Source organism: Knoellia remsis (assembly GCF_003002895.1).
Taxonomy (GTDB): Bacteria; Actinomycetota; Actinomycetes; order Actinomycetales; family Dermatophilaceae; genus Knoellia; species Knoellia remsis.
Genome location: NZ_PVTI01000024.1, coordinates 1 through 56118, shown reverse-complemented (window position 1 = coordinate 56118; position 56118 = coordinate 1). Strand labels below are relative to the sequence as shown.

Genomic DNA, 56118 nt, shown 5'->3' with positions numbered 1-56118 from the left:
GCGGAGCAGCCACTCCTCCCGCCGCGTGGCGTTCATAGTCGAGGTTGAGGTCATCGGAGCCGACAATAGGTCACCATTCACTGTATAGTTCAGTGCATGCTGACTATTGCTTCGCGTCTTGACGTCATGAACCGGCTGGGCCGGGCCATGGCGGACCCGACGCGCTCCCGGATCCTGATGACCCTGCTGGACGGGCCGAGCTACCCGGCCGTGCTCTCGCGCGAGCTGGAGCTGACGCGCTCGAACGTGTCGAACCATCTGACCTGTCTTCGTGACTGCGGGATCGTGGTCGCCGAGCCCGAGGGGCGGCAGACGCGCTACGAGATCGCCGACCCGCACCTCGCGGCGGCGCTCACGGCGCTGGTGGACGTGACGCTGGCCGTGGACGAGCACGCGCCGTGCGTGGACGCGGAGTGCACGGTGCCGGGCTGCTGCGGGACGGGAGCGGGCGCGTGAGCGCGGCGTGCGGTTGCGACGAGCCGGAGACCCGGGTCGGTGAGGAGGCCGAGGAGGAGCGGGAGCGTCCGTGGTGGCGTGACCGCGGGATCATGGTCCCGGTGTTCTCCGGCGTCGCCTTCGGAACCGGTCTGGTCCTGGAATGGGCAGGGGCGGAGAGCCCGGCGCTGGTGGCGTTCTGGATCGGCCTGCTGCTGGGCGCGTCGACGTTCACGCCCGGCGCGATCCGCAAGCTCTTCACGGGCAAGCTGGGCATCGGGCTGCTGATGACGATCAGCGCGGTCGGCGCGGTCATCCTCGGCTACGTCGAGGAGGCCGCAGCGTTGGCGTTCTTGTACTCGATCGCCGAGGCGCTGGAGGACAAGGCGATGGACCGCGCCCGCGGCGGGCTGCGGGCGCTGCTCAAGCTGGTCCCGGAGACCGCGACCATCCGGCAGGACGGCGCGTCCGTGGAGGTCGCTGCGAAGGATCTGGCCGTTGGGCAGCTGATGCTCGTGCGGCCGGGTGAGCGGATCGCGACCGACGGGATCGTCCGCACGGGTCGGTCGAGCTTGGACACCTCGGCGATCACCGGGGAGTCGATCCCGGTGGAGGTCGAGCCCGGCGACGCGGTGTCGGCCGGGGCGATCAACACCGCCGGTGCCCTGGAGGTCGAGACGACCGCGGCGGGTACCGACAACTCGCTGACCACGATCGTGGAGCTGGTGGAGCAGGCGCAGGCCGAGAAGGGGGACCGTGCCCGCCTGGCCGACCGCATCGCCCGGCCGCTCGTGCCTGGCGTGCTGATCCTCGCCGCTCTCGTCGCGGTCATCGGCTCGCTGCTGGGCGACCCGGAGCTGTGGATCACCCGCGCCCTCGTGGTGCTCGTCGCCGCGTCGCCGTGCGCGCTGGCGATCTCGGTCCCGCTGACCGTGGTCGCCGCGATCGGCTCGGCGAGCAGGTTCGGCGTGATCATCAAATCCGGTGCCGTGTTCGAGCGGTTCGGCGTGATCCGCCACGTCGCCGTCGACAAGACCGGCACCCTCACCCGCAACGAGCCCGCCGTTACCGCCGTCCTCACCGCCGACGGGGTGGACGAGGCGCTGGCATTGGCGTGGGCGGCGGCGCTGGAGCAGCACAGCACCCACCCGCTGGCCGCCGCGATCACCGCCGCCTCGCCCGGAGCTCCCGCCGCCTTGGACGTGACCGAGCAGGCCGGGCACGGGATCGAGGGCATCCTCGACGGGGCCCGGGTCACCGTCGGCAGCCCTCGATGGCTCGACGCCGGAACCCTCACCGACCAGGTGGAGGGCTTGGAGGAGCAGGGCATGACCGTCGTGATCGTGCACCGCGACGACGTCCCGGTCGCCGCGGTCGGGGTCCGCGACGAGCTGCGCCCCGAGGTCCCCGAGGTGGTCCGCACCCTCGCCGCGCAGGGCGTCGGGGTGACGATGCTCACCGGCGACAACGCCCGCACCGCCCGGGCGCTGGCCGTTCAGGCCGGGATCGAGGACGTGCGCGCCGAGCTGCGTCCGGAGGACAAGGCCGCCGCGATCAGCGAGCTGGGCAGGCACGGCTCGGTCGCGATGATCGGCGATGGCATCAACGACGCCCCCGCCTTGGCCGCCGCGGACATCGGCATCGCGATGGGCGCGACCGGCTCCGACGCCGCGATCGAGTCCGCCGACGTCGCCTTCACCGGCCACGACCTCCGGCTGCTGCCGCGCGCGTTCGACCATGCCCGTCGCGGCAGGCGCATCATCAACCAGAACATCATCCTGTCGCTGCTGATCATCGCCGCCCTGCTCCCGCTGGCCCTGTTCGGCGTGCTGGGGCTGGCCGCGGTGGTGCTGGTGCACGAGATCGCCGAGGTCGTCGTCATCCTCAACGGGCTCCGCGCGGCTCGGACCCGAAAAGAGCGGATCGCATGAAGGTCGAACTGTTGCACATCCTCGACTGCCCGAACACGGACATCGCCGAAGCCAACGCGCGTGCTGCGCTGGACGCTATCGGATTTGTGGACGTGGCCGTCGAACTGGTAGCCATCCGGACCGAGGCCGAAGCGACGAATTCTCCGTTCGGAGGATCACCCACGCTCCTCGTCGACGGCGTCGACCTGTTCCCGACCGCACCGGTCCGCTCGCTCGCGTGCCGCGTCTACTCGACGGAAAGCGGATTCGCCGGAGCGCCCACGCCGGAGCAGATCGAAGCAGCGCTGCGAGGCGCTTCTCGATAGAGCGACAACCACTGGGGACGCAATTAGCGGGCCACACCCGCGGCACAACGATGTTCCCCGCATGGATTGAGCTCCCTCAAGAGCATGGGAGGGGCAAGCGCCGATGTTGCTTGCCCCTCCGGCGCTCACACTCCCTCAGACGAGCAGCTCTGCCAAGAGCGCTTCGATGCGCCCCTTGATCTCGTCGCGGATCGGGCGCACCGCCTCGATGCCCTGTCCGGCGGGGTCGTCGAGCTTCCAGTCCTCGTACCGCTTGCCCGGGAAGAACGGGCAGGCGTCGCCGCAGCCCATCGTGATCACCACGTCGGAGGCCTGCACCGCCTCGGTGGTGAGCACCTTCGGCTGCTCGGCGGTGATGTCAATCCCTTCCTCGCGCATGGCTTCGACGGCCACGGGGTTGATCTGCTCGGCGGGCATGGACCCGGCCGAGCGGACCTCGATGCGGCCTGCGGCGAGGTGGCGGAGGTAGCCGGCGGCCATCTGGGAGCGGCCGGCGTTGTGGACGCAGACGAGCAGGATAGAGGGCTGCTGAACGGTCATGATCTTTGGCTTCTTTCAGTCGGTGAGGGTCGCGAGGAGGGCGCGGACGCGGGACTCGATGTCGTGTCGGATCGCGTCGACCCCTTGCGGGGAGGCGAGGGCGGGGTCGCCGACGGCCCAATCCTCGTAGCGGACACCCGGGATGATCGGGCACACGTCGCCGCAGCCCATCGTCACCACAACGTCCGCGGCGCGGACGGCGTCGTCGGTGAGCGGCTTCGGGAATGCATCCCGAGCCTCCTGCTCGCCTTCGATCTCAACGAGCAGGGAACGCACGTGCGGGTGCAGGTCCGATGCCGGGGTCGAGCCTGCGGAGCGGGCGATCACTCGGCCGTCGGCGAGCTGGTTGACGATGGCGGCGGCGAGCTGGGAACGGCCCGCGTTCTGCACGCACACGAACAGCACCTGCGGCACCCCGGAAGACCGATCCCGGGTGAGGTCGGCGAGGCGCTGGCGGGCGAAGCGCTCGGTCAGCGGGATCATGTGCTGCGTCAGTTTCGCCGACTGTACCAGGCCCGCGTAGGACTCTCGCACGATCGCGATCACGACGTCACGGTGCAGCCCGGTCAGCTCGTCGGCCAGTTCCTCGGCGAGCCGGGTCACGCGGGCGTCCATCTGCCGAAGCGCGTCAACTCGCGCCTGAGCGTCCTCCGGCTCGTCGGCGACTGCCGCTGGTGCGAACGCGTCGAGGAGGGCGGCGACGGCGCGCTGCTTGCCCGGCGCGATCCGGTACCAGACCCAGGTACCGCGCCGCTCGGACAGCAGCATCCCGGTCTCCTTCAACACCTTCAGATGGTGGGAGACGGTCGGCTGGGACACGTCGGCGAGCTCCGCGAGATCGCACACGCAGGACTCGCCGCGTGGGTCGGTCGCGATCGCGGACAGCATCCGCAGCCGCAGCGGATCCGCGAGCGCCTTGAGCGCCCCGGCCACAGTCGCAGCTGCGTCGGCGCCGATCGCGTGCATCGCGGAGGGCGCGCACGCCTCGGCGTCGGGAAGGACAGCAGCGTCGGTCATGACGTCCTCGATTCAAGATGCCCGGCTTCGATAGCGTAGGGGTCGGTGCGGAACCAGGCTTTCGCCGCCCAGAGCGAGACGTAGACGAGCCCGACCAACACGGGCACCTCGATGAGCGGGCCGACGACCCCCGCCAAGGCCTGCCCGGAGGCCGCGCCGAAGGTGCCGATGGCGACCGCGATGGCCAGTTCGAAGTTGTTCCCGGCCGCGGTGAACGCGAGCGTCGTCGATCGCGCGTAGCTCAGGCCGATGCCCTTGCCCAGCAGCAGCCCCGCGAACCACATCAGCCCGAAGTACACCAGCAAGGGAAGTGCGATCCGGGCGACGTCCATCGGCCGGGAGGTGACCTGTTCGCCTTGGAGGGCGAAGAGCAGCACGATGGTGAACAGCAGCCCGTACAGCGCCCACGGCCCGACCTTCGGAAGGAACGTCTCCTCGTACCAGTCGCGCCCCTTGCGCTTCTCGCCGATGAAGCGGGAGGTGAAGCCGGCGACCAGCGGGACGCCGAGGAAGACGAGCACATTCAGCGCGATCTGCCAGACCGAGATCTCTAGCCCTTGCGTGTCCAGCCCCAGCCAGCCCGGCAGGACGGTGAGGTAGAACCAGCCCAGCAGGGAGAACGCGACGACCTGGAACACCGAGTTGATCGCCACCAGCACCGCGGTGGCCTCCCGGTCACCGCAGGCCAGGTCGTTCCAGATCACGACCATCGCGATACAGCGGGCGAGCCCGACGATGATCAGGCCGGTGCGGTACTCGGGCAGGTCCGGCAGGAAGATCCAGGCGAGGGCGAACATCACCGCAGGTCCCACGAGCCAGTTCAGTACGAGCGAGGAGACCAGGAGCTTCTTGTCGCCGGTGACGGCGGCGACCTTGTCGTAGCGGACCTTCGCGAGCACCGGATACATCATCACCAGCAGGCCCAGCCCGATCGGGACCGAGATCCCGCCGACCTCCATCGCGGATAGCGCGTCGGAGAGCACGGGCACGAAGCGGCCGAGCAGGAGCCCCGCGATCATGGCGAGGCCGATCCACAGCGGCAGCCACTTGTCGAGGGTGGAGAGCCGTTTCGGGGCGGTGCGGGTCAGGGTGTCGGTCATGCGAGCAACTCCTCGATCTTCGTCGCGTAGACGGGCTTCGGCTGCGCGCCGATCAGCACGTCCACCCGTTCCCCGTTCCGGTAGAACCCGAGGGTCGGGATCGAGGTCACGCCGGCCGCGGTCACGGTCTCGGGGTTCTGATCGGCATCGACCTTCACGATCTTCACCCGGCCCGCGTACTCACCGGCGAGCTGGTCCAGGATCGGGGCGACCGCCTTACACGGCCCGCACCAGGCCGCCCAGATGTCGACCACGACGGGCAGCTCGGACTCGAGCACTTCAGCCCGGAACGTGGCGTCGGTGACGGGGGTGACGGTGCTCATGCGGAAACCTCCAGGACGGGCTCGGGCAAGGTGGCGGGCGCGAGGTTCGACAGGTAGTGCTGGGCGTCCTGCGCGGCCGCGCAGCCGGTACCCGCGGCGGTGATCGCCTGCCGGTACGTGTGATCGACGAGATCCCCGGCCGCGAACACCCCGGCCAGGTTCGTCCGCGTCGACGGGTGCGCGACCCGCACGTACCCGTCCGCGTCGGTGTCGACCTGGCCGGTCACGAGCTCTGAACGCGGATCGTGCCCGACCGCGACGAACACCCCCGTCGCGTCGAGTCTCCGCTCGGCCCCGGTGACGGTATCGCGCAGCGTGAGCCCGGTGACCTGCTCATCGCCGAGGATCGCGGCGACCTCGCTGTTCCAGGCGACCTCGATCTTCGGGTCGTCCAGCACGCGCTGCGCCATGATCTTCGACGCCCGGAACTCGCCCCGGCGGTGCACGACGGTCACCTTCGACGCGAACCGCGTCAGAAACAGCGCCTCCTCCATCGCGGAGTCCCCGCCGCCGACCACGACGATCTCCTGGTCGCGGAAGAAGAACCCGTCGCACGTCGCGCACCAGGACACCCCATGCCCGGACAAGCGGTCCTCCTCGGGGAGGCCGAGCTTGCGGTACGCGGAGCCCATCGCCAGGACCACCGCCCGCGCCAGATACGTAGCCCCGGCACCGGTCTCGATGATCTTCACATCACCGTCGAGATCAAGACGGATCGCGTCGTCATGGACGATCTGAGCGCCGAACCGCTCGGCCTGCGCCCGCATCGACTCCATCAACTCCGGACCCTGCACACCATCGACGAAGCCAGGGAAGTTCTCCACCTCGGTCGTCGTCATCAACGCCCCGCCCGCCGTCACCGAGCCGGCGATCACGACCGGGGCAAGCCCCGCACGAGCAGCGTAGACCGCTGCGGTGTACCCGGCGGGACCGGACCCGACGATGACCAACTCGACCTCTTGATTCGACATGTATCTATATTGACGCTTATCGAAGCACGCGGCAAGTCGGCGAGGCGCATCTGGGTGGTGTTTGCCGAAGGTTCATCTTCTGAGGCGGCTACGCACTGTCGGCCGTGATGTTCTGCGGTCCCGTGGCGGTGTGGGAGTAGCGCAGCGCGGTCTCGATGCCGATGCCGAAGAGGTCGCAGATGCGCCTGACATCGCCGCCGGTCTGCTCGACTTCGTAGAGAATCCGGTCGGTGCGCAGGGCCTGGGCGTCTGGGAACAGACGAAAGACAACACCTACCTCGACCCGATCACCGGGCAGGAGTCGCCCGTGCGCGGCGCGTTGCAGTTGGTGTTCTCCGACATCGGCACCCCGAACCCGACCCGGTGGAACGCCTACGACGAACTCCGGGCGCAACTCATTGCACGCGGGATGCCCGCCGAGTCGATCCGATACATGCACGAAGCCAAGACCGACGTGGACAAGGCCAGGTTGTTCGCCGCCGCCCGCGCCGGGCACATCGGGGTGCTGATGGGATCGACCGAGAAGATGGGCGTCGGCACCAACGTCCAAGCCAGAGCCGTCGCCCTCTTCCACCTGGACTGCCCGTGGCGACCGAGCGACATCGCCCAGCGCGAGGGCCGCATCCTGCGCCAAGGCAACCAGAATCCCGAAGTCGGCATCCTCCGGTTCGTCACCGAGCGATCGTTCGACTCCTACATGTGGCAAGGCGTCGAACGCAAAGCCACGTTCATCGCGCAACTCATGCGCGGCAGCCTCGACTCCCGCGAGATCGAAGAAATCGACTCATTCGCACTCTCTGCCGCAGAAGCCAAAGCGATCAGTTCAGGCAACCCTCTGCTGCTGGGGCACTCCACCGTGCACACCGAAGTGCAACGGCTGCCTCGCCTGGAGCGTGCCTACCACCGCAACGAGTCGATGCTCGCCCATGCCCGCGACCGCGCCAGCGATCACGCACGTCGCGCTGCCTCCGACATTGAAGCCCTCGAATCGGTGCTGCCGCGCGTGACCGATACCTCCGGCGAGAAGTTCCGCATCGAGCTACGTGGCCGCACCTACACCTCACGTGCCGATGCCGCGCACGCGCTCGCGGCCTGGGCGCATGACTCCGATCTGAAATGGGCACCCCGCTACGCCTCCCGCGACTACGGTGCCATCGGCAAGATCAGCGGCTTCGACGTCACGGTCTCAACCAGTCCGGCGCTCGGGGCCGAACCTATGGTGACCGTCAGACTCGACGGAGTGCCGCGCAGCGGGTTCGTCATGACCCGGCAGGCTTTCCTCGACGGGGGCGTCGGACTCATCCAGCGCATCGAGAACCGCGCCTCCGGCATCCCCTCGCTACTCGACCAAGCCCGCGACGACCTCACCAGCGCCGAGCAAGAACGCGACGACGCCGAGCAACGCATCGGCCAACCCTTCCGCCACGCAGAGGCCCTCGCAGACGCCGAGAAAGACCTCGCCCGAAACGAGACCCAACTGGCCGCGATGCAAGACGACATCGACCACGACTCCCGACCCGAATCGGAACCCGAGCCTGGGCGTGAACCGGCGCTCACCGTCGAGGCGGTACGGGCGCATCGGCCCGCGCTCGGCGTGCGTCCCGACCCGCAACGGAGCCCGGCAATGACGGCGGCTGTCGTACCCACCGACAGCACGGCACACGACCTGAGCCCACGGAGGCTGTGACCGAGCACCTAGCTGCCAGAACGACCGCACGAACGCGGGCGTGAACAGGCAGGAGGAAATGCGATGGGCATCAAGAGCGGCGTCATCATGGTCGGCCACATCGCCGGCGACCCGAGACTGACTACCAGCGAGGAAACCGGCACGCCAAGGTTCTACGCGCGTGTCGGCGTCGACCACTGGCGACGTGAGGACGACGGCAGGTTCACCAACACGGGCCGGACTTACCACGACCTCGCGATTCGCTACAAGGCCGCCGAAGCAGCGATGGAGATGTTCAAGAAGGGGGACGACTTCATCGCCACCGGACAGTTCAAGAAGTTCACCGATCGCGTCACCGGCGAGGAACGAGAGGAGTTCCGGGCCGACACGCTCACTCCGAACCCGGTGACCACCCGGTTGGCCATCAACCGTGAGCCGCGCGGTGGTGCCGCCCGCGAAGCGATGGGCACCGAGCGCAGCCAGGCGTTCGAGCGTCCTGAGCAGTCCGCTCAGGTACGCGAGCCTGCGACGCTGGGCCACTGAACGGAGCCAGCCATGAGCGACGATCACACTCCCGTGGCGGACGAGGAGCCCGAGGACAGGCCCGATCCCGACCTCAACCCGGCATCGATGCCCCCACGCGGCGATCTCGGGCCGATGCTGGATGAGCCGCCCGGCCCGATCAACTGGCACCTGCTGACCGCCGATGACGCGGAGGCGGCGTGGCTGGAGCTGAACCAGTGGGTCAACTGGCTTCGCGCCACCTATGGCCTGCCCGCATCGGTGATCCCTCCGATGTGGCACCGGCATCCGGAACTGCACTGGGAACTGAGCGCGTTGCACACGCACTGGCTGTGCGCGTATGACCCGCAGCAGAACGGGTCGGCACCGATCGGCTGGCATCGGGACTTCGCCGACGCCCGGCAGCGGCTGCGCGATTGGGTCGCCGCGTGCGGCACCCGCCTCGACCGCGACCGGCCCACCCGCCAGACCGTCTGGCCCGGCGAGGACGACGCCGAACCGATCGAGGACACCCCGATCACCGACCGCGACGAAGACTTCGTGGCCTTCGTCATCGCCGACGTCGAACGTCGCCGCCAGACCGAGGAGGACTTCTACGCCAGCCTCGACCCCGACACCGGCGAGATCACCTGAACGTCTACGCGCACATCGGTGGGGCCGAACCAGCACGGTTCGGCCCCACGCTCCTGTGTGGGGGTCAGTCCCCGAGCACCCGCCCGCGCCGCGCCGCGGATGCCGCAGGCTGCGCCGACTCGAACCAGGCCGCTTCCCGCCGGATGGAGCGGCCCGGCTGCGTGCGGGCCGGGCGCTCCAGGGCGGTAGCCGACAGGTCGTAGCCGCCCCACGGCGAATACCCGGCCACATGCCGGGTGCCGTACTGTGCGCGTTCGGTGATGATCGGCGCGCCGGGCACCTGCATGTGCGCCGGGTATCGCTGTTCGATCCACCGCAGCGCGACCTTCGTCAGTCCCGTTTCCGAGCGCACCCGCACCTGACGCGGAACCACCGGCAGCTCGCGCCACCCCGGTACGGCGTGGTCGTGCCACGCCTCGACCGCCTCGTTCTCGCTGCCGGCGGGCGAGTGCCACTCACACGGCTCGCACACCACCATCGTCAGCAGATCGCCCGGCCCCTCCGCGCCCGGCTCGGGACGCAGATCGGCGGTGAACGACTCGGCGCGGTGCTCCCCGAACTCCACCGTGCCGCCGCTGATGCTGCGATGCCACATGTGGCTGCGGCCGAACGAACCGAAGTCACCGTTGAGGAACCGCCAGTGCGCGAACGCCTCATCCAGCATCGCGGGTGGGTAGTAGTCCGTGGTGAAGTGCAACGGCGCGCCCGCCCACTCGTGCAGCCGGGCACGGGCCTCCTCACGCTCGAACTCCTCGAAGTCGAACGCCAACTGCCCCTCGTGCTCCATGCCGCACCTCCCACGCGGCAGGTGCACACCGCCCAACGGCCCGCCCCGGCTGCTCTTCCCGAGTCCGACCGAAGCGGGTAGGATCAAGGCGCAGGCGATTTATTACCAACTAGGCCGTCACCCCTGTGGAGGCGGCATGACGAGCCAGGGAACCGCCCAGGCAAGTCCATCCCATCAAGGCGTCGCCGCTTGGGAGGACTTGATCATGCTTCGACTGATCTGGCACCAGCATCCGTATCCGCATGTTCCTGCGTACCTGGATGCCTACCAACATCCTGCTCGACGCGCTGCGCACCCGGCGAGGTCTCAAGTGGGGCGCACCAGCGATGCTGCTGTCAGTCGTCTACTTCGCCATCGCCTACTGGTGCACCACCCTCATCGACAATGGCGCTCCCGGCTGGCTGCACCTGATCGTGCTGCTGTGCATCTACAACACCTTCAAGTTCCTCATCTACGGCCCCATCAGCCTCGCCCGCCTCATCGCCGCCCGTCGACACGAACGCATCCAGCGGCGGCGGAACGAGCGTGCACCTGGAGTACATGAAGCACTACCGGGTGACGAGCACGGGTCGGCGTATCTCAGCCGAACCTCGGCTGCGCCCGAAGCCTGACAACAAGCGACTGATCGCGCTGGTTCTGTACATCGCGGATGAACTCCACGCTCACGAGCTTGATGAGCAGCAGCGTCGCATCGGTGACCAGCACACCAGTGAGAACTCGACGCCCGCCTGCACATCGGCGGACGAGCAAGGAGACGACCATGACTCTGACGATGCCTATGACGGAGACCGGCACCGCGCCGCTGTTGACGGCGGTGACCTATCAGCGGGTCTCGACCAAAGAGCAGGCGTCCAAGGGCGGGCGTGACGAGGGATTCTCGATCCCCGCCCAACGTCAGGCGAACGCTCGCAAGGCAGAAGACCTCGGCGCCCGGATCGTGGCCGAGTTCGTGGACGCCGGGGAGTCCGCACGCTCCGCCGACCGGCCCGACCTGCAACGGATGCTGGAGTACATCGCCACCCATCAGGTGACCTACTGCATCGTGCACAAGGTCGACCGCCTCGCCCGGAACCGGCTCGATGATGTGGAGATTCATCGTCGTCTGGTCGAGGCGGGCGTGACGTTGGTATCGGCGACGGAGAACATCGACGAGACGCCCTCGGGGATGCTGCTGCACGGCATCATGTCGTCCATCGCGGAGTTCTACTCCAAGAATCTCGCCACTGAGGTCACCAAGGGGTTGACGCAGAAGTTCGAGACCGGCGGCACCCCGATGCGCGCCCCGATCGGCTACCTCAACGTCCGCAAGCGTGATGAGCAGGGCCGCGAGTACCGCACCGTCGAGATCGACGCCGAACGCGCACCGCTGGTGCGGTGGGTGTTCGAGCAGTACGCCGCCAGGGAACGCACCGTCGTTGATCTGCTCGCGGACGTGACCGCGCGCGGGCTGACCAGCGTGCCGACCCCGAAGCGACCCTCGGGCCCGGTTGGGCGCTCGACGTTCTTCGATCTGCTGCGCAACCCGTACTACATCGGGATCGTCCGCTACAAACGCGCGGAACAGACCGGCACGCACGAGCCGTTGGTCGATGTCGAGACCTGGCAACAGGTGCAACGGTTGCTCGACTCGCGCAAGAAAGCCTCCGAACGGCGACGCACCCACGACCACTACCTGAAAGGCTCGCTGTTCTGCGGGTCGTGCGGGTCGCGGATGCAGCTGGACTTCCCGGCCAACCGTCAGGGCGTCCGCTACGCCTACTACGTCTGCTCCGGGCGAACCTCGAAGCGGAAGAGCTGCACCCGCCGCGCGGTGCCGGTTGGGATCGCCGAGCAACTCGTTGCTGACTGCTACCGCGAGATCGCGATCACCGAAGAGGATTACGCCGCGCTCGCGGCACAGGTCGAGGCCGCGTTCGATGAACGCCTCGCCTCCCGCTCTGACGAACTGGCCGAACTGACCGCGAACCGTCAGCGCCTCCAGAACGAGAGCGACAAGCTGCTCGCCGCGCACTTCGCCGACGCGATCGACTTGGAGACCCTCAAGCGTCACCAAGACCGCATCCGCACCGGCCTTGCGGACATCGACCGCAGGCTCGCGACCGAGCACGACCAGCACGAGGGATCACGCAAGCAACTGAGCACCGCGCTCAGCCTGCTGGTCGACTGCGCCACCCTCTACGCCCGCACCGACGACCAAGGCAAGCGCCTGGCCAACCAAGCACTGACCAACGGCATCGAGATCAGCGAAGACGAAAGGGCGACGATCCGGCTCGCTGAGCCGTTCGCCGCCCTCGTACCCGAACCAACATCTACCGATGTCAGCGGTTCTAGTACGTCCGATTGGGTGGACGTGAAGGGACTCGAACCCCTGACCTCTCGCGTGTGAAGCGAGCGCTCTAACCAGCTGAGCTACACGTCCGGAGCCCGCGGCGTGCGGGCTGACCGAGGATACCCGGCGCCCCGACCCGCGACGAAATCCGGCCCCGCGAACCGCGACCGTCAGAGCCGGGCAGTCGTGTGCATCCAGTTCTGGACGCCCTCGGGGAACCACGTCGGCACGCCGGAGACCTTGAACGTCGCCCAGAGAACGGCAGCGACGAACGCGGCGGTGAGGACCCCGACGAGGAGCTTGACGAACACGTTCTGTCGCCGCACCCACTGCTCCCAGCGGCGCACGTGCTTCTTGACGAAGTCGAGCACGGCCTGGGCGCGCTCGAACTCGCTCGCCCAGACGGCGAGGCCGCCGATGACGATGAGCCAGCCCGGCCCGGGGAACGGCACGAGCGCGAGCCCGACGAGGACGATGACGAGCCCGACGACGAACACCGCGACCCGGTAGACCCGGGCGCCGTGGGGCGTGGACTTGATGCGTCGCCGCCAGGCCCAGTCGTCCTCCTCGGCGTCGATGACGCGGTCGGGGTCGCTGTAGTCGTGCGGCTGCTTCTTCACGCCGTCGCCTCCGCCGTCCATGACGTCCTCCGCCTGCTCGGTCCCCGCACGCTTCACGGGTCGATCCCCTTCTCCTCGAGGGCCGCAGCCCAGATCTGAGCCGCCTGCGCAGTGACAGGCCCCGGAGCCGATAGCGCGCGCCCGTCGACGAGGTCCACGGGGTGCACGTCGCGCGCCGAGCTCGTGATGAACACCTCGTCGGCGGTCTCGAGCACGGACAGCGGCTGCGCCTCCTCGCGAACCTCGAGCCCGGCCTCACGGCACCACTCGACGACGAGCTCGCGGGTGATCCCGGCAAGACAGCCGGACGACAGCGGCGGTGTCCACAGCTCGCCGTCGACGACGACGAAGATGTTGGACCCGGTGGCCTCGCACAGCTCGCCGCGGGTGTTGCCGAAGATCGCCTCCTGGCCTCCACGCGCCTTCGCGTGCGCCAGCGCGATGACGTTCTCGGCATACGACGTCGTCTTGAGGCCGGCCGTCGCGGCGCGCTCGTTGCGCGTCCACGGCACGGTGACGATCGCGGCCGTCGCGCTCGGGCGCGGCATCTCGGCGGCGGTGACGATGTAGGTCATCGGCGAGTCGTCCCGGTCCGACCCGAGTGGTCCCGCTCCCCCGGTGATCGTCCAGCGCAGCCTCCCGAAGCCGATCTCGGGCCCGTCAGCGAGCACCGCGTCCGCGCCCTCCCGGATCCGGTCACGGTCGGCGGCGGGCAGCCCCAGCCCCGCGAGCGTGCGGTCCATCCGGTCGAGGTGGCGGGTCATGGCGAACACCTGGCCGCGGTCGACCTTGCACGTCTCGAAGGCCCCGTCCCCGACCGTCACTCCGTGGTCGAGGGCCCGCACCGACGGCGCGGTCGGGTCGACCAGCTCACCGTCCACCCACACCCTGATCGCGCTCATGGGTCAACCATGGCAGATCGCCGACACGGTCCTTGACCGGATCGCCCCGGATCAGCCCTGGTTCATCCCGGAGTCGTACGAGGTTCATCCCTGAGGATGACCGGTTCGTATGCCGTCCGCGCGAGTTCCACGAGTCGTCTCGCCTTGAGGTGCACCTCCGCGACCTCCCCGTCCGGGTCGGAGCCCCAGGTGATGCCGGCGCCGGCGCCGAAGCGCAGCACCCCGGCGCCGGACTCGTCGCGCAGGACCCAGAAGGTCCGGATACCGACCGCGAGCCGTGCCTCGTCACGGTCGGCGTCGATCCATCCGATGGCCCCGCAGTACGGTCCTCGCGGCACCGGCTCGAGGTCCGAGATCGCTTGCAGCGCAGTGTGTTTCGGGGCTCCCGACACCGAGCCGGGAGGGAACGAGGCGTCGAGCAGATCACGCCATCCCACCCCGTCGCGCAGCTCTCCGCTCACGTCCGAGACGAGCTGCACGAGCCCCGGGTGCTGCTCCACGCGGAACAGGTGGTCCACCGAGACGGTGCCCGGACGGCATACGTGCGCCAGGTCGTTGCGGACGAGGTCGACGATCATGACGTTCTCCGCGAAGTCCTTCTCCAGCAACGCATCCGGCGCCACTGCGGTGCCCTTGATCGGGCGAGACGTCACCCGAGACCCATGTCGCTCCAGGTAGGACTCCGGAGACGCGCACGCGATCTCGAGCCCGGCCTCCGGCACGTCGAGGACGGCGGCATACGGAGCCGGGTTGCCCTCAGCGAGCACGGCGCCGAGGGCACGCACCGACGCGTCCGGTCCCACCGGCGCCTCGAGGACGGTGCAGAGGTTGACCTGGTAGACCGTGCCGCGCGCGATCCGCTCCCGGATCTCTCCGACCCCGCTCCGGTATGCCGTGTCGTCGAGGCTGCGGGCCCACTCGCCCGTGACGCCGGGCCAGCTCGCGGGCACCATCGGTCCCGGGTCACGGTCGACGTCGGTGAAGCGCACCGCGGTCAGCTCGCCCTCGAAGGTGAGCACGACTCCCCAGAAGCCGGCCGTGACGTCGGCGATGTCGTGGGTGATGGCCTCGACGCCGGTCGCCTCGATGGCCACCCCGTCGAGGGAGCCGAACCGTGCCCATGCCACGGCGTGATGCTACGGCGTGGGTCGCGCGCGGGTCAGGCGCTCCCGGTCATGAGCCGGTAACCCTGACCGGGCTCGGTGAGCAGGTAGCGCGGGTGCCCCGGGTCGGGCTCGAGCTTGCGGCGCAGCTGGTTGGCATAGACGCGCAGGTAGTTCGACTCACGGCCGTAGCCCGGCCCCCACACCTCGCGCAGCAGCTCGCGCTGGGACAAGAGATGCCCGGGACGGCGAGCCAGCGCCTCGAGCAGGCTCCACTCGGTCGGGGTGAGGTGCACCTCCTCCTCCCGGGCGAGGGCGCGGCGTTCGGCGAAGTCGAGGGAGAAGTCGGGGGTCGTCAGCACCGGCAGCTCGGTCGTGGCACCGGCGCCACCGGCGTGGCGCAGCGCGACCCGGATCCGGGCGAGCAGCTCCTCGACGGAGAACGGCTTGGTGACGTAGTCGTCGGCGCCGAGGTCGAGGGCCTCGACCTTGTCGATGGAGTCGGTGCGGGCGGAGAGGACGATGACGGGCAGGTCGCGGCCGTCATCGCGCACGCGGCGCAGCACCTCGACGCCGTCGAGGTCGGGCAGGCCAAGGTCGAGGATGACGAGGGCCGGGTCATCGTCGTGGACCGCCTGGATCGCGGTGCGCCCGTCCGCGGCCGTGACGACGTCGTACCCGCGCGCCCGCAGGTTGATCGCCAGCGTCCGGACCAGGTGCGGTTCGTCGTCGACGACGAGGATGCGCTGTCCGCCTGCCACGGGTGTGCCGCTCATGCCCACCGCCGTGAGCCGGCGGCGTCGCGCACGGGCTCGGTCCGCGGCAGCTCAAGTACCACGGTGAGGCCCCCGCCCGGAGTGTCCTCGGCCCAGATCGCCCCGTCCATGGCCTCCATGAGACCACGGGCCACGGCGAGCCCGAGACCGACACCGGTGACCCCGCCCTGACCCGGAGTGTCCCCCACCCGCTGGAACGGTTCGAAGATGCGCTCCTTGCCGTCGCGCGGAACCCCGGGGCCGCGGTCGACGATGCGCATCTGCACCCGGTCCGCGAGGGCGGCGGAGGTGACGACGACCTCGCCCGACCAGTGCCGGACGGCGTTCTGGAGGACGTTGGCGAGGACGCGTTCGAGGAGGCCGCGGTCCGCCGCGACGAGCGGCCCGTCCGGCGACACCGTCGAGCGCACCGGGCCTGCGCCGTCGAGCTGCGCCGTCGCGTCGACCACGGCATCGGCGACGCTGACCGCGTCGATCCGCGCCGTCACCGCGCCGCTCTGGAGGCGGGACATGTCGAGCAGGTTCGCCACGAGCCCGGCGAGCCGGTCCGCGGACTCCTCGACCGTCTCGAGCAGGTCCTCGCGGTCGGCGACGGAGAAGGTGACGTCGGACGCCCGCAGGCTCGACGACGCCGCCTTGATCGCCGCGAGCGGGGTGCGCAGGTCGTGCGAGACCGCCGCGAGCAGCGCGGTCCGAGCCCGGTTGTCCTTGGCGAGAGCGCGGGCCCGCGACGCCTCCCGGACGAGCTCGGCGCGATGCAGCACGGCCGCGGCGCGCGTGGTGAACGCCGAGACGAGCCGCCGGTCGTCCGCCGTCGGTACGCCCCCGACAAGGACGAGCTGACGGGTGTCGTCGACCGTGGCGCGCACCGCAGCGTCCCGCACGCCCGCCACGTCGAACCCTGCGGTCGCCGCGACGACCGTCCACTCGGCACGGGCACTCTCGCGGGACACGATCGCCGCAGACGAGACGCCGAAGAACTCGACGCACTGCCGCAGCAGCGCCTGGAGCTGGTCCTCCTCACCGAGCAGGGACTCCGCCGAGGCCGCGAGGGCGGCCGCCTCGCGCTGTGCCGACCGCGCGGCCGCGGCCCGCCGCTCGCTGACGTGGACGACGGACGACACCGCCACGGCGACGAGGAGGAAGACGACGAGCGCGACGAGGTTCTGCGGGTCGGCGATGGTCAGCGTGTAGAGCGGCTCGGTGAAGAACCAGTTGATGACCAGGCTCGCGAGCACCGATGCCGCGAGAGCGGGCCACACGCCACCGAGCAGGGCCGTGCACACGGTGAGGAAGAGGAAGATCAGCACCTCGAGCGGCAGGTCGTGCCATGCCGTCGTGAGCCACAGCAGCCACCCGGCGAGCGGCACCCCGAGAAGCGCCAGCCCCCACCCCAGGGCCGTCCGCGTCACCCCGAGCTCGGGCCCGAACCGCAGCGGTGCACGCACCGTCCGGGCCAGGTCATGCGAGACGAGGTGAACGTCGATGTCGCCGGACGCCTCGACGACGCGTTGTCCCACCCCGGGGCTGAGCAGCTCCTGCCAGCGCCGCCGCCGGGAGGCGCCGACGACGACCTGGCGGGCGTTGACGCCCCGCGCGAACGCGAGCAGCGCGGCGGCCGTGTCGTCGCCGCGGACGGTGTGGAAGGTGCCGCCGAGGTCGACCGTGAGCCGTTCGAGTGCCTCGAGCTCGGCGAGGTCGGCGGCGACCAGACCGTCGGACCGGGTCACGTGGACGGCGATGAGCTCGCCTCCGGCGCCACGCGAGGCGATCTGCGCACCGCGGCGCAGCAGCGCACGACCCTCGGGCCCACCGGTGAGGGCGACGACGACCCGTTCCCGCGTCGGCCAGGGGCGGTCGATTCCCTCGGCCTCGCGGTAGCGGGCCATCGCCTCGTCGACGCGGTCCGCCACCCAGAGCAGCGACAGCTCGCGCAGGGCGGTGAGGTTGCCGACGCGGAAGTAGTTCGCGAGGGCCGCGTCGACCTTCTCCGCGGCATAGACGTTCCCGTGGGCGAGCCTGCGCCGCAACGCCTCTGGGGACATGTCGACGAGCTCGACCTGGTCGGCAGACCGGACGAACTCGTCGGGCACGGTCTCGAGCTGGCGGATCCCGGTGATGGCCTCGACGACGTCGCCGAGCGACTCCAGGTGCTGGATGTTGACCGTCGAGATGACGTCGATCCCGGCGTCGAGGATCTCGTCGACGTCCTGCCACCGCTTCTCGTGCGGGGACCCCGGTGCGTTCGTGTGGGCGAGCTCGTCGACGAGGACGACCTCGGGCCGCCGGGCGAGGACCGCGGCGACGTCGAGCTCGGTCAGGGTCGCGCCGCGGTGCCCGACCTCGCGTCGCGGCAGCGTCTCGATGCCCTCCATGAGGCGAGCCGTGTGTGCGCGCCCGTGGCTCTCCGCCACGCCGATGACAACGTCCGTGCCACGGCCGAGGCGGCGCTGCGCCTCGGCGAGCATGGCCACGGTCTTGCCGACGCCCGGCGCGCTCCCGAGGTAGACGCGCAGCACTCCCCTCGTCATGGCTCGATTCTGCCCCTCACCGCATCCCGGTCAGCGCGAGGTTCAGCTCGAGCACGTTGACCCGCGGCTCGCCGAGGAACCCGAAGTCGCGGTCCTGCGTGTACTGCTCCACGAGCCGCTGCACCTCGGAGCGCTCGAGACCGTTCTCCCGCGCAACACGCGCGACCTGCGCGCGGGCGAACTCCGGGCTGATGTGCGGGTCCAGCCCGCTCGCCGAGGCGGTCAGCGCGTCCGCCGTGGGTTCGCCTTCGGCGATGGTCGCGTATGCCGCGCGTCGCTCCTCGACAGCGCTCACCTGGTCGGGGGCGGTGGCGGCGAGGTTGGAACCCCCACTCGAGTCACCGGCATACGCGTTCGTCGACGGGCGCGAGTGGAACAGCGCGGGGTCCTCGACCTGCTGTCCGAGGAGGCGGGAGCCGACGACCTCACCATCTCGGGTGACGAGGCTGCCTTCGGCGCGGCCGGGGACGGCGACGGCGCCGACGGCCCACACCGCGGCGGGATAGAGCACACCGAGCAGGACGGTCATGACGACGAGCAGCCGGGTCGCGGCGAGGAGCTGGCGGGAGAACGACATGGCGATCACTTCATTCCGGGGATGAGGGAGACGGTCAGGTCGATGAGCTTGATGCCGATGAACGGCGTGACGACACCACCGACCCCGTAGACGAGGAGGTTGCGCCGCAGCAGCGCGGCCGCGCTGCTCGGCCGGTAGCGCACCCCGCGCAGCGCGAGCGGCACGAGGGCGATGATGACGAGCGCGTTGAAGATGACGGCCGACAGGATCGCGCTCTGCGGTGAGGCGAGCCGCATGACGTTGAGCGCGTCGAGGCCGGGGAAGAGCGTCACGAACATCGCCGGGATGATGGCGAAGTACTTCGCGATGTCGTTGGCGATGGAGAAGGTCGTCAGCGCTCCACGGGTGATGAGCAGCTGCTTGCCGATCTCGACGACCTCGATGAGCTTCGTCGGGTCGGAGTCGAGGTCGACCATGTTGCCGGCCTCCTTCGCCGCCGAGGTGCCCGTGTTCATCGCGACGCCGACGTCGGCGCGCGCCAGGGCGGGGGCGTCGTTCGTGCCGTCGCCGGTCATGGCGACGAGGCGGCCACCCTCCTGCTCACGCGTGATGAGGGCGAGCTTGTCCTCCGGAGTGGCCTCCGCGAGGACGTCGTCGACTCCGGCCTCCTTCGCGATCGCCGCCGCGGTGACCGAGTTGTCGCCGGTGACCATGACGGTGCGGATGCCCATGGCGCGCATGACGTCGAAGCGCTCGCGCATGCCGGGCTTGACGACGTCCTTGAGGTGGATGACACCGAGCACGCGAGGTGCACCGCCGCCGGCCCAGGTGGCGACGACGAGCGGGGTGCCGCCCGACCGGCTGATCCCGTCGACGAGGTCGGCGACCTCACGGTCCACCTCACCACCCCCGTCGACGACCCACCGGTGCACGGCGGAGTCGGCACCCTTGCGCACCGCCGAGCCGTCGGCGAGGTCGACACCGGACATCCGGGTCGCCGCGCTGAACTCGACGAACTCCGCTCCGGTAGAGGCGTGCTCGTCCACGGACGCCGCGCGGACGGCATACGTCTCGCGGGCGAGGTCGACGACGGAACGCCCCTCGGGCGTCGTGTCGGCGAGCGAGGACAGGTGGGCCGCCTCGGCGAGCTCACGCGCGCTGACGCCCGGTACCGGGAGCAGCTCGGTGGCTCGTCGGTTGCCGAACGTGATGGTGCCGGTCTTGTCGAGGAGCAGGGTCGAGACGTCCCCGGCGGCCTCGACGGCGCGGCCGGACATGGCGAGGACGTTGCGCTGGACGAGGCGGTCCATCCCGGCGATGCCGATGGCCGAGAGCAGGGCACCGATCGTCGTGGGGATGAGGCAGACGAGCAGTGCGACGAGGACGATGACGGGTTGGAGCCCACCGGAGTAGGCCGCGAGCGGCTGGATCGCCATGACGCTCGCGAGGAAGATGATCGTCAGGGTCGTGAGCAGGATCGTCAGGGCGACCTCGTTGGGGGTCTTCTGGCGTTCGGCCCCCTCGACGAGGGCGATCATCCGGTCGATGAAGCTCTCCCCCGGCTTCGTCGTGATCCGCACGACGATCCGGTCGGAGAGCACGGTCGTGCCGCCGGTGACGGCGCAGCGGTCGCCACCGGACTCGCGGATCACCGGTGCCGACTCGCCGGTGATCGCCGACTCGTCGACGGTGGCAACGCCTTCGATGACGTCGCCGTCGCCCGGGATGACCTGACCGGCCTCGACGACGACCCGGTCCCCGATCCGCAGGGCGGTGCCGGGCACCTCCTCGACCGCTCCGGTGTCGGTGAGGCGGTGGGCGACGGACTCGCGCTTGGTCGCGCGCAGGCTCGCGGCCTGGGCGCGTCCACGGCCCTCGGCGACGGCCTCGGCCGCGTTGGCGAAGACGACGGTCGCCCAGAGCCAGAGCGCGAGGAGCCACGCGAAGACGCTGGGGTCCGCGACGGCGAGGGCGGTGGTGAGGACCGAGCCGACCCAGACGACGAAGATCACCGGTGAGCGCCACACGTGGCGCGGGTCGAGCTTGGTCAGGGCCTGGGGGATGACGGCGACGAGTGCTGCGGCGTTCATGAGAGGGCCTCCGCGAGGGGTCCGAGGGCGAGTGCCGGGAAGAAGGTGAGCCCGGCGAGGACGAGGGCGATGCCGAGGAGCAGCCCGACGAAGAGCGGGGTGTGCGTCGGCATGGTCCCGGCGGTGGCCGGGCGGGGCTGCTGCGCCGCCAGCAGGCCGGCGAGGCGGATGACGAGCAGCATCGGCACGAACCGGCCGAGCAGCATGGCGGCGGCGAGGGTGAGGTTGTGCCAGGGGTTGTCGGCGCCGAGCCCGGCGAAGGCGCTGCCGTTGTTGTTGGCGGCCGACGCGTAGGCGTACATCACCTCGGTGAGACCTCGTGGGCCGGAGGCGGTCATCGCCTCGCGGGGTCCGTCGAGGGCGAGCGAGGCGCCGGTCAGCCCGAGGACGAGGACCGGCATGACGAGCGTGTAGAGCGCGGCGCAGGTGATCTCCGGCCGTCCGATGGTCTTGCCGAGGTACTCCGGGGTGCGCCCGACCATGAGCCCGGCGACGAAGACCGACAGCAGCGCGATGACGACGATCCCGTAGAGCCCGGACCCGACACCGCCGGGCGAGATCTCGCCGAGGAGCATGTTGCCCAGCAGGACACCACCCCCCAACGGGCTGTAGCTCTCGTGCATCGAGTTGACGGCGCCGGTCGAGGTGCCGGTCGTCGAGGCGGCGAAGAGGCTCGAGCCCCACAGGCCGAAGCGAACCTCCTTGCCCTCCATGGAGCCGCCCGGGCCGGTGGCCGCGCTCAGCTCGGCCCACGTCGTCAGGGCGACCGAGCCGAGCCAGAGCACCCCGGCGAACGCACCGAGCGCCCAGCCCTGGCGGCGGTCGCCGACGACGATGCCGAAGGTGCGGGTCAGGGCGAACGGGATGACGAGGAGGAGGAAGATCTCGAGCAGGTTCGTCAGCGGCGTCGGGTTCTCGAACGGGTGCGCGGAGTTGGCGTTGAAGTAGCCGCCACCGTTGGTGCCGAGCTCCTTGATCGCCTCCTGCGAGGCGATGAGTCCGCCCCGGATGACCTGTTCGACACCATCGACCGTCGTCACGGTCAGCGGCGCGCGCAGGTTCTGGACGACGCCGCCGAGCAGCAGCAGGACGGCGCCGATCGCCGCCCCGGGCAACAGGACTCGCACGACGACCCGGGTGACGTCCACCCAGAAGTTGCCGACGGCCGAGCCACCGGCAGGATTCGCACTCCCCCGCGCCGCGATGGCCCGCATGAGCGCGCCGGCGACCGCGATGCCGACCGCCGCGGACACGAAGTTCTGCACGGCGAGGCCCGCGGTCTGGACGAGTGGACCGGCACCGGCCTCACCGGCATACGACTGCCAATTCGTGTTCGTCACGAACGAGACGGCCGTGTTGAGGGCGGTGTGCCACTGCATGCCCTCGGTGCCCTGCACGAGCGGGAGCCGGGTCTGGGCGAGGATGAGGGCGAACAGGGCGATGATCCCGACGAGCGAGAACGCGACGACGCTCGCGGCATACGACGCCCACCCCTGTTGCGAGTCGGGATCGACCCGGACGAGGCGGTGGACGAGGCGTTCGACGCGCCAGTGGCGGCTGTCGGTGACGGTCGTCGCGAGCCACGCCCCGAGGGGCAGGCCGACCGCGACGAGGAGCGCGACGAGGACTCCGACCTGGAGGAGCCCGGCGACGGTGTCGCTCATCAGTAGCGCTCCGGACGGAGCAGCGCGTGGACGAGGTAGGCGACCAGGGAGAGGCCGATGACTGCGGCGATGAGGTTGTCGATCACGCCGCGAGTCAACGACGGCGACGATGCGAAGCCGTCGGCCTTGACGCCGCGCTGACACGTCTTGATGCGATCTTGACGCGCGGCATACGGATCGCGTCAAGAGCCTTGACCCGCAGGCGCATTCGGGCGCGTCATGGGGTCATGGGGATCATCGACTTCTTCCGCCAGCAACCTCCCGTCGTCGTCGCGTATGCCGCATTCGCGCCACTGCTCGCGGCCGCCGGTCTCGCGACCGCTCGCGACTCCGTCCCGCACGCGACGGTCGCGCTCGTGCTCGTCGTCATCGTCGTCGCCGCGGCCGCGACCGGGCTCCGCTGGGCGGGCTGGACGGCCGCACTCTCGAGCGCCCTGTGGTTCGACTGGTTCCACACGGTGCCATACGAGTCGTTCACCATCGACGGGGGCGAGGACGTCCAGGTGGCGGTCCTGCTCTTCATGGTGGGAGCGGGCGTGACCGAGCTCGCCATCTCGGGCCAGCGGTGGCACGCGCGGGCCGCGCAGGAGGCTGCGCGGCTCGAGTCACTCTCGCGCGCGGCCCGGTTGGCGGCCGAGCGCCCGGAGCCGGACGCCCTCGCCCGGTTCATCGAGGCCCAGGTCGTCGCCCTGCTCGACCTCGACCGGGCGGCGTGGGTGCCGGGACCGCCCGAGGCGCACGCAGTGACGATCGGTCGCGACGGAGTCGTCGCCCGGGGAGGTGTCGAGATCGACGTGGCCCGGCACGGGCTGCCCACCGAGGTCGCCGCGTGCCTACCGGTCGGGGACGCACGCCCGCGCGGCCGGTTCGACCTCGTCGCCGCCACTCGCGTCGTGCGGCCGACGCGGGAGGCGCTGAGGGCCGCTGCGCTGCTGGCTGACCAGATGACCGGTGAGGAGACAGTCAGCGACAGGCCGGTCGGCCACCCGGCACGCACGGACTCACTCCGGGCACGAGGCGCTGTCGGTCAGCGCGCCCGCCGCCCTCAGGCCGGCGGGTAGGGCTGATCCTTGAGGAGGCGAGCGAGGTGGGCGGCGTTGGCCGCGAGGGTCTTCGTCGTCTCGGCCGTGACGTCGGGGGTCGAGCCGAGGTCCTGGTAGTCCGTCTTGTGCATCGCCTCGCCGTTCCAGTAGGTCACTCCGCCGGCGGGGATGGTGAACCCGACGTCGTCGAGGCCTTGGAAGAGCACCGCGCTGATGTGGTGGGCGCCGTCCTCGTTGCCGACGACGACAGCGCAGCCGACCTTGCCGTAGGTGCGCAGGCGTCCCTCGTCGTCGGTGTCGGACAGCTCGGCGTCGAGGCGTTCGAGGACTCGCTGGCAGACGCTGGAGTGCTGTCCGAGCCACGTCGGCGTGGCGAGGACGAGGATGTCGGCGGCGAGCATCTTCTCGCGCAGCGCAGGCCAGTCGTCGCCGTCACCCATGTCCGCGTCGACGCCGGGCTTCACGTCGTGGTCGACGACCCGGACGAGCTCACCGGAGACGTCGTGGCGCTCGAGTGCGTCGAGCACCTGCTGGGCGAGCAGGTCGGTGCTCGACGGCTCGGGCGACGGCTTGAGGCTGCACGTCAGGGCGAGGGCCGTGAGGCGGTGGTCCGAGGACGACGACGTCGGCGACGCGGACGTGGTCGAGTCTGCGGGTGCCGGGGTCACGCGGGTTCGGCCGCCTCGGCGCTCGCACTCATCGACGTGGCGCGAGCCGCTCGAGCCGCGCGGATGCGGCCGCGCTCGGCGGGGGTGGTACCGCCCCAGATGCCGTGCGCCTCGGTCTGGAGGGCATGCTCGAGGCACTCCTGGATGACCGGGCAGCGCTGGCAGATGCGCTTCGCGGACGCCTCGCGGCGGCGCTGCTCGATGCGGCGCAGGGAGTCGTCGTGGAAGAACCGTTCGGGCTCGACACGGCGGCACAGAGCGTCGTCCTGCCACTCGTACACGTCATAGACCGGACTCGGGATGACCCAACGCATGTCGAACGTCCTTTCCTCTATGGCGCCCCCACGGGCTGGCCTTGTGTGGTACTTGCCCACGGGTCGCACCGCACAAACACGCATCGGCGACCCACGCTGCGCATACGTCCGTCGTCTCGGCTCCTGAGACGCCGGGGCCGGTCACACGGCTGCCGCGGGTCACCCCTTCGTGGCGCTCGTCGCGAGACCGTCGATGATCTGCCGCTGCGCGAACGCGAACGCGATGATCATCGGCACCGTCGCGATGAGCGTCGCGGCCATCGCGATCTCCCAGTGGTACTCGCCGCTCAGGGCGTAGGCGTCGACGATCTGCTTGAGCCCGCGCGGCATCGTGAAGTACTCGGGCGTCTGCAGGTAGATGAGCGGCCGCATGAGGTCGGACCAGCTCGCCTTGAGCTCGAAGACGAACACGATGACGAGCGCAGGAGCGCACAGCGGCAACGCGATCCGGCGGAAGAGCCCGAAGTAGCTGCACCCGTCGACGCGCGCGGCTTCGAAGAGCTCGCGCGGCACACCGAGGAAGAACTGCCGCAGGAGGAAGATGTAGAAGGCCGTCCCGAAGAGATTCTGCCCCCACAGCGGCACCTGGGTGTCGACCATGCCGAGCTTGTTCCAGATGAGGTAGACCGGGATCATCGTCACGGCGCCGGGCAGCATCATCGTCGACAGCACGAGCCCGAAGAGCAGGTTGCGCCCCCGGAAGCGGAAGTACGCGAACCCGAAGGCCACGAGGGCACTCGACAGCGTCACCGCCGTCGCCGCCATGATCCCGACGGTCACCGAGTTCACGAGCCAGCGCAGCACGGGACCGGCCTGCCACACCTCGACGAAGTTGGACCACTGGATCGTCTCGGGGATGAGCCGGTTGTCGAAGACGTCCGACTTCGGCTTGAGCGAGGCGCTCAGGAGCCAGAGCAGCGGGTAGACGAACGCGGCGGTCGCCGCGAGGAGGATCGCGAGGTATGCCGTCTGGGCGAGTCTGCGGGTCATCGCCCCTCACCTTCGTAGTGGACGAGCCGGTTGCCGACCTTGAGCTGGACAACGGTGATCACGAGGATGATGACGAAGAGCAGCCAGGCCATCGCCGAGGCGAAGCCCATCTTGAAGAACTGGAAGGCGTTCTGGAACAGGTAGACCATGTAGACGAGCGACTCGTCGGACGCCGTCTCGCTCTGTTGGGGGCCGTAGAACATCGTGTACGCCTGGTCGAACATCTGCAGCGCCGCGATGGTGTTCGTGATGACGGTGAAGAACACCGCCCCCGAGATCATCGGCAGCGTGACGTGGAAGAACCGGCGGACCGGCCCGGCCCCGTCGAGCATCGCCGCCTCGTGCAGCTGGCGCGGGACGTTCTTGAGCGCCGCGAGGTAGATGACGATCGTGCCGCCCATCGACCAGAGGCTCACCATGGCGAGTGAGGGCTTGAGCCACGCCGGGTCGGTGGTCCAGTTGGGGCCGTCGATCCCGAACCAGCCGAGCACGGCGTTGACGAGGCCGCTCTGCCCGTTGAGCAGCAACAGGAACAGCGCTCCGGCGGCGACCGCCGGTGTCATCTCGGGCAGGTAGAACGCGGTCCGGAAGAACCCGCTCGCTCGACCGACGCGGGCCAGCAACATGGCCAGGCCGAGGGCGACGACCGTGCCGAGGGGGACGAACAGCGCGGCATAGATGAACGTGTTCGAGAGGGACTGCGCCACCCGTGGGTCGGACAGCAGCTCGCGGTAGTTCGCGGTGCCGACACCCTCGGTGTCGCCCACGAGCGAGTAGTCGGTGAACGAGAGCACGAGGCTGACGAGCATCGGCCCGGCCGTGAAGACGACGAAACCGAAGATCCACGGCGAGATGAAGAGCAGGGCCGCCCGGCCCTCCGACGCCCGTCCACCGGACCGTCCACCGAACCCTCCGCCGAACCGGCGTCGGCGACTCTCCCGGGCCACCGCCGGTGCACCGACGAGTGCCTCAGCCACGGCGCGCCTTCTCGAACGCGGTCGTGGCCTCCTTCTGGGCCTGGTCGAGCGACGCCTTGGCGTCCTGGCCGCCGAGCGTGCGCGCGACGGCGCTCTTCCAGGCAGCGTCGATCTCGGCGCCGGCCGGGGACGGGTTGAGCGCCGTCGCCTTGTCGAGCGTGTCGTAGAAGGCGTTGATGGCGGTGTCGAAGCCGGCGTCGGGCGCGGCGGTGAGGTACTTCTCCCTGATCTGCTCGTCGGCGGCGGTGTTCGCGGTGAAGAGCCCGGTGAAGAAGCTCTTGTCCTCCTTGACCTTGGCCATCCGCGCCTCGGCGGCCTTGAGCCAGGTCTCGGTGGAGGTCATCGTCTTCATCCACGCGCACGCGGCGGTGGGGTTCTTCGCACCCTTCGGGATGGCCCAGGTCGAGCCGCCGAGGGTGCTCACCGTCTCGCCCTCGCGGTCGGTGATGGGGGTGGCGGTGAGCTGGAGCCCGGCGGGGATGGAGTCGCGCAGCACGTTGACGTACCAGTTCTCCATCGGGAACGCCGTGATGGTGCCCTTGGTGAGCGGGTTGCTGTCACCGAAGATGTCGAAGCTGTCGCGGAACGCCTTGAAGCTCGTCCAGCCACCCTGCTTCTCGACGAGGCTCGTGGCGTAGGCCAGGGCTTCGACCGCCTTGGGGTCGTTGAGGTTCGGCGAGCCGTCCTCCTTGACGAGCTCGGCACCGTTGATGAGCGCCCACAGCGGGAACGAGTCGGGCAGCTTGGGGTCGTAGCCGACGCGACCGATCTTGGTGCCGGACTTCTCGAAGAGCTGCGTCGCCGTCCTGTCGAGGGCGTCCCAGTCCTGCGTCTGGATGGCCTTGGGGTCGACGCCAGCCGCCTTGAGCGACTTGGCGTCGATGAGGTTGGTCTGGACGATGTAGAACTCCGGGATCCCGTAGACCACGTCGTCATAGGTCACCGACCGCATCGCCGCAGGTCGATACTGGCCGGTGTCGATGTCCTGGCCCTCGACACAGTCCGTGAGGGGCTGGACGACCTCCTTCGCGGCATAGGTGCCGATGAGGTTGCGGTCCATGTAGACGAGGTCCGGCGGGTTGCCGCTCGAGACCGCGGTGAGGAACTGCTGCGCGTCGAACTCGCCCTTGTTCTGGGCGACCTTGACCTCGGGGTAGGCGGACGTGAAGGCCTTCACCCGTGACTGCCCGACCTCGTCCTCGCCACCGAAACCCATGATCTTCAGCGACCCGCTCGGGGTGCCGGAGAGGGCGCCACCACCTCCGGCGTCACCGCCCGAGTCGTCATTGCCGGCGCCGCCTCCGACTCCGGCGCAGGCGCTGACGAGCAGGGCGCCCGAGAGGGCGAGGGGGACGAGGGTGAACCTCGCGCGGGGAGCTGACATGGTCGACCTCCAGGGAGTCGAGGGAGCCGGGACGGGGGTGCCCCTGCTCACGAACTGGTACCCGGGCCGGGAGAGGAGAAACGGTTCTCCCCTCCCGAGGCGCTTCGCGCCGCACGTATGCCGTTCCTGCCGTCCGCCGGTAACCCCACGTGCCCGTGTGAGACCGTTGCGGGCGTGCGTCCCTCTCCGTCTCGACTGTTGCTCCGCGAGCTCGGCATCCTCGTCGGGTCCGGACCGACCGCACACCTGGAGCTGAGCACGTCGGGCACGACCGGCACGCCGCGCACGGTACGCCGGACGCTGGCGTCCTGGGAGCGCTCCTACGAGCACGTCACCGCGCTCACCGGCATCACCGGTGAGGACCGGGTGCTCGTGCCGTCACCGCCACGCTCCTCGCTCTTCGCGTTCGCCCTCGCCCACAGCGCCCACGTCGGAGCGCCGACCGTCCCGTTGGAGCGATGGAGCGCCCGCCTCGCGGCAGAGGCCGCGGCAACGTGCACGGCCGCCCACCTCACTCCGCCGATGTTGTCGGCGCTGCTCGACCGCGATCTCGGGGCGCTACGCACGGTCGTGTGCGCCGGCGGCTCGCTCCCGCGAAGCACCCGGCAGCGCGCCACGGAGCGTGGTGTGACCGTCGTCGACTACTACGGCGCGACCGAGCTGAGCTTCGTCGCGATGCGGCAGGACGGCCGGATGAGCCCCTTCCCGGAGGTCGAGGTGGAGCTGCGGCAGGGTGCGATCTGGGTGCGCAGCCCCTGGGTCGCCCAAGACTATGCCGTCGGTGAAGGCCCGATGACGCGGGACCGAGTCGGATGGACGACAGTGGGCGACCGCGGGCGGTGGTCCGACGACGATGGCCTCGTCGTCCTGGGTCGCGGGGACGACGCCGTGACGACCGGCGGAGCGACCGTCCTCTGCGGGGACGTCGAGGTCGAGCTGCTCGACCTCCCGGCCGTGCGCCAGGCCGTCGTCGTCGGGACCCCTCATCCCCAACTGGGTGCGGCCCTCGAGGCCGTTGTCGTCGCCGCCCCCGGGACCGATCCGCGGCAGCTGCGCTCCGAGCTCTCGACGCGGGTCGCACCCACGCACCTGCCGCGCCGCTGGCACCTGTGGGACGAGCTCCCGCTCACGAGTCGCGGCGTCAAGGTCGACCGCTCCGCAGTCCGGGAGCGGCTCGTGGCGGAGCGACACCGGGGTGCCGCGTCGTGACCGACCCTCGGACACCGGTCGTGGTCGCTGCACGCCGGTCCCCCATCGGCACAGCCGGCCTCTCCCTGCGCGACGTGACCGTGGACGAGCTCGCCGCACCCGTGCTGCGCGCGGCGGCCGACGACGCGGGTGTGGCCACCCCGGGGCACGTGGTCCTCGGCAACTGCATGGGGCCGGGCGGCAATGTGGCCCGGGTGTCGAGCCTGCGTGCCGGGTTCGAGGTGACGGTCCCCGGGATGACCGTCGACCTCCAGTGCGGCAGCGGACTCGCCGCCGTCACGACGGCAGCGGCACTCGTCGCGTCGGGGACCGCCGACGCGGTCATCGCAGGTGGAGCCGAGAGTGCGAGCACTGCGCCGTGGCGACTGTGGCCTCCGTCGGAGGGCGCTGAGCCGCAACGCTATTCGCGTGCCCCCTTCGCCCCGTCCGACCTCGGGGACCCGGACATGGGGCCTGCCGCCGACGACGTCGCGCGGCGCTTCGGCATCACTCGTGAGCGCCAGGACGCGTATGCCGTCCGGTCCCACGAGCGGGCCTGTGCCACCGCCGCCTCGGGCGCCTTCGACGCCGAGCTCGTCCCACGTCCGGAGCTCGGCCACGACGAGCGGGTGCGGTCGCGTCTTTCCCTGGACACCCTGTCCCGACTCCGTCCGGCCTTCTCCCCCGGCGGCACCGTCACCGCCGGCAACGCCTGCGGCGTCAACGACGGCGCCGCAGCCCTCGCGATGGTGAGCGAGGAGCGTCGGCGCGCGGACGGCATACCGGGTCTCACGGTGAGGGACTGGGAGACCGCCGGGGTCGACCCTCGCCTGCCGGGCGTCGGGCCGGTCCCCGCCATCTCGAACCTGTTGCGCCGCAACGGGGTCGGGCTCGGCGACCTCGGCGCGGTGGAGATCAACGAGGCGTTCGCCGCTCAGGTGCTCGCCTGCTGCGACGCGCTCGGCCTCGACGAGCACCTGGTGTGCAGTGAGGGCGGTGCGCTCGCCCTGGGCCACCCGTGGGGTGCCTCGGGCGCCGTCCTCTCCGTCCGACTCTTCAGCCGGCTGGTCCGAGCGGACGGGCCGGGTCTCGCCCTGGCCGCCATCGCGGTGGGTGGCGGCCAGGGCGTTGCCGTGCTCTTCGAACGCGTCGGCTGAGGTCCGCTCAGGCCGCCGAGGCGGTCTCGAGGTCCGAGCGCAGCCGCACGAGGATCGAGGTGAGCAGCCGGGAGACCTGCATCTGGCTGACGCCGATCTCCTGGCCGATCTCGCTCTGCGTGCACTCCTCGACGAACCGCAACCGGACGATGGTCGCCTCGCGCGGCGTCAGGGTGCGCAGCGCCCGGTGGAGGGCGTCACGTGTCGCGAGGTCCGCGATCAGGTCCCGCTCGTCGGCGACGTCGACCGGACGACCACCGATCGGCGCGTCGAGCGACATCGTGCGATATGCGGTCGCCGCGTTGCGCGCGGTGCGAATGTCGCTGACGGCGACCTCGAGCCGGGCGGCGAGCTCGTTCTCGTCGGGCTCGTGGCCGAGCTCGTGACGCAGCTGCTCCTCCTCCGCGAGCAGGCGCTGGGTCAGCTCCTGCATGCCGCGTGGTGGACGCACCGCCCAGGACCGGTCCCGGAAGTGCTTCTTGATCTCTCCGGTGATCGTCGGCACGGCGAAGGCCGCGAAACCGTGACCCAGGCCGGGGCGATAGCGCGCGACGGCCTTGACGAGGCCGAGCCGTGCGACCTGGACGAGGTCGTCGGTGTCGACGCCGCGCCCGGTGTAGCGGTGTGCGAGGGAGTCCGCGAGATCCAGCGACAAGCAGATCGCTTCGTCTCGAAGCCGCTGTGCCGCAGCGGTGTTCGAGCATGCTTGCGCCTTGTCGAGCAGCTGCTCGACGGGAGACGGCCCTTGTTCTGGAGCCGGCGCGGGCGGTGAGAGAGGAACGGCAACCATGGGGTGCCTCCGATGAACCGCGCAGGAGTGGCCAGTGGTTTGACCAGAGCCTGCCGCTAGGCCCCACCAAATCATCGAAAGCGCCGGAACGCAACGGTTGACGCGACAAAATCTCGGTCGGTGTCCCGGCGCCCGTTCAGGCGCGCCGGCGGCGCGACACCGGACCGCTGCTCACGAGGTGACGCAGCTGCTCCCCCCAGGTGCGAGGGCGCAGTGCCGGCGTGGGCTCGGCGTCCCCCGAGACGATCCCGGTCACGACCTCCGCGAGGACTTCGCGCGCCCCGTGCCGCGGGAACCAGCCCAGTTCGCTGCGGGCGCGGGTGCTGTCAAGCACCGGGACCCGCCTGGCCATGTCGAGCCAGCCGGGGTCGACCGGCTGGAGCCGTGCTGTCCACGCTGCCGCTGCGGCTCCACGCACCACGGACCACGGCACCGGCACGTGTCGGGCGTCGAGCGCCTCGGCGATGTCCGCAGGGCGGAGCACGTCGTCGGTCGAGGCGTTGAACGCTCCCACCGCACCCTGGTCGAGGATCCGCAGCACGAGCTCGGCGACGTCGCGCGAGTCGGTGAGCTGGACCCGGAAATCGCGGTTGAGGGGCAGCACGGGCAGGTGACCGACGACGTCGGCCGGGACGAGACTCGGGAGGACGTAGCGCGCGAGCGCCGACCCCGCACCACTGCGGGCCATGAGGGAGGGCCGGACGACGGCCATCGCAATGTCACCGCTGACGGACCGGGCGGCGATGGCCTGCTCGACCGCGCTCTTGTGCCGGCTGTAGGCCAGCCACGGGGTCCCGCCCGTCGGCCAGGCCTCGTCGACCGGCCGGTCCGACACCCCCGGCGAGTAGGCACCCACCGACGAGGTGTGCACGACGTGGGGCACTCCGCTCGCGACCGCTGCCTCGATCACGGCGACACTGCCGCCGACGTCGAGGGCCTGCAGGTAGGCCGCGTCCCGGGTCGGTTGGAAGCCCCAGGCCGTGTGCACGACGGCGTCCGCGCCCTCGAAGGCGGCCCGCAGCCACAGGTCACGGTCGGGCGCGGTGAGGTCGAGCGAGACCCACTCGAGCCGTTCGTCGGCGCCCACGAGCGACGGCACGCGACGGGCGAGCGCCCGGACACGGTGGCCCTGCCGAAGCAGCCCGTCCACGACGGCACTCCCGAGGTTGCCGGTCCCGCCGGTCACGACGACGAGGCGCTGCCCGGTGATGGGCGTGGCGACGTCGGAGCCCGCCAGGTCCGAGCCCGCTGGCTCGGAGCCCGACCGGACGGAGCTCGCCTCGTCGCTCATGCCGCAGCCTCCGGCCCGAGCTCGTCGCTCGCGAGCATGGCCACACCGCCGAGGGTGCACTCCCGCTCCCAGCCTCGGGCGATGGAGCGCGAGATGACGTCGACGACGGTGAGCGGCGCGTCGCCGAGTTGGCGCTGCAGGCCGCAGAACCCGAGGGTCATCGCCCGCACGGCGGACGCGAGGCCTTCGAGCTCGAGGATGTCGGTCGCCACGGTCCGCGAGAGCAGGCTGCCGTTCGGCACCCACCTGCCCGCACGTTCGAGGGCGCGGACCGTGCCGTGTCGCAACGGTGACGGGGTGATCCCGTGCGCCTCGAGGACGACGACGAGGCCGGCGCGGTCGGCGCACACACCGGCCGCGACCTCTCGAAGGACGGGACCCCAGGGGCGGGCCGCGTGCCCCGTGGCCACCCGCTCCGCGAGAGCCGCGGTGCCGTGCGCGAGTGCGTCATGGCGCTCGAGCAGGACTCGCGACGACGTGCTGAGCGGCAGGGTCATCGGGGCCACTCCCCCGGGTGCAGTACCACCTTGACCATGCCGTCCTTCTTGGCCTGGAAGTCGGCGTAGGCCTGCGGCGCGGCGTCGAGCGGCAGGTGGTGGGTGGCGAACGTGTCCACCCCGAGCGGGTCGGCGTCGGTGAGCAGCGGCATGATCTCGGGCACCCAGCGCTTGACGTTGGCCTGGCCCATGCGCAGCTGGATCTGCTTGTCGAAGATCGTCATCATCGGCAGCGGGTCAGTCTGCCCGCCGTAGACACCGGTGAGGACGAGCGTGCCACCGCGACGGACCGCGTCGATACCCGTTCGGACGGCGGCGAGCCGGTCGATCCCGGCGCGCTCCATGAGGGGTGCCGCCAGCTTCGACGGGAGCAGCGTCGTCGCGGTGACTGCGGCTCCGGCGATGGGCGACCCGTGGGCCTCCATGCCGACCGCGTCAACGACGGCGTCGGCACCACGACCCGAGGTCAGCTCGCGCACGGCGTCGGCGACGTCGTCGACCGCGCGGAGGTCGATGACCTCGACACCACGGTCCCGCGCCCGCGACAGCCGCTCCGGCACGAGGTCGACGCCGATGACCCGCCGCACCCCACGCTCCAGCGCGATCCGGCAGGTCATGTCCCCGATCGGTCCCAGCCCGAGGACGACCAGGGTCCCCTCGGGCGGCACCGCGGCATACGCGACCGACTGCCACGCGGTCGGGAGGACGTCCGAGAGGTAGACGAAGCGGTCGTCGGCCGGGCCCTCGGGGACCTTGATGTGGGTGAACTGCGCCTGCGGGACGCGCAGGTACTCCGCCTGCCCGCCCGGCACCTGGCCGTAGAGCTTGGAGTAGCCGAACAGCGCTGCGCCGGAGTCGTACTCGCGCACCTGGGTCGTCTCGCACTGGCTGCCGAGCCCGCGCTCGCACATCCAGCAGCTGCCGCAGCAGACCTGGAACGGGATGACGACCCGGTCCCCCGGCGCGAGGTTGTCGACCCCGGGCCCGACCTCCTCGACGATGCCCATCGGCTCGTGCCCGAGGATGTCGCCCGGGTCCATGAACGCGCCGAGGACCTCGTAGAGGTGCAGGTCCGATCCGCAGATGTTCGTGCTCGTGACCCTGATGATGGCGTCGGTGGGCTCCTGGATCGTCGGGTCAGGGACCTCCTCGACACGGACGTCGCGCTTGCCGTTCCACACTGCAGCCTTCATGGGTGCCTCCTCGAGCGCTTGGGGCTGTCACCCATACCCGTGGAGGTGGCAGGCATTCGCTCGCGAACGCCTCCGGGGTCAGCGCTCGAGGGCCGCGGCGACCGCTGCGTGCGGCAGGTTCATGTCGAGGTCGCCGGCGTCGATGACCTGCAGGGCGATCCGGTGCAGCTTGGTGTTCGTGCGCTGGCTCGCGACGGCGAGCAGGTCGAACGCCTGCTGCCGGGTCACGAGGTGGCGGGACATGAGGATGCCCATCGCGGTGCCGACGTCGCGGTTGGTCTCGAGCGCGCGCGTGAGCCCGCGGGCCTTCTCCTTGTCGATGACCCCGTTGACCGCGGTGGCTCCGTGCGTCGCGACGAGCATCCCGACGCCGCTCGCGGCGTCGTCGAACGCGCTCAGTCGGCGCGAGTACAGGTTGAGCGCGGCCTCGCAGTCCTCGAAGGCGAGCACGAGGCGGAAGGCGAGCATGCTGCCGACGTCCTGCTCCGCCGCCGCCCGCGGACCGAAGACCGGCCAGCGTTCGTCAAGGCCGATGTTGCCGGTACGGAAGGCGGTCTCCTGCTCGAGCGCTTCGACGCAGGGGCCCTCGTCGACGTCGTACTGGATGTGGTCGGCGTCGTGGGCCCAGTCGTGGGTCGACGCCGGAGTCGAGTAGTTGCCGCGCTGGCACATGGTCACGCTCGCGGCCTCGGCACCCGGCACCGCCCGCAGGGCGACCTCGACAAGCCCGTTGAGGGCGCCGCGCGACGAGGTCTCGGCGGCGAGTCGCTCGCGCAGGGTCTCGAACGCGGCCGCGATCTGGGCGAGGGAGTCGCCCGCGGACTGGACGGAGGTGGGAGCCTGAGACACGGACGGCCTTCGGGTCGACGTCGGGTTGGTCTGGTTCGTCATGACACCGACCACAGTACGTTGCCGCGCAGACCTCGCGAAGTTGTGCTCAGGGCTCTGCCTTCCTGCTCGTGCCTACCCGCGCGCTGCGTCCACGGTGGACACGTCAGGGTGTGGCACCTCTACCCCGGGAGGTGGGCGGCCATGCATACGAAGCCCAAGAACTTCTCGGGGAGCGTCCGGCACGGCACGGCTGGGTAGGTTCAGACCATGGCGCAGCCCCCGCTCAACAAGGACCGGCACGAGACCGACACCGAACGGCTCGACCGCAACTGGGACGAGCTGCTCCAGGAGCTGCGGGTCACCCAGACGGGCGTGCAGATCCTCGCCGGCTTCCTGCTGACCCTTCCCTTCCAGGCAAGGTTCGCCGGGCTCGAGACGGGGCAGACGGCGGCCTACCTCGTCGCGCTCACGGCAGCCATCGTCGCCACGTCGCTCCTCGTTGCTCCGGTGAGCGCACACCGCGCGATGTTCCGCCGCGGCGCGAAGGCGACCCTCGTGACCTTCGCCGACCGCGCCGCCCGGATGGGCCTCGTCGCGCTCGCGGTGAGCATCACGGCCGCGGCGTTCCTCATCTTCGACGTCGTCCTCGGTCGTCCGTATGCCGTCACAGCTGCCTGCGCTGCCGTCGCCCTGTTCGTCGTCAACTGGGTCGTCGTGCCACTTCTCGTGCGCCGCCGCGTCAGTCCGACCGAGACATGAGCTCGCCGGCCACCGCCTGAGCGGGCTGCCGTTCGTCCCGACGGACGTGCCATGGCGGGGTCGAGACCGACCTGCCGTGCTCAGCCTGGGCCGCCCGGCGGGCCCCGCCACCCCTACTGCATGTCCGTCGGCCCGGACCACCTGTGGCCCGGATGCGGCACACAAAAGAGCCGCCGGCCAGGAAAGCTGTCCTGACCAGCGGCTCTCGCGGTGGGCGATACTGGGTTTGAACCAGTGACCTCTTCCGTGTCAAGGAAGCGCGCTACCACTGCGCCAATCGCCCGTGCGGGTCCTACTCGAGGTGGAGACGGGATTTGAACCCGTGTAAACGGCTTTGCAGGCCGCTGCCTCGCCTCTCGGCCACTCCACCATTGGGGGCGGCTAAACCCTCCGAGCGGATGACCGGCCTCGAACCGGCGACCTCAACCTTGGCAAGGTTGCGCTCTACCAACTGAGCTACATCCGCGCAGCCACCCGGTTTCCCGTGTGGCGTGCGGAGAGACACTAACTGATCGGTGACCCCAACTCCAAACCAGCCCCGCTCAGTGTCGGGCGCCGACCCGGACTCGCGGGATCTCGAGGGTCTCGTCCTCGCGGATCGGGGTCAGGGGGCGGCGCGCCGCGGCTCGTATGCCGTCCAGCGCGAGGTCGTCGTCGACCTCGCCATCCGGGGTGGTCCGGTCCCGATCGTCGGCGTCGACGCCCGCGTGCTCGGGGTCGCCGTCGAGCTGCTCCGAGGCGCGCCGGGACCGCAGCCTCTCGACGAGCCGCTGGCGCAGCCCGCGCTCCTCGTCCGACGGCCAGAGGTTGCGGATGGCCGCGTTGAGCGCCGCACCGATGAGCACGGCGATGGCGAGCATGTAGAGCCAGATGAGCACGACGATCGGCGCGCTCAGCGGCCCGAAGATCGACGTGCCGCCGAGTGACGCGGCGATCGTCCCGCGCACCGCGAATGACGCGATCACCCAGATCGCGAGGGTGAGCACGGCCCCCGGGATGTCGCGCGTCCACGGGCTCCGGATGGGCGTCGACACGTGGTAGAGGCTGGTGAACCCGGCGATGACGACGAGCGAGACCACCGGCCAGTACAGGTACGTCACGAAGTCCAGGCGCTCCGGCAGGAACTCCCCCAGTAGGGTCGGGCCGATGAGCACGAGCGGGATGGTGACGATGCCGACGAGCAATGCCACGACGTACAGCGAGAAGCTCAGCGCCCGGGTCGCGACGATCCCGCGCACGTCGGCCTGGCCGTACATGATCGAGACCGTGTCGACGAGGACGTTGAGTGCCCGCGACCCGGACCAGAGCGACAGCACGAACCCGACCGAGATGAGGTCGAAGCGCCCGTCCCGGAACACGTCGTCGACGGTCGGTGCCAACGTCGAGTCGATGACGTCCTCGGTGAGGAAGCGGGCGGCATACTCCGTCACCGCCATGCGCACGGTCTCGACGGCGTCGGTGCCGAGCCACCGCCCGACGTACCCGACGCCCCCGAAGAGCCCGAGGACGAGCGGCGGCAGCGACAGCAGCGCGAAGAACCCGGCCTCGGCCGCGAGCCCGGTGACGCGGTAGCGCAGGCAGACGCGGACCGTCTCCACGGTGAGCCGCGCGAGTCCCAGCAGTGCCGGGAACCGCGCCAGCCACCGCCGGAGGCGCTGCTTCGCATCGGTCACGCTCGCCACGCTAACGGCGTGAGCGCGCACCTCCCCGGCTCGACACGGCTCCAGACGGGCACGAGCGGGTCACGGTCACGGGGTCACGGGCGTCTGTCCGCAGGACCACAGACGTCGGTATGCCGCGTGCGCGCGAGGCGCACGCGGCATACCGACGCGTGTGGCCGGGTGGGTGACGGCGCGCTCGTCAGGGCATCTCCTCGAGGCGGCGCTTCTCGGCGGCGACGTCGTAGTCGGCCTTCGGCCACTGCGGGTCCATGGCCGTGAGGTGCTCGAGGACGAGGTTCGTCACGGCCAGACGGGCGTACCACTTGCGGTCGGCCGGGACGACGAACCACGGGGCGTCGTCGGTCGAGCACTTGTCGATGGCGGCCTGGTAAGCCTCCTGATAGTCGGCCCAGTAGGCGCGCTCGTCGAGGTCCCCCGGGTTGAACTTCCAGTTCTTGTCCGGGCGGTCGAGGCGCTCGGCGAGGCGGGCCTTCTGCTCCTCCGGCGAGATGTGCAGCATGACCTTGACGACGGTCGTGCCGGACTCGACCACCTTCTTCTCGAAGGCGTTGATCTGCGCGTAGCGGCGCGACCACTGGCTGCGCGGCACGAGGTCGTGGACGCGGACGATGAGGACGTCCTCGTAGTGCGAGCGGTCGAAGACGCCGATCTGGCCGGGCTTCGGCAGGGCGTTGCGGATGCGCCACAGGAACGGGTGGCGCTTCTCTTCCGCGGTCGGCGCCTTGAACGAGGTGATGTCGACGCCCTGCGGGTCGAACGCGCCGACGACGTGGCGCAGGATGCCGCCCTTGCCGGAGGTGTCCATGCCCTGGATGACGAGGAGCAGCGAGCGGGTGCCGCCCTCCTTGGACTCGGCGTAGAGGCGCTCCTGGAGCTCGGCGAGCTGGTCCTGGAGACCGGTCATGGCCTCCTCCCCCGCGGCCTTGTCGCCGTCGAAGGCCGGCGTCGAGCGCGGGTCGAGCGCGGTGAGGTCGAAGTCGTCACCGGCACGCAGCGCGTCGGTCCACGACACGGGTGCGGCCTTCTTCGCCTTGGTGGGCTTGAGGGCCTTGGTCTTGGCCTGGCTCTTGCCCTTGCCCTTTTCCTTGGTGGAATCCTTGGTGCCGTTCTTCTTGTCGTCCTTCTTCTTCGCCATGACGGCATCCTGTCAGGCTTGGCTGGAGCAGGCCTGACAGACTCGGGACGTGCGACTGCTCCTCGACACCCGCCCCTCGCCTGTGCCGGCCGGGCCGGTGAGCCGCGACACGCTGGAGCGGCTCTACGCCTGGCCGGACGACGGCGGTGTCCGCGCGAACTTCGTGTCGACCCTCGACGGGGCGGCCCAGGGTGGCGATGGCCTGAGTGGGTCGATCAACACGGCACCCGACGGCGAGGTCTTCCACCTCCAACGCGAGCTCGCGGACTGTGTCCTCATCGGCGCCGGCACGGCGCGCGCCGAGGGATACCGGCGCGGCGCGACGCCGATCTTCGCGGTGAGCCGGAGCGGCCACCTACCGACGACGCTCGCGACGGGTGAGGGCCGCGCCGTCCTCGTCACGTGTGCCGCCTCCGGCAAGGATGAGAGCGACGAGGTGTGGGTCTGCGGTGAGGACGAGGTCGACCTGCCCGCTGTCGTCGCGCGGCTGCGCGAGGCCGGTATGCCGCGCATCCTCGCCGAGGGCGGTCCGCACCTCTTCCACGACCTCATCGAGGCCGGCGTCGTCGACGAGCTGGCGCTGACCGTCGCGCCGCGCATCGTCGGCGGCGACCACCTGCACATCGTCGCCGGGACACCACTCGACGGTGAGTCCGGGCTCGACACCGAGCTCGTCCACCTCCTCGAGGCGGACGGTTCCCTCCTCACCCTCTGGCGCCTCCCCCGTCCCTAACTCACCAATTGGGTGAGTTCGGGACGTGAAGGTGGGCGGACGGCATACGTGCGCGGTCTGTCCCTAACCGTCCAATTGGGTGAGTTCGGGACGTGAAGGTGCGCGGACGGCATACGTGCGCGGTCTGTCCCTAACCGTCCAATTGGGTGAGTTCGGGACGTGAAGATGGGCAGACGGCATACCGCCCTCCCCGGTCCCTAACTCACCAATTGGGTGAGTTCGGGACGCTCCGCTCAGGAGGCGAGGAGCTCGAGGGCGCGCAGCCGGTTGTCGAGCCCGGGTGCGGCGTTGGTCACCATGAGCTCATCGGCCGCGGCGTGCTCGGCGAACCGGCCCAGGTAGTCCCGAACCGTCGCGATGTCGCCGACGGCCGTGTACGTCATCATGTGCCGCGCCTGTGCGGCCACGGGTGACTCCATGAGCGCGTCGACGGTCGCCTCGTCGAGCCGGCCGGCATACGCGGGGATGCGACCGGCGAGCGACCGCACGCGGGAGCGCAGCACGGAGGCGGCCAGCGCCTCGGCCTTGTCGGCCTCGTCCGCAACGACGACGTTGAGCGCCGCGATGACGTACGGCTCCGCGAGCTGCGCCGACGGCGTGAACTCCGCGCGGTATGCCGTGACCGCGTCGACGAGGGCGTCCGGCGCGAAGTGGCTGGCGAACGCGTAGGGAAGGCCGAGCCGAGCCGCGAGCTTCGCGCCAAAGAGCGAGCTGCCGAGGATGTAGAGCGGCACCTTCGTCCCGCGCCCGGGGATGGCGTTGATCGACGGCACGAGGCTCTCGTCGGAGAGGTAGCCCTGCAGCTCGAGGACGTCCTCGGGGAACCGGTCCGACGCCCGTGGGTCGACGCGCAGGGCCCGCATCGTCGTCTGGTCCGTGCCGGGCGCCCGGCCGAGCCCGAGGTCGATCCGCCCCGGGTGCAGCTCGGCCAACGTGCCGAACTGCTCGGCGATGACGAGCGGAGAGTGGTTGGGCAGCATGACGCCGCCCGAACCGACGCGGATGCGCTCGGTCCGGGCGGCGACGTGCGCGAGGAGGACCGCGGTCGCCGCCGACGCGATGGACGGCATGTTGTGGTGCTCGGCGAACCAGAGGCGTTCGAACGCCCCGAGCTCGTCGGCCTTCTCGGCGAGCGTCGTGCTCACCTCAAGGGCCTCGCCCACGCTCTGGTCGCGACCGATCGTCGCGAGGTCGAGCAGCGACAGCCGCAGCCCGGTGCTCACGCCTTCGCTCACGCGGGCACCGCCACCCGGTCGCCGTCACGCTCGCCCGAGCCGACACCGGCACCAGCACCAGTCGAGGCGTTCGCCGTCTCGTCCTCGTCGAGCTCGAGTCGGGCGTCGGCGCCACCGAAGGTGTTGCCGTCGTAGACCGCCGTGTCGAGCAGACCATTGCGCTTGCCCACGACCGTCGGCACGAGGGCCTGGCCGGCGACGTTGGTGGCGGTGCGGATCATGTCGATGATCGGGTCGATGGCGAGCAGCAGCCCGACACCCTCGAGCGGCAGTCCGAGCGTCGACAGCGTCAGCGTGAGCATGACGACGGCACCGGTGAGACCGGCCGTGGCGGCCGACCCGACGATCGACACGAACGCGATGAGCAGGTAGTCGGTGACACCGAGGTCGACGCCGAAGAGCTGCGCGACGGTGATCGCCGCCAGCGCCGGGTAGATCGCGGCGCAGCCGTCCATCTTGGTCGTCGCGCCGATCGGCACGGCGAACGAGGCGTAGTCGCGCGAGACGCCGAGGTTGTGCGTCACGACCCGCTGGGTCAGCGGCAGCGTGCCGATCGAGCTGCGCGAGACGAACGCGAACTGGATCGCCGGCCACGCGCCCGCGAAGAACCGCACCGGGTTGAGACCGTTGAGCCGCAGCACGATCGGGTAGATCACGAGCAAGACGATGAGGCACCCGATATAGACGTCGGCGGTGAAGATCGCGAGCGGCGCGACGAGGTCCCAGCCGTAGTTCGCGACGGCCGACCCGATGAGGGCAGCGGTGCCGACGGGCGAGAGCTTGATGACCCACCAGACGAGCTTGCTGAAGATCTCGAGCGCGCTGCGGGTCAGCTCGATGAACGGCTCCGCCTTGGCACCGACCGCGAGGGCCGCCGCGCCGATGGCGAGGCCGAGCACGACGAGCTGGAGGATGTTGAACGACGGCGACGAGCTGAGCGCGCCGCCGTCCTCGGCCGTCGTCGACACCTCGAGCCCGAGGAAGTTGCCGGGCACGATCGAGGTGAGGAAGTCGAGCCAGCTGCCGGTGCGGCTCGGGGCCTCGGCACCCGCGGTGTCGAGGGTGGCGTTGGCGCCCGGGTTGGTGACGAGGCCGAGGGTGATGCCGACGACGACCGAGGCGGCCGCGGTGATCGCGAACCACAGCAGGGTCTGGCCGGCGAGGCGCGCGGCGTTGGTCACCTGTCGCAGGTTCGCGATGGAGACGATGATCGCGGTGAGGACGAGCGGGACGACGATGACCTTGAGCAGCTGGACGAAGATGCCGCCGACGGTCTTGAGGGTCTCGGCCAGCCAGGCCTGGTCGTAGGTCCGGGCGACCAGGCCGAGGACGACGCCGACGGCGAGGCCGATGAAGACCTGCGCCCAGAAGGGCAGCCGTCGTCGCTGGCGAGGCGTGGCGTCCGCGCTCACGGACGCCTCAGGGGTGGTGCTGGACATGGGTACTCCTGACGAAAGTGGTTGTGGCAGAGCGGGATCGGGTCACGCGCGACAGCGGTCGCTGGCGTCGAGCCGCAGGTCCACGTGCAGCCGCCGCCACAGGGCAGGAGTCATCGTCGGTGTGCACACAAGCGCGGCAACGACGGCCACCCGCGTGCCTATTCCGCCGTCGGCGGACTTTTCGTATGCCGGCCGAGCAGCCTCCGTATGCCGTCCGCTCGCCTTCGCGGGCCAGCGCGGGTCTCAGCCCAGGTAGTCGGCGACGACCCGCTCCCAGCGGGGCACGTCGGTGTTCCACTCCTTGCAGTGCCGCGCGACCCGCCACTCCTCGAACGTCACGAGGTCCGGACGGTGCTGTGCGAGCAGCCGCGACGGCCCGACCGGCACGAACTCGTCGTCGGCCGAGTGGATGAGCAGCATCGGGTGCCGCAGCTCGTCGGCCCGCCGCACCCAGTCGGTGCGGGCGACGTCGACGGACTCGTGCACGCCGACGAGTCGCTTGCCCCAGCGGCTGCCCATCATCGAGCGGGACAGCGCGCTCACGGTGCCGGGCACCCGGTGGAGCCGGGCGTGGTGGTCGATGACGTCACCCCAGTCGATGACGGGGCCGTCGAGCACGACCCGCGACACCCGGTCGGCGAGCTCGGACCGGTCGAGCACCTGCAGGACGATCGCCCCACCCATGGACCACCCGAACAGGACGACCTCGCGCGCACCGGCAGGGACGGCATACGCGATGGCCGACTCGATGTCGCGCCACTCGGACAGGCCGAGGTTGTAGCGCCCGTCGGGACCGGCCGGCACGCCGGGGTCGTTGCGGTACGTCGGCACGAGCGAGGTCCACCCCGCACGGTGCAGGGTCGGCAGCGCGCGCAGCGTCTCCTCGCGACGGGCCCCACGGCCGTGGACGAGGACCGCCCAGCGCCGCCCGTCCCCCGCGGCCGGTGGCACCAACCATGCCGGCATCGATCCGAGCTCACCGTCGATCTCGACGTTCTCGAACGGCAGGCCGAGCGCGCTGCGCGGGGTGCCGGAGTAGAAGTAGCCGTCGAACCGCGCTCCCCCCGGCTCGAGCGTGCCGACGTCGACGCCGAGCACCTTGCGCTCCACGGTGCCCTCGGCGACGTCCGCGTCGGTGAGGTCGCCGAGCCGGACGTGGCCGGCCCCGCCGTCGAGCCACAGGCCGTAGCGCCCCGGCACGACGGTCTCCGGCGTCGCGGACAGCAGCACCCGGCGGCCCCCGTCGCGGACCTCCAGCACCTCGGTGTCGTCCGGCCGCTCCCGCTCCGGGGTGAGCACCCGGCGCGCGAAGTAGGCCGCGCCCGCGAGCGAGCCGACAGCGCTCGCCGCGGTCGTCGTCGCACCGACCGCCGCGGCTGCCCGACCGGCCCGGACGAGGCTGGACCGCTCAGGCATCGAGGACGTCCGCGAGGTCGTAGGACACCGGCTCCTCGAGCTGGGCATACGTGCACGTCAACGGGTCGCGGTCGGGCCGCCAGCGCACGAACTGCGCCGTGTGCCGGAACCGCACGCCCTCCATGTGGTCGTAGCGGACCTCGACGACGCGCTCGGGTCGCAAGGGCGTGAAGGAGAGGTCCTTGCCGTTGTTCCAGCGCGAGCCCTCGCCCTTGCGCGGGGTGCGCTGCCCTTCTTCCTGACGCGCCCACGCCCACGGGTGGTCGTCCCACTCGGCGACGAGCGGCTGCAGCTCCTCGAAGAGCTCGCGCCGGCGCGCCATCGGGAAGGCACCGATGACCCCGACGCTCGCGAGCGTCCCCTCGGCGTCGTAGAGCCCGAGGAGCAGCGAGCCGATGAGGTCGTCGCCGGTCTTGTGGGTCCGGTAGCCGGCGACGACGCAGTCGGCGGTGCGCTCGTGCTTGAGCTTGTGCATCGTGCGCTTGTCCGGCTCGTAGGTGCCGTCGAGCGGCTTGATCATGATGCCGTCGAGCCCGGCGCCCTCGAACTGCTGGAACCAGTCCTGCGCGACCGCTGGGTCTCGCGTGGCCGGTGTGAGGTGAATCGGCGCCTGCGCGGCGGCGAGCGCCTTCTCGAGCTCGGCCCGGCGCACCTCGAAGGGCTCGCCCATGAGGTCGCGGTCCCCCAGCGCGAGCAGGTCGAACGCGACGAAGCTCGCCGGGGTCTCGACGCTGAGCTTTTGCACGCGCGAGGCGGCCGGGTGGATGCGCTGCTGGAGCAGGTCGAAGTCGAGGCGGTCCTCCCCCGGAGCACCGTCGGGGGCCGCTCCCGGACGGACGACGACGATCTCGCCGTCGATGACGGCCTTCTCGGGGAAGTTGGCCAGCACGGCCTCGACCACCTCGGGGAAGTAGCGCGTCATCGGCTTCTCGTTGCGGCTGCCGATCTCGACGAGGTCACCGGAGCGGAAGATGATCGAGCGGAACCCGTCCCACTTCGGCTCATAGCTCACCTCGCCTTCGACGAGCTTCTTGCTCGGCCTGGCGAGCATCGGCGGGATCGGCGGCACGACCGGCATAACCCACTGCTCGCGCAGGTCGGCGTCACGCTCGGCCTTGGGCTTGAGGTAGTCCTCGTCCGTGCGGTCGGTGCGACGCTTGCTCGGCTGCACGCGCGGCGGCTCACCGGGCATCTTGGGGTAGTCGGGCGGGAAGTTCAGCTCGCCGAGGCCACGCTCGATGTCCTTGTCCCACAACGCGATTGCCGGCCCGATGTCGCCGACGGTGTCGTTCATGCCCTCCCACGCGTCGCCGCGGTCGGCGACGATCTCGGGCACGGTCAGCACGGTGAACTCCGACGGCGCGACCGACCCGAGCTCGTCCCACGTCACCGGCATCGACACCGGCGCCCCGGGCAGCGGTCGCGGGCTGTAGGCAGAGGCAATGGTCCGGTCGCGGCACGCCTGGTTGAAGTCGACGAAGACGCGCTCCCCGCGCTCCTCCTTCCACCAGCTCGACGTCACGAGGTCCGGCAGCCGCCGCTCGAGCTCGCGCGCGATGCCGATGACGCCGTGCCGGACGTCGAGGAACTCGTGCGTCGGCCGGATCCGCGCGTAGACGTGCACCCCGCGGTTGCCGGAGGTCTTGGCCCAGCCGGTGAGGCCGAGCTCGGCGAGCAGCTCACGGAGCGCGAACGCCGCCGTCACCGCGTCGCCGAAGTCCCGTCCGGGCTGCGGGTCGAGGTCGATGCGCAGTTCGTCGGGGTTGTCGTTGTCGTCGGCGCGCACCGGCCACGGATGGAACGTCACGGTGTTCATCTGCACCGCCCACACCGCGGCCGCGACCTCGTCGACGACGAGCTGCGGGTGGCGGCGACCCGACGGGTAGCGGCAGGAGACGGTGCGGATCCAAGCGGGCATCCCCTTGGGTGGGTTCTTCTGGTAGAACTCCTCGCCCTCGATGCCCTCGGGGAACCGCTGCAGGGTCACCGGGCGGTCGCCGATGGCCCGCACGAGCGGGTCACCGACCGCGACCATGTATGCCGCGAGGTCGCCCTTCGTGATGCCGTCGCCGGGCCACATGAGCCGGTCCGGGCTGGAGATGCGGACCTCCCGTGGGCCGTCGGGGCCGTCGATCTCCATCGTCATCGCGGACGCCATGGCGCCCAGCGTAGCCATGGCGACCGTTCACCGATCCGCCGCCGACACCTCGAGCACTGGTCTAGTCCACTGAGGTGTCCGGGCCTACGATGAACGGATCGGTCTCCCTTCCAACGACGCAAGGACCACCGCGATGAACCCATCCCTGACCTCGACCGCACCGACGACGCCCGGTCCCAGCCGTCGCAGCGTGCTCGGGCTCGGCGGCGTCGGCGCCGTCACCGCCCTCGGACTGTCCGCCGGGCCGCTCGCCGTCGGGGCGTATGCCGCGGAGCCCGCCGGGTTCGACGAGCTGCGGCGCCGCTGGGTGGACTACCTCACCGGCGGCAGCGAGCTCGACACGACCAACCCCGTCATCGCCGAGCGCGTGGCACAGATCTCGGAGGCGGCCGCCACGGCCGTGGGCTCCGCGCTCCCCCTCACCGCGGGCGGCAACATCTGGGCGGACCTGCCCATGGCGGGCAAGGAGGCCAACATCGCCCTCACCTACCGCCGCATCGTCGACGTGGCGACGGCATGGGCGACTCGAGGAACGGCACAGCACGCGGACCCGGCCGTCGCCGAGGCCCTCGTGGCGTGGTACCGGCACATGACGACGTCCTGGTACAACGCCGGCTCACGCCCCTTCGGGAACTGGTGGTTCTGGGAGATCGGCATTCCGCGCTCCCTCGGCGACCTCACGGCGCTCATTGACGGCCTCCTCACCCAGGCCGACCGGGACGCCGCGATGGCCGGCGTCCGACGGTTCACGCCCAACCCGAACTTCCGTGGGACCGGGACGTCGTTGTCGGAGACCGGCGGCAACCGCGCCGACAAGGTCCTCGCCTGCCTCCTGCGCGGCATCGCGACCCGCAACGCCGCCGACATGGCACTCGCCCGCGACGCCCTCAGCGACGTCGTGCGGGCCGGCCGGAACAGCCTGTTCCGCTACGTCACGGGTGGGAACGGCTTCTACGCCGACGGCTCCTACATCGACCACGGCTACATCCCCTACGTCGGGACGTACGGCAACGTCGCGCTCGCGGGCGTCGCGAGCTCGCTGCTCCTGCTCACCGGCAGCCAGTGGCCGGTGACCGACCCCAACGTCAGCGTCTTTCTCGACGCACCCGAGCGCTCCTTCGCCCCGTTCATCTGGAACGGCCGGATGATGGAGACGGTGCGGGGCCGTGCGGTCTCTCGCGAGGGCGAGCGCGACTTCGACGACGGGTTCACCGCGATCTGCTCGATGCTGCTGTTGGCCCAGCAGATCGAGGACCCGTACCGCACCACCTACACCACCCTCGCCAAGGGCTGGCTGCAGCGGCTCACCGGTGACTACATGCGGCGGGGCTCCGTCGGTGACCTGCAGCGCGCGTTCGCCGTCCTCGAGGATGGCGGCGTCACGGCGGCGGCCGAGCCCGTCGGGACCGAGCAGTTCGGCGCCCAGGAACGGACCGTGCACCGCGGCACCGGGTGGGCCTTCACCGTCTCGACGTCCTCGCGTCGCATCGGCCGCTACGAGTGGGGCAACAACGAGAACAACCTCGGCTGGCACCACGGCGACGGTGTGGGCTATCTCTACGTCGACGCCGACCCGGGTCAGTTCTCCGACGACTACTGGCCGACCGTTGACCCGTACCGCATCCCCGGCACCACCGCAGCCCTCACCGAGCGCGCCTCCGGAGCGAGCGGAGCCGGCACCGGCATCCCCCGGGCCCAGAACCTCTGGGGCGGCGGCGTCTCCCTTGAGGGGAGGTGGGGCTCGGCCGGCATGGACCTGACGAACTCGCTCGGCACCACCCGGGCCAAGAAGTCGTGGCTCATGCTCGACGACCTCGTGCTCGCCGTCGGCTCCGACATCGCGACGAGCACGGACGCGGAGACGACCGTGGAGAACCGCGGGTTCGCCGTCGGCACCGACGTCGTCGTCACCGTCGACGGCACCCGACACGACGCAGCCACCGACCACGTCGACCCGCGCTGGGCCCACGTCGGCGGACCGCACGACGTGGCCGGGTATGTCTTCGTCGCACCGCCGAGCTCGCGGCCGACCTCGAGGTCGAGGTGGTCCGCCAGGACGCCGTGGCACACATCGTGCGGCTCACCGTCGGTGGCGAGCGGTTCCTCCTCGCCCACCTCTTCCAGGCCACCGACGAGGGCGTCGTCACCTCGACCGAGCCGGTGGCAGTCATCGCCCGCCGTCACGGCAACACCGCCTCCTTCGCCGTGTCTGCGCCGACGAAGGCGGCGGTGAGCGCCAGGCTGGGCATCGACTTCGGCCGTCCCATGCGGACGGTCGCGGCGGCGGACCCCCGGCTCCAGGTCACCGGCGGCCGGCTCGTCACGGTCACCGCATCCTTGGCCGGGGCCGCCGGCGCCTCGTTCGAGGCCCGGCTCACCGGCTGACGGGCGCCCACCGTCCGCGATGCGGGCCGCCGCCCACCCCCTCACGTCGACCCGCAGCGCGTCATGCAGTTTTCGCCTTTTCGCCACCTTGACCTGCAGACACGAGGTGAGCGGACGGCATACGGTCAGGGGGTAGTTGTCCTCCTGCTCCCCTGAAGGGTCCTCATGTCTGCATTCCCAAGGTTCGCCCGCCGCAGGTGCGCCGCGATCGCCGCGCCCCTCCTCGCGCTCCCACTCGCCGGGGCAACCGCCCTCATCGGCGCGGCACCGGCCGGCGCCGTCTCGACGACCGTGCTCATCTCCGAGGTCTACGGGGGCGGCGGCAACTCCGGCGCTCCCTTCCAGAACGACTTCATCGAGCTCGGCAACCGCGCCGGCACGGCGATCGACCTGTCCGGCTGGCGCGTCCAGTACTTCTCGGCGAGCGGCGGGTCCGGGGGGTCGACGACGCTGTCCGGCAGCATCCCCGCGGGCAAGACGTTCCTCATCAAGCAGGCGGCGGGGGCCGGAGCCGGCCAGCCACTGCCGACCCCGGACGCGACGGGCACGCTCAACATGAGTGCGACCAACGGGCGCGTCGACCTCTACGACCCCGCGGGCACGCTCGTCGACCGCATCGGTTTCGGCTCGGCCAACGCCTACGAGACCAAGGCCGCTCCCGCGCTGTCCAACACGACGTCGGCCGCGCGCAGCGCCACCTTCGCCGACACCGACGACAACTCCGTGGACTTCACCGTCGGGGCCCCGACCCCGACACCATCCGGCGGCACCGGAGGACCCGGCCCCGAGCCGGAGCCCACCGAGGTCACGATCGCCCAGATCCAGGGCACCGGCGCGACCAGCCCCTTGAACGGTCAGCAGGTGACGACGAGCGGCGTCGTCACCGCGAACTACCCGACGGGCGGCTTCAACGGGTTCTACCTGCAGACCGCGGGCACCGGCGGCACCACCGACGCGACTCCCGGCGCGTCCGACGGCGTCTTCGTCTTCGGCACGACCGACGTCGCGATCGGCGACTGCTACACCGTCACGGCGACGGTGACCGAGTACAACGGCCTGACCGAGCTGACCCGCCCGACGCTCACGCCGAAGTCGGGCTGTGCCCCGGTCACCCCGACCCCGCTGCCGACGCTGCCGGTGACCGATGCCGACAAGGAGCAGTACGAAGGCATGCTCGTCCTGCCCCAAGGGACCTACACCATCACGAACAACTACGCGCTCAACCAGTACGGCCAGCTCGGGCTCGCCGTCGGAGACCAGCCGCTCTACCAGGCCACCGAGAAGGTCGCTCCGGGCGCGGCCGCCGCGGCCTACGAGGCGGAGAATCGGAAGAAGTACATCACCCTCGACGACGGGTCGAGCTGGGACTACCTGCGCAACGCGACCGCGCAGGACTCGCCACTGCCCTACCTCTCGCAGGCGGAACCGATGCGCACTGGGTCGCAGCTGACCTTCGCCAAGCCGGTCATCCTCGACTACCGCTTCCAGTGGAACTACCAGCCGACCGGGCAGGTCGTCGGCCCCACCGACAGCGACGACCCGGTCGTCACCGAGAACGACCGCGAGGCCACGCCGCCGGCCACGGGCGGCGACACCAACATCGCCTTCATCAACGTCCTCAACTACTTCACCGACCTCGGTGAGGACGAGGACCAGGTGAAGAACTGCCCGTCCTACGACGACCGCGACGGCAACCCCGTGACGACGAACTACTGCGAGGTGCGCGGTGCCTGGACCGAGAAGGCGCTCGCGGACCAGCGCGCCAAGCTCGTCTCCGCGGTCAACGGCCTCGACGCAGCCGTCGTCGGGCTGTCGGAGATCGAGAACTCGGCGGGCCTGTCGTGGGTCAACCGAGACCGCGACTACACGCTGCGCGAGTTCGTCGCCGCGCTCAACGCCGCCGGCGGCACCTGGGCCTACGCCGAGTCGCCCGTCGTGAACGCCCCGAACGAGGACGTCATCCGCACCGCCTTCATCTACAACCCCCAGCTCGTCAAGCCGAAGGGTTCCTCGCAGCTGCTGCTCGACCCGGCCTTCGCCAACGCACGCTACCCGCTGGCGCAGGAGTGGCAGGCGCAGCGCTCCGGGACGAAGTTCGTCACCGTCGTCAACCACTTCAAGTCCAAGGGGTCCGGCGAGGACGACGGCACCGGCCAGGGCCTGTCCAACCCCTCGCGCGAGGCGCAGGCGCGGGCACTGACGTCGTGGACGGCATCGCAGTGGGCCAAGGACCCGGTCTTCCTCATCGGTGACTTCAACGCCTACTCGAAGGAGACGCCGATCCAGATCATCGAGTCGGCGGGCTACACGGAGTTGGTCAAGAAGTACGAGCCGGGCTCGGCGAGCTACCAGTTCAGCGGACGGCTCGGCTCGCTCGACCACATGTTCGGCAACGCCGCCGCCGCCGAGCTCGTCACGGGCGCCGGCATCTGGGACATCAATGCCGACGAGTCGGTGGCGATGCAGTACTCGCGCCGCAACTACAACGTCACCGACTTCTACACCACGCAGCCGTATGCCGCGTCCGACCACGACCCCGTGCTCGTCGGCATCGACGTCAAGGGCGGCTGGTGGGACCGGAAGCGCTGACGACGCTCCGTCCACCGCCACGACGATGACGTGACCCGCGTCGTATGCCGCCCACGCGGCATACGACGCGGGTCACGTGTGTTGGGATGAGGTATGGCGATGACACCGAGCGAGCGTTCCTACCCCACGACCAAGTCCGAGCAGGAGTGGCGCGAGCAGCTGACCCCGGAGGAGTACGCCGTGCTCCGTCAGGCGGGCACGGAGCGCCCCGGCACCGGCGAGTACACCGACACCAAGACCGAGGGCGTCTATGCGTGCCGGGCCTGTGGTGCCGAGCTGTTCACGAGCGAGACGAAGTTCGACAGCCACTGCGGCTGGCCCTCGTTCTACTCTCCGCTCGCGGGTGACTCCGTCGAGTACCTCGAGGACCGCTCGCTGCCCGGGCGTCCGCGCGTCGAGGTGCGCTGCGCGAACTGCGGCAGCCACCTCGGGCACGTCTTCGAGGGCGAGGGCTACGACACCCCGACCGACCAGCGGTTCTGCATCAACAGCATCGCGATGACCCTGCGGCCGAAGGACGCCTGACGACGTCAGCCGTCCGAAGGACGCCTGACCGGGCGTCAGCGCTGGCGTGCGACGAGGTCCGTGATCTCCACGCGCGGGCCGGTGAAGAACGGCACCTCCTCGCGCACGTGCAGACGCGCGCGTGAGGCCCGCAGCTCGCGCATGAGGTCGACGATGCGGTGCAGCTCGTCGGCCTCGAACGCGAGGATCCACTCGTAGTCGTTCAGGCCGAACGAGGCGATGGTGTTGGCCCGCACGTCGGGGTAGTCCCGGGCCATCTGGCCGTGCTCGCGCAGCATGTCCCGGCGCTCGCCGTCCTCGAGGAGGTACCACTCGTAGGACCGCACGAACGGGTAGACGCACACGTAGTCGCGGGCTTCCTCGTCGGCGAGGAACGCCGGGATGTGGCTCTTGTTGAACTCGGCCGGACGGTGCAGGGCCGCGACCGACCACACCGACGACAGGTGGGAACCGAGCTCGGTGCGCAGCAGCCGGTGGTAGGCGTCCTGAAGGTCCTCGATCCGGTCCGCGTGCCACCACACCATGAGGTCGGCGTCGCCGCGCAGCCCCGCGAGGTCGTAGAACCCACGGACGACGACACCACCGGCCTCGAGGTCGGCGACGAGCTGCTCCACCTCGGCCGCCAGCGCGGCCCGGTCGGCCTCACCCAACGGCTCGGTGACCTCGAAGACCGACCACATCGTGTAGCGGATCGCGTCGTTGATCTCGCGCATCCGCGCCGGGCTCGGCTTGGACGGGACGGCGCGGGCGGTCTTGGTGGGGCTCTGCTCTGGGCTGGACGAGGAGGCGGGCTCGGTCATGCCCTCATTCTCGCTCGCGGCCCGTGGCCTCGCGCAGGTGGGTCAGGCGGGCCAGGACGCCGTCGGCCGCCCGGTGCGCCGACGCGATGACCGCCGGGATCCCGACCCCCTCGTAGGTCGCACCGGCCACCTCGAGCCCGTCGACGGCGGCCACGGCACGACGGACCCGATCGACGCGGTCGACGTGTCCCACGGCGTACTGCGGCAGCGCGCCGCCCCAGCGCTGGACGTGACTGTCGACGACGGTCAACGATCCCGCACCCATGGCGTCGGGGACCTCGCGCGCCGCAAGGTCCACGAGGTCCGCGTCGTCGCGCTGCAGCGTCGCCGTCTCGCCCGCTCGCCCGACAGACGCACGCAGGTATGCCGTCCGCCCGCCTGCCGCTGCGAGCCACCCCCACTTGGCCGAGCTGAACGTCGACGCCTTGATGCCCCGGCCGTCGACCGACGGGACGAGGAAGCCCGACCCGGTCCAGCCGGCGACCTCCGCGGCGGGAACGGCGAGCGTGATGACGGCGACGGAGGCGACCTCGACCTCGCCCAGTGCTGCCGCGGCGTCGGGTGCGGTCTCGCCGAGCAGCCGGGCCGCGGCCGGTGGTGGGACGGCGATGACGACGGCGTCGGCGTGCTGCAGCTGAGGGTCGGTCGTCGGGCCCGAGAGCACTGACCAGCCGGTCGCGGTCCGCTCCAGTCCACGCACGATCGTCCGCGTGACGATCGTGCCGCCGCGGATCTCGACATCGGCGGCGAGAAGGTCGACGAGCCGTCCCACTCCCCCGCGCAGGCCGATGAAGGGCGAACGTGCTTGTCCTGCAGTCGAACTCGCGCTGTCGTACTCCGGTGGCGCCAACAGGGAGCCACGTCGTGCGGCCACATCCCAGACCCCCGGCATCGTCGCCCGCAGCGACAGCTCACGGGACCGGCCGGCATACACACCGCCGAGCATCGGCTCGACGAGGCGGTCCACGACGGCGTCCCCGAGACGTGCGGCGACGTAGTCGCCGACGGAGACGTCGGTCTCGACCATGGGAGGCGGGGTCTCGGATCGCATGCGCGCCTCTTCGTCCGCGGTGAGCAGTCCGGTGACGCGCGAGTCGGCGAACGGCACCCCGACTCTCGTGCGCGGGAGGGGGTGCAGCTCACCGCGGGACCAGATGCGGGCCGCCGTCGTGGCGGGCCGGACCACGTCCTTGGCGTCGGCGACCTGCTCGACGAGCTCGACCGCCTCTGGCCGGACCGAGAGCATCGCCTCGGCCCCGACATCGACGAGGACACCGGCGACCTCCTCGCGGCGGAGCTTGCCGCCGACCCGGTCCGCCGCCTCGAGCACGATGACGCGGGTGTCGGGTGCCGCGACCAACACGTCGCGGGCGGCCGTGAGTCCGGCGACGCCGCCACCGATGACGACGACGGTCGGGCGCGACGGGTCGGGTCCGATGATCACCCCGCCACTCTCTCACCGGCGTGAAGCCGGACCGATGTCAGCCCGTCACCACATCGTGACCGGACCGCCGGGAACCGGTGACCGCCCCGGAGGAGTCTGAGCAGGGACACGGACCGGACTCCCACGGCCCGGCTTCACCGAAGGGGATCATCATGAGCTCGTCCACCCAGCGCCGGCGCATCACCACCGACCTCGCCGGCCTCGCCCTCGCGGTCGGCCTGCTCGCCGGCTGCAGCGCCGGCACCGGCGATGACGCGCGTACCGCTGACTCCAACGCCGCCGGCGGCACCGAGCAGTTCGAGGCGCCCCGTGACGGTGACCAAGCCGCCAAGGCTGGCGCCAGCTCGGCGGGGACGGTCTCACCCGAGCAGGCGCGAACGTCCGCCGAGCAGAAGCTCGTTCGCCGCGCGAGCCTGCAGCTCAAGGTCGACTCACTCACCGAGTCGGCCGCCCGCATCCGGTCCATCGCCGCGGCGCAGGGCGGCGTCGTGACCGGCGAGGAGCTGTACTCCGGGGCGAGCGGTGACGGGACCAACGGCACGGTCACCATCAGCGTGCCGGCGGGCTCGCTCGAGGCGACCATCGCGCAGATCGAGAAGATCGGGGACCTCCAGTTCCGCACCAGCTCGGCCGAGGACGTCACCGGGACCTACGTCGACACCGAGGCCCGCGTGAAGTCGCTCACCGCGAGCGTCGAGCGCGTCCGCGGCCTCATCGCCCGGGCCTCGAACGTCAACGACCTCGTCGCCCTGGAGAACGAGCTGTCGCAGCGCCAGGCCGAGCTCGACGCACTCACCGCCCAGCTCGCCAGCCTCAAGGACTCCGTGGCGATGTCGCCCGTCACGGTGACCCTCTCGACCGACGACTTCAAGCCGGTCGCGGCGGGTGGGTTCCTGTCCGGGCTGCGCGCCGGGTGGGCGGCCTTCCTGTCGTCGCTGTCGATCCTCGTGACGGTGCTCGGCGCGGTCCTGCCCTTCGCGGTCGCGATCGCCCTCGTCGTTGGGCCGCTGTTGTGGTGGGTGCGCCGTCGCCGCCCGCTGGCCGCGACCGCGACACCGGTCACGGCGCCCGTGGGCCAGGCGCCCGGTGGTCCCTCAGCGGACTGAGTGCTCGTGCACGACCTCGACGATCCGGGTGAGGACGTCGGGGTCGGTGTGCGGGGGGACGCCGTGCCCGAGGTTGAAGATGTGGCCCGGGGCCTTGCGGCCCTCGTCGACGATCTCGCGCACCCGCGCCTCGACGACGGGCCACGGGGCACCGAGGAGCGCCGGGTCGAGGTTGCCCTGGACGGCATACGAGGCTCCGAGGCGCGCGACCGCGTCGGTGAGCGAGACCCGGAAGTCCACCCCCACGACGTCGGCGCCGGCGGCGCCCATGAGGTCGAGCAGCTCGCCCGTGCCGACGCCGAAGTGGATGCGCGGGACACCGAGGTCGGCGACCGCACCGAGCGCTGTGGCCGAGTGCTTCTGGACGTATGCCGTGTAGTCGGCTCGCGAGAGCGCTCCGGCCCACGAGTCGAAGAGCTGGACCGCACTGGCCCCGGCCTCGACCTGGACCCGGAGGAAGGCACCACTGATGCGAGCAAGCCTGTCGCACAGGGCTTCCCAGAGTTCGGGATCGCCGTGCATGAGCGCCTTGGTCTTCTCGTAGGTGCGTGACGGGCCGCCCTCGACGAGGTAGGACGCGAGGGTGAATGGTGCGCCGGCGAAGCCGATGAGCGGGGTGTCGCCGAGCTCTTGGACGAGTCGGGTGACGGACTCGGTGATGTCCGGGACCATGTCCGGCGTGAGGTCGGGCAACCGGTCGAGGTCGGCGCGAGTGGCGAAGGGCTCGGCCATGACCGGGCCGGTGCCGGCGACGATGTCGAGGTCGACCCCGACGGCGGCCAGCGGGACGACGATGTCGGAGAAGAAGATCGCCGCGTCGACCTTGTGGCGTCGGACCGGCTGGAGGGTGATCTCGGTGACGAGGTCGGGGGTGCGGCAGGCTTCGAGCATGCCGGTGCCTTCGCGGAGCTCGCGGTACTCGGGCAGCGAGCGGCCGGCTTGGCGCATGAACCACACGGGGGTGTGCGGCACCGGCTGGCGGGTGGCGGCGAGAACGAGAGGACTGTCAGCGATCACGGACGCGATCCTCTCAAACGAGATCAGAAGGGGATCGTCTCGGGTTCTCGTGGTGGTGGGGGTGGTAGGTCGACGAGCACGGTGCGGCCTTTGAGCAGTCCGTTGTGGAGGTCGGTGCGGGTGTTGTGGAAGAGGGGTCTGCCTCGGTCGTCGTGGGTGCGGCAGTTACGGGCGGCGTATCGGCGGTGGGCGTGGCGGCCGTGGGGGGTCCGGCGGTCGGTGTCGAGCAGGTCGTCGAGCAGGGTCTCGAGGGTGCTGGGCTTCTCGCTTGTCGTGGTGTCGCTGGTGTTCGCGGTTTCGGGCGTGCTGGGGTGCACGGTGGCGAGGCGCAAATGGTCGACGGGGTGGGTGGTGAACTCGCGGCCGGTGGGGTCGGTCCAGGTGACGGTGCCGTCAGGGTCGAGTCGGACGCGCCAGTCGTGGCGTTGCTTGATGCGGTGGTGATGTCGACAGAGCGCGATGAGGTTGCCCGGGTGCGTGGGTCCTTGGGGCCAGGGGATGACGTGGTCGAGGTCGGTCTGCCTCGCGGAGGCGCTGCAGCCGGGGAACCGGCAGGTGCCGTCACGCAGCCTCACGAGGCGGGCCATCGCGGCCGGAACGCGGTACGCGG

54 protein-coding genes and 4 tRNA genes (1 of these 58 only partly in view) are annotated in these 56118 nt (G+C 70.6%); 19 read left to right on the top strand and 39 right to left on the bottom strand.

The window, feature by feature from the left end:
• The 4 genes in view from BCF74_RS13535 to BCF74_RS13520 are tightly spaced (at most 48 nt apart) and all read left to right on the top strand, a layout consistent with a single transcriptional unit that may run on beyond the window.
• Positions 1–48, top strand: partial view of an MFS transporter gene (locus BCF74_RS13535; protein WP_218279275.1) — the 3' portion only. Its footprint begins 447 nt before the window's first position; 48 of the gene's 495 nt are visible here — the last part of the coding sequence; its start codon lies beyond the left edge, outside the window; its stop codon occupies positions 46–48.
• A gap of 48 nt (positions 49–96) precedes the next feature.
• Positions 97–456 carry a Cd(II)/Pb(II)-sensing metalloregulatory transcriptional regulator CmtR gene (gene cmtR, locus BCF74_RS13530; protein ID WP_007633539.1) on the top strand — a complete coding sequence of 120 codons (360 nt, stop codon included), beginning with the start codon at positions 97–99 and terminating at the stop codon, positions 454–456.
• Positions 453–2366, top strand: a complete 1914-nt coding sequence (locus BCF74_RS13525; RefSeq protein WP_177426667.1) for a heavy metal translocating P-type ATPase — start codon at positions 453–455, stop codon at positions 2364–2366. The genes cmtR and BCF74_RS13525 overlap by 4 nt, the downstream gene beginning before the upstream one ends.
• Positions 2363–2671: a hypothetical protein gene (locus BCF74_RS13520; protein ID WP_013864598.1), complete on the top strand. Its 309-nt coding sequence runs from the start codon at positions 2363–2365 to the stop codon at positions 2669–2671. Before BCF74_RS13525 ends, BCF74_RS13520 begins: the two co-directional genes overlap by 4 nt.
• A gap of 135 nt (positions 2672–2806) precedes the next feature.
• On the opposite strand, the gene BCF74_RS13515 is transcribed toward BCF74_RS13520, so the two are convergent.
• Genes BCF74_RS13515 through trxB form a run of 5 tightly spaced genes read right to left on the bottom strand, consistent with a single transcriptional unit; the run spans position 2807 to position 6622 of the window.
• A complete protein-coding gene (locus tag BCF74_RS13515; protein WP_106298490.1) occupies positions 2807–3211 on the bottom strand; it encodes an arsenate reductase ArsC in 405 nt (134 codons plus the stop codon).
• Positions 3212–3226: 15 nt separating this feature from the next.
• Positions 3227–4228, bottom strand: a complete 1002-nt coding sequence (locus BCF74_RS13510; RefSeq protein WP_106298489.1) for a metalloregulator ArsR/SmtB family transcription factor — start codon at positions 4226–4228, stop codon at positions 3227–3229.
• On the bottom strand, positions 4225–5328 hold the full coding sequence (gene arsB / locus BCF74_RS13505) for an ACR3 family arsenite efflux transporter (RefSeq protein ID WP_106298487.1): 1104 nt from the start codon (positions 5326–5328) through the stop codon (positions 4225–4227). The genes BCF74_RS13510 and arsB overlap by 4 nt, the downstream gene beginning before the upstream one ends.
• On the bottom strand, positions 5325–5651 hold the full coding sequence (gene trxA, locus BCF74_RS13500; protein ID WP_092918859.1) for a thioredoxin: 327 nt from the start codon (positions 5649–5651) through the stop codon (positions 5325–5327). Before trxA ends, arsB begins: the two co-directional genes overlap by 4 nt.
• Positions 5648–6622 carry a thioredoxin-disulfide reductase gene (gene trxB, locus BCF74_RS13495; RefSeq protein ID WP_106298486.1) on the bottom strand — a complete coding sequence of 325 codons (975 nt, stop codon included), beginning with the start codon at positions 6620–6622 and terminating at the stop codon, positions 5648–5650. The genes trxA and trxB overlap by 4 nt, the downstream gene beginning before the upstream one ends.
• A gap of 130 nt (positions 6623–6752) precedes the next feature.
• Between trxB and BCF74_RS13490 the strand changes: the two genes are divergently transcribed.
• The 3 genes from BCF74_RS13490 (at position 6753) to BCF74_RS13480 (ending at position 9443) form a co-directional block, all read left to right on the top strand.
• Positions 6753–8309 carry a helicase C-terminal domain-containing protein gene (locus BCF74_RS13490; protein WP_177426666.1) on the top strand — a complete coding sequence of 519 codons (1557 nt, stop codon included), beginning with the start codon at positions 6753–6755 and terminating at the stop codon, positions 8307–8309.
• Positions 8310–8372: 63 nt separating this feature from the next.
• On the top strand, positions 8373–8831 hold the full coding sequence (locus BCF74_RS13485) for a single-stranded DNA-binding protein (protein WP_017883443.1): 459 nt from the start codon (positions 8373–8375) through the stop codon (positions 8829–8831).
• A 12-nt stretch (positions 8832–8843) separates the two neighbouring features.
• Positions 8844–9443, top strand: a complete 600-nt coding sequence (locus BCF74_RS13480) for a hypothetical protein (protein WP_106298484.1) — start codon at positions 8844–8846, stop codon at positions 9441–9443.
• 64 nt (positions 9444–9507) lie between these two features.
• Here the strand turns inward: BCF74_RS13480 and BCF74_RS13475 are convergent, their stop codons facing one another.
• Positions 9508–10230, bottom strand: coding sequence for a DUF6349 family protein (locus BCF74_RS13475; protein WP_017883445.1), 723 nt, complete (start codon positions 10228–10230; stop codon positions 9508–9510).
• Between the two features lie 242 nt (positions 10231–10472).
• Between BCF74_RS13475 and BCF74_RS13470 the strand changes: the two genes are divergently transcribed.
• A complete protein-coding gene (locus tag BCF74_RS13470) occupies positions 10473–10841 on the top strand; it encodes a sulfate permease (protein WP_342747577.1) in 369 nt (122 codons plus the stop codon).
• A gap of 38 nt (positions 10842–10879) precedes the next feature.
• Positions 10880–12616, top strand: a complete 1737-nt coding sequence (locus BCF74_RS13465) for a recombinase family protein (protein WP_342747578.1) — start codon at positions 10880–10882, stop codon at positions 12614–12616.
• Here BCF74_RS13465 and BCF74_RS13460 read toward each other — a convergent pair.
• The 10 genes from BCF74_RS13460 to kdpF form a co-directional block, all read right to left on the bottom strand.
• Positions 12576–12649, bottom strand: a tRNA-Val gene (locus tag BCF74_RS13460). The two genes, BCF74_RS13465 and BCF74_RS13460, sit on opposite strands and share 41 nt — an antisense overlap.
• Positions 12650–12729: 80 nt before the next feature.
• A complete protein-coding gene (locus BCF74_RS13455) occupies positions 12730–13236 on the bottom strand; it encodes a TIGR02611 family protein (protein ID WP_245889358.1) in 507 nt (168 codons plus the stop codon).
• Positions 13233–14081 carry an aminotransferase class IV gene (locus tag BCF74_RS13450; RefSeq protein ID WP_106298483.1) on the bottom strand — a complete coding sequence of 283 codons (849 nt, stop codon included), beginning with the start codon at positions 14079–14081 and terminating at the stop codon, positions 13233–13235. Before BCF74_RS13450 ends, BCF74_RS13455 begins: the two co-directional genes overlap by 4 nt.
• A 62-nt stretch (positions 14082–14143) precedes the next feature.
• Positions 14144–15208 (bottom strand): chorismate-binding protein, encoded by a 1065-nt coding sequence (locus BCF74_RS13445; RefSeq protein WP_106298482.1) that lies wholly within the window; start codon positions 15206–15208, stop codon positions 14144–14146.
• A 32-nt stretch (positions 15209–15240) separates the two neighbouring features.
• Entirely contained in the window at positions 15241–15960 is a 720-nt protein-coding gene (locus BCF74_RS13440; protein ID WP_106298499.1) for a response regulator transcription factor, read from the bottom strand.
• Positions 15957–18491: a DUF4118 domain-containing protein gene (locus BCF74_RS13435; protein WP_170070251.1), complete on the bottom strand. Its 2535-nt coding sequence runs from the start codon at positions 18489–18491 to the stop codon at positions 15957–15959. The genes BCF74_RS13440 and BCF74_RS13435 overlap by 4 nt, the downstream gene beginning before the upstream one ends.
• Positions 18492–18507: 16 nt before the next feature.
• Positions 18508–19068: a potassium-transporting ATPase subunit KdpC gene (gene kdpC / locus BCF74_RS13430; protein WP_106298498.1), complete on the bottom strand. Its 561-nt coding sequence runs from the start codon at positions 19066–19068 to the stop codon at positions 18508–18510.
• 5 nt (positions 19069–19073) lie between these two features.
• The gene (gene kdpB, locus BCF74_RS13425) at positions 19074–21098 is read right to left on the bottom strand and encodes a potassium-transporting ATPase subunit KdpB (protein ID WP_106298478.1); all 2025 of its coding nucleotides are present in this window, start codon (positions 21096–21098) and stop codon (positions 19074–19076) included.
• Positions 21095–22762 carry a potassium-transporting ATPase subunit KdpA gene (kdpA, locus tag BCF74_RS13420; protein ID WP_106298476.1) on the bottom strand — a complete coding sequence of 556 codons (1668 nt, stop codon included), beginning with the start codon at positions 22760–22762 and terminating at the stop codon, positions 21095–21097. Before kdpA ends, kdpB begins: the two co-directional genes overlap by 4 nt.
• Positions 22762–22860, bottom strand: coding sequence for a K(+)-transporting ATPase subunit F (gene kdpF / locus BCF74_RS13415; protein WP_218279274.1), 99 nt, complete (start codon positions 22858–22860; stop codon positions 22762–22764). Before kdpF ends, kdpA begins: the two co-directional genes overlap by 1 nt.
• A gap of 129 nt (positions 22861–22989) precedes the next feature.
• Here kdpF and BCF74_RS13410 point away from each other — a divergent pair, with 129 nt between their 5' ends.
• On the top strand, positions 22990–23823 hold the full coding sequence (locus tag BCF74_RS13410; protein WP_106298473.1) for a DUF4118 domain-containing protein: 834 nt from the start codon (positions 22990–22992) through the stop codon (positions 23821–23823).
• On the opposite strand, the gene BCF74_RS13405 is transcribed toward BCF74_RS13410, so the two are convergent.
• From BCF74_RS13405 to BCF74_RS13385, 5 genes are all read right to left on the bottom strand, one after another.
• Entirely contained in the window at positions 23808–24392 is a 585-nt protein-coding gene (locus BCF74_RS13405; protein ID WP_245889362.1) for a flavodoxin family protein, read from the bottom strand. The genes BCF74_RS13410 and BCF74_RS13405 overlap by 16 nt on opposite strands.
• Before the next feature lie 77 nt (positions 24393–24469).
• Positions 24470–24787, bottom strand: coding sequence for a WhiB family transcriptional regulator (locus BCF74_RS13400; protein WP_170070250.1), 318 nt, complete (start codon positions 24785–24787; stop codon positions 24470–24472).
• Between the two features lie 159 nt (positions 24788–24946).
• Positions 24947–25777, bottom strand: a complete 831-nt coding sequence (locus tag BCF74_RS13395; RefSeq protein ID WP_106298469.1) for a carbohydrate ABC transporter permease — start codon at positions 25775–25777, stop codon at positions 24947–24949.
• Positions 25774–26754: a carbohydrate ABC transporter permease gene (locus tag BCF74_RS13390; protein WP_245889357.1), complete on the bottom strand. Its 981-nt coding sequence runs from the start codon at positions 26752–26754 to the stop codon at positions 25774–25776. Before BCF74_RS13390 ends, BCF74_RS13395 begins: the two co-directional genes overlap by 4 nt.
• Positions 26747–28138, bottom strand: coding sequence for an extracellular solute-binding protein (locus tag BCF74_RS13385; protein ID WP_106298467.1), 1392 nt, complete (start codon positions 28136–28138; stop codon positions 26747–26749). Before BCF74_RS13385 ends, BCF74_RS13390 begins: the two co-directional genes overlap by 8 nt.
• 174 nt (positions 28139–28312) lie before the next feature.
• Here BCF74_RS13385 and BCF74_RS13380 point away from each other — a divergent pair, with 174 nt between their 5' ends.
• Positions 28313–29347: a class I adenylate-forming enzyme family protein gene (locus BCF74_RS13380; protein WP_170070249.1), complete on the top strand. Its 1035-nt coding sequence runs from the start codon at positions 28313–28315 to the stop codon at positions 29345–29347.
• The gene (locus BCF74_RS13375) at positions 29344–30483 is read left to right on the top strand and encodes a thiolase family protein (protein WP_106298464.1); all 1140 of its coding nucleotides are present in this window, start codon (positions 29344–29346) and stop codon (positions 30481–30483) included. The genes BCF74_RS13380 and BCF74_RS13375 overlap by 4 nt, the downstream gene beginning before the upstream one ends.
• A 7-nt stretch (positions 30484–30490) precedes the next feature.
• On the opposite strand, the gene BCF74_RS13370 is transcribed toward BCF74_RS13375, so the two are convergent.
• From BCF74_RS13370 to BCF74_RS13350, 5 genes are all read right to left on the bottom strand, one after another.
• Positions 30491–31273, bottom strand: coding sequence for a sigma-70 family RNA polymerase sigma factor (locus BCF74_RS13370; RefSeq protein ID WP_170070248.1), 783 nt, complete (start codon positions 31271–31273; stop codon positions 30491–30493).
• A gap of 136 nt (positions 31274–31409) precedes the next feature.
• Complete coding sequence (locus BCF74_RS13365; protein WP_106298460.1) at positions 31410–32564, bottom strand: NAD-dependent epimerase/dehydratase family protein; 1155 nt, start codon at positions 32562–32564, stop codon at positions 31410–31412.
• The gene (locus BCF74_RS13360) at positions 32561–33061 is read right to left on the bottom strand and encodes a hypothetical protein (protein WP_146132972.1); all 501 of its coding nucleotides are present in this window, start codon (positions 33059–33061) and stop codon (positions 32561–32563) included. Before BCF74_RS13360 ends, BCF74_RS13365 begins: the two co-directional genes overlap by 4 nt.
• Positions 33058–34254, bottom strand: coding sequence for a zinc-dependent alcohol dehydrogenase (locus BCF74_RS13355; protein WP_106298457.1), 1197 nt, complete (start codon positions 34252–34254; stop codon positions 33058–33060). Before BCF74_RS13355 ends, BCF74_RS13360 begins: the two co-directional genes overlap by 4 nt.
• 78 nt (positions 34255–34332) lie before the next feature.
• Positions 34333–35145 (bottom strand): ANTAR domain-containing protein, encoded by an 813-nt coding sequence (locus BCF74_RS13350; RefSeq protein ID WP_146132971.1) that lies wholly within the window; start codon positions 35143–35145, stop codon positions 34333–34335.
• Between the two features lie 207 nt (positions 35146–35352).
• Between BCF74_RS13350 and BCF74_RS13345 the strand changes: the two genes are divergently transcribed.
• Entirely contained in the window at positions 35353–35844 is a 492-nt protein-coding gene (locus BCF74_RS13345) for a DUF6328 family protein (RefSeq protein ID WP_106298453.1), read from the top strand.
• A gap of 211 nt (positions 35845–36055) precedes the next feature.
• On the opposite strand, the gene BCF74_RS13340 is transcribed toward BCF74_RS13345, so the two are convergent.
• From BCF74_RS13340 to BCF74_RS13320, 5 genes are all read right to left on the bottom strand, one after another.
• Positions 36056–36127: transfer RNA gene (locus BCF74_RS13340), tRNA-Val, on the bottom strand.
• Between the two features lie 16 nt (positions 36128–36143).
• Positions 36144–36214 (bottom strand) — tRNA-Cys (locus tag BCF74_RS13335).
• A gap of 23 nt (positions 36215–36237) precedes the next feature.
• Positions 36238–36310, bottom strand: a tRNA-Gly gene (locus BCF74_RS13330).
• A gap of 76 nt (positions 36311–36386) precedes the next feature.
• Positions 36387–37517 (bottom strand): YihY/virulence factor BrkB family protein, encoded by a 1131-nt coding sequence (locus tag BCF74_RS13325; RefSeq protein WP_106298496.1) that lies wholly within the window; start codon positions 37515–37517, stop codon positions 36387–36389.
• A 187-nt stretch (positions 37518–37704) separates the two neighbouring features.
• Entirely contained in the window at positions 37705–38661 is a 957-nt protein-coding gene (locus BCF74_RS13320) for a polyphosphate kinase 2 family protein (RefSeq protein WP_106298452.1), read from the bottom strand.
• A gap of 49 nt (positions 38662–38710) precedes the next feature.
• Between BCF74_RS13320 and BCF74_RS13315 the strand changes: the two genes are divergently transcribed.
• Positions 38711–39394: a dihydrofolate reductase family protein gene (locus BCF74_RS13315; protein ID WP_106298450.1), complete on the top strand. Its 684-nt coding sequence runs from the start codon at positions 38711–38713 to the stop codon at positions 39392–39394.
• A gap of 233 nt (positions 39395–39627) precedes the next feature.
• On the opposite strand, the gene BCF74_RS13310 is transcribed toward BCF74_RS13315, so the two are convergent.
• From BCF74_RS13310 to BCF74_RS13295, 4 genes are all read right to left on the bottom strand, one after another.
• Positions 39628–40629 (bottom strand): LLM class flavin-dependent oxidoreductase, encoded by a 1002-nt coding sequence (locus BCF74_RS13310; protein WP_245889356.1) that lies wholly within the window; start codon positions 40627–40629, stop codon positions 39628–39630.
• Positions 40626–42068 carry a dicarboxylate/amino acid:cation symporter gene (locus tag BCF74_RS13305; RefSeq protein WP_106298449.1) on the bottom strand — a complete coding sequence of 481 codons (1443 nt, stop codon included), beginning with the start codon at positions 42066–42068 and terminating at the stop codon, positions 40626–40628. The genes BCF74_RS13310 and BCF74_RS13305 overlap by 4 nt, the downstream gene beginning before the upstream one ends.
• A gap of 243 nt (positions 42069–42311) precedes the next feature.
• A complete protein-coding gene (locus BCF74_RS13300; protein WP_106298448.1) occupies positions 42312–43484 on the bottom strand; it encodes an alpha/beta hydrolase family protein in 1173 nt (390 codons plus the stop codon).
• On the bottom strand, positions 43477–45642 hold the full coding sequence (locus tag BCF74_RS13295) for an ATP-dependent DNA ligase (RefSeq protein ID WP_106298447.1): 2166 nt from the start codon (positions 45640–45642) through the stop codon (positions 43477–43479). Before BCF74_RS13295 ends, BCF74_RS13300 begins: the two co-directional genes overlap by 8 nt.
• A 133-nt stretch (positions 45643–45775) precedes the next feature.
• Here BCF74_RS13295 and BCF74_RS13290 point away from each other — a divergent pair, with 133 nt between their 5' ends.
• The 4 genes from BCF74_RS13290 to msrB all read left to right on the top strand — a co-directional run bounded on the left by BCF74_RS13290 (position 45776) and on the right by msrB (position 51141).
• Positions 45776–47875: a polysaccharide lyase 8 family protein gene (locus tag BCF74_RS13290; RefSeq protein WP_106298446.1), complete on the top strand. Its 2100-nt coding sequence runs from the start codon at positions 45776–45778 to the stop codon at positions 47873–47875.
• Positions 47872–48027 carry a hypothetical protein gene (locus tag BCF74_RS17395; RefSeq protein ID WP_170070247.1) on the top strand — a complete coding sequence of 52 codons (156 nt, stop codon included), beginning with the start codon at positions 47872–47874 and terminating at the stop codon, positions 48025–48027. The genes BCF74_RS13290 and BCF74_RS17395 overlap by 4 nt, the downstream gene beginning before the upstream one ends.
• Positions 48028–48192: 165 nt before the next feature.
• Positions 48193–50616 carry an ExeM/NucH family extracellular endonuclease gene (locus BCF74_RS13285; RefSeq protein WP_106298445.1) on the top strand — a complete coding sequence of 808 codons (2424 nt, stop codon included), beginning with the start codon at positions 48193–48195 and terminating at the stop codon, positions 50614–50616.
• 93 nt (positions 50617–50709) lie between these two features.
• Positions 50710–51141 (top strand): peptide-methionine (R)-S-oxide reductase MsrB, encoded by a 432-nt coding sequence (msrB, locus tag BCF74_RS13280; protein ID WP_245889355.1) that lies wholly within the window; start codon positions 50710–50712, stop codon positions 51139–51141.
• A gap of 35 nt (positions 51142–51176) precedes the next feature.
• Here the strand turns inward: msrB and hemQ are convergent, their stop codons facing one another.
• Positions 51177–51941: a hydrogen peroxide-dependent heme synthase gene (gene hemQ / locus BCF74_RS13275; RefSeq protein ID WP_106298443.1), complete on the bottom strand. Its 765-nt coding sequence runs from the start codon at positions 51939–51941 to the stop codon at positions 51177–51179.
• A gap of 4 nt (positions 51942–51945) precedes the next feature.
• Positions 51946–53385, bottom strand: a complete 1440-nt coding sequence (gene hemG, locus BCF74_RS13270; RefSeq protein ID WP_106298442.1) for a protoporphyrinogen oxidase — start codon at positions 53383–53385, stop codon at positions 51946–51948.
• Positions 53386–53537: 152 nt separating this feature from the next.
• Here hemG and BCF74_RS13265 point away from each other — a divergent pair, with 152 nt between their 5' ends.
• The gene (locus tag BCF74_RS13265) at positions 53538–54491 is read left to right on the top strand and encodes a DUF4349 domain-containing protein (RefSeq protein WP_146132970.1); all 954 of its coding nucleotides are present in this window, start codon (positions 53538–53540) and stop codon (positions 54489–54491) included.
• On the opposite strand, the gene hemE is transcribed toward BCF74_RS13265, so the two are convergent.
• Both hemE and BCF74_RS17390 read right to left on the bottom strand, forming a co-directional pair.
• Entirely contained in the window at positions 54480–55508 is a 1029-nt protein-coding gene (gene hemE / locus BCF74_RS13260) for a uroporphyrinogen decarboxylase (protein WP_106298440.1), read from the bottom strand. The genes BCF74_RS13265 and hemE overlap by 12 nt on opposite strands.
• Positions 55509–55531: 23 nt before the next feature.
• On the bottom strand, positions 55532–56118 hold a 587-nt coding region (locus tag BCF74_RS17390; protein ID WP_170070246.1), incomplete at its 5' end, for an HNH endonuclease signature motif containing protein.

Excerpts from the sequence above, each read along its gene's own strand:
- cmtR (WP_007633539.1), top strand. The coding sequence starts at position 97 with ATGCTGACTATTGCTTCGCGTCTTGACGTCATGAACCGGCTGGGCCGG.
- BCF74_RS13520 (WP_013864598.1), top strand. The coding sequence starts at position 2,363 with ATGAAGGTCGAACTGTTGCACATCCTCGACTGCCCGAACACGGACATC.
- BCF74_RS13515 (WP_106298490.1), bottom strand. The coding sequence starts at position 3,211 with ATGACCGTTCAGCAGCCCTCTATCCTGCTCGTCTGCGTCCACAACGCC.
- BCF74_RS13510 (WP_106298489.1), bottom strand. The coding sequence starts at position 4,228 with ATGACCGACGCTGCTGTCCTTCCCGACGCCGAGGCGTGCGCGCCCTCC.
- arsB (WP_106298487.1), bottom strand. The coding sequence starts at position 5,328 with ATGACCGACACCCTGACCCGCACCGCCCCGAAACGGCTCTCCACCCTC.
- trxA (WP_092918859.1), bottom strand. The coding sequence starts at position 5,651 with ATGAGCACCGTCACCCCCGTCACCGACGCCACGTTCCGGGCTGAAGTG.
- trxB (WP_106298486.1), bottom strand. The coding sequence starts at position 6,622 with ATGTCGAATCAAGAGGTCGAGTTGGTCATCGTCGGGTCCGGTCCCGCC.
- BCF74_RS13485 (WP_017883443.1), top strand. The coding sequence starts at position 8,373 with ATGGGCATCAAGAGCGGCGTCATCATGGTCGGCCACATCGCCGGCGAC.
- BCF74_RS13480 (WP_106298484.1), top strand. The coding sequence starts at position 8,844 with ATGAGCGACGATCACACTCCCGTGGCGGACGAGGAGCCCGAGGACAGG.
- BCF74_RS13475 (WP_017883445.1), bottom strand. The coding sequence starts at position 10,230 with ATGGAGCACGAGGGGCAGTTGGCGTTCGACTTCGAGGAGTTCGAGCGT.
- BCF74_RS13470 (WP_342747577.1), top strand. The coding sequence starts at position 10,473 with ATGTTCCTGCGTACCTGGATGCCTACCAACATCCTGCTCGACGCGCTG.
- BCF74_RS13465 (WP_342747578.1), top strand. The coding sequence starts at position 10,880 with ATGAACTCCACGCTCACGAGCTTGATGAGCAGCAGCGTCGCATCGGTG.
- BCF74_RS13450 (WP_106298483.1), bottom strand. The coding sequence starts at position 14,081 with ATGAGCGCGATCAGGGTGTGGGTGGACGGTGAGCTGGTCGACCCGACC.
- BCF74_RS13440 (WP_106298499.1), bottom strand. The coding sequence starts at position 15,960 with ATGAGCGGCACACCCGTGGCAGGCGGACAGCGCATCCTCGTCGTCGAC.
- BCF74_RS13435 (WP_170070251.1), bottom strand. The coding sequence starts at position 18,491 with ATGACGAGGGGAGTGCTGCGCGTCTACCTCGGGAGCGCGCCGGGCGTC.
- kdpC (WP_106298498.1), bottom strand. The coding sequence starts at position 19,068 with ATGTCGTTCTCCCGCCAGCTCCTCGCCGCGACCCGGCTGCTCGTCGTC.
- kdpB (WP_106298478.1), bottom strand. The coding sequence starts at position 21,098 with ATGAACGCCGCAGCACTCGTCGCCGTCATCCCCCAGGCCCTGACCAAG.
- kdpA (WP_106298476.1), bottom strand. The coding sequence starts at position 22,762 with ATGAGCGACACCGTCGCCGGGCTCCTCCAGGTCGGAGTCCTCGTCGCG.
- BCF74_RS13410 (WP_106298473.1), top strand. The coding sequence starts at position 22,990 with ATGGGGATCATCGACTTCTTCCGCCAGCAACCTCCCGTCGTCGTCGCG.
- BCF74_RS13400 (WP_170070250.1), bottom strand. The coding sequence starts at position 24,787 with ATGCGTTGGGTCATCCCGAGTCCGGTCTATGACGTGTACGAGTGGCAG.
- BCF74_RS13395 (WP_106298469.1), bottom strand. The coding sequence starts at position 25,777 with ATGACCCGCAGACTCGCCCAGACGGCATACCTCGCGATCCTCCTCGCG.
- BCF74_RS13385 (WP_106298467.1), bottom strand. The coding sequence starts at position 28,138 with ATGTCAGCTCCCCGCGCGAGGTTCACCCTCGTCCCCCTCGCCCTCTCG.
- BCF74_RS13370 (WP_170070248.1), bottom strand. The coding sequence starts at position 31,273 with ATGGTTGCCGTTCCTCTCTCACCGCCCGCGCCGGCTCCAGAACAAGGG.
- BCF74_RS13365 (WP_106298460.1), bottom strand. The coding sequence starts at position 32,564 with ATGAGCGACGAGGCGAGCTCCGTCCGGTCGGGCTCCGAGCCAGCGGGC.
- BCF74_RS13360 (WP_146132972.1), bottom strand. The coding sequence starts at position 33,061 with ATGACCCTGCCGCTCAGCACGTCGTCGCGAGTCCTGCTCGAGCGCCAT.
- BCF74_RS13355 (WP_106298457.1), bottom strand. The coding sequence starts at position 34,254 with ATGAAGGCTGCAGTGTGGAACGGCAAGCGCGACGTCCGTGTCGAGGAG.
- BCF74_RS13350 (WP_146132971.1), bottom strand. The coding sequence starts at position 35,145 with ATGACGAACCAGACCAACCCGACGTCGACCCGAAGGCCGTCCGTGTCT.
- BCF74_RS13345 (WP_106298453.1), top strand. The coding sequence starts at position 35,353 with ATGGCGCAGCCCCCGCTCAACAAGGACCGGCACGAGACCGACACCGAA.
- BCF74_RS13320 (WP_106298452.1), bottom strand. The coding sequence starts at position 38,661 with ATGGCGAAGAAGAAGGACGACAAGAAGAACGGCACCAAGGATTCCACC.
- BCF74_RS13305 (WP_106298449.1), bottom strand. The coding sequence starts at position 42,068 with ATGTCCAGCACCACCCCTGAGGCGTCCGTGAGCGCGGACGCCACGCCT.
- BCF74_RS13300 (WP_106298448.1), bottom strand. The coding sequence starts at position 43,484 with ATGCCTGAGCGGTCCAGCCTCGTCCGGGCCGGTCGGGCAGCCGCGGCG.
- BCF74_RS13295 (WP_106298447.1), bottom strand. The coding sequence starts at position 45,642 with ATGGCGTCCGCGATGACGATGGAGATCGACGGCCCCGACGGCCCACGG.
- BCF74_RS13290 (WP_106298446.1), top strand. The coding sequence starts at position 45,776 with ATGAACCCATCCCTGACCTCGACCGCACCGACGACGCCCGGTCCCAGC.
- BCF74_RS13285 (WP_106298445.1), top strand. The coding sequence starts at position 48,193 with ATGTCTGCATTCCCAAGGTTCGCCCGCCGCAGGTGCGCCGCGATCGCC.
- msrB (WP_245889355.1), top strand. The coding sequence starts at position 50,710 with ATGGCGATGACACCGAGCGAGCGTTCCTACCCCACGACCAAGTCCGAG.
- hemQ (WP_106298443.1), bottom strand. The coding sequence starts at position 51,941 with ATGACCGAGCCCGCCTCCTCGTCCAGCCCAGAGCAGAGCCCCACCAAG.
- BCF74_RS13265 (WP_146132970.1), top strand. The coding sequence starts at position 53,538 with ATGAGCTCGTCCACCCAGCGCCGGCGCATCACCACCGACCTCGCCGGC.